Source organism: uncultured Microscilla sp., assembly GCF_947493425.1.
Lineage (GTDB): Bacteria > Bacteroidota > Bacteroidia > Cytophagales > Microscillaceae > Microscilla.
The window spans coordinates 1-57,671 of the sequence record NZ_CANLRP010000014.1 but is presented as its reverse complement, the minus strand read 5'-3'; the positions used below and the strand labels follow the sequence as shown (position 1 = coordinate 57,671).

29 protein-coding genes (1 of these 29 running past the window's edge) are annotated in these 57,671 nt (G+C 40.8%); 20 read left to right on the top strand and 9 right to left on the bottom strand.

Annotated features, from left to right (window positions below):
- The 4 genes from Q0954_RS06310 to Q0954_RS06295 all read left to right on the top strand — a co-directional run.
- Positions 1 to 6,190, top strand: partial view of a PKD domain-containing protein gene (locus Q0954_RS06310; protein ID WP_299455075.1) — the 3' portion only. 1,454 nt of this gene lie to the left of the window's left edge; the window shows 6,190 of its 7,644 coding nt (coding positions 1,455-7,644); its start codon lies off the left edge, out of view; it ends in the stop codon at positions 6,188 to 6,190.
- 818 nt (positions 6,191 to 7,008) lie between these two features.
- A complete protein-coding gene (locus Q0954_RS06305; RefSeq protein WP_299455073.1) occupies positions 7,009 to 14,397 on the top strand; it encodes a PKD domain-containing protein in 7,389 nt (2,462 codons plus the stop codon).
- 436 nt (positions 14,398 to 14,833) lie between these two features.
- Positions 14,834 to 16,171: a signal recognition particle protein gene (gene ffh / locus Q0954_RS06300; protein ID WP_299455071.1), complete on the top strand. Its 1,338-nt coding sequence runs from the start codon at positions 14,834 to 14,836 to the stop codon at positions 16,169 to 16,171.
- Positions 16,172 to 16,463: 292 nt separating this feature from the next.
- Positions 16,464 to 17,051, top strand: coding sequence for a Uma2 family endonuclease (locus Q0954_RS06295; RefSeq protein ID WP_299455070.1), 588 nt, complete (start codon positions 16,464 to 16,466; stop codon positions 17,049 to 17,051).
- Between the two features lie 15 nt (positions 17,052 to 17,066).
- Here the strand turns inward: Q0954_RS06295 and Q0954_RS06290 are convergent, their stop codons facing one another.
- Positions 17,067 to 17,510: a hypothetical protein gene (locus Q0954_RS06290; protein WP_299455067.1), complete on the bottom strand. Its 444-nt coding sequence runs from the start codon at positions 17,508 to 17,510 to the stop codon at positions 17,067 to 17,069.
- A 276-nt stretch (positions 17,511 to 17,786) separates the two neighbouring features.
- Between Q0954_RS06290 and Q0954_RS06285 the strand changes: the two genes are divergently transcribed.
- Positions 17,787 to 21,539, top strand: a complete 3,753-nt coding sequence (locus Q0954_RS06285) for a 7TM diverse intracellular signaling domain-containing protein (protein ID WP_299455064.1) — start codon at positions 17,787 to 17,789, stop codon at positions 21,537 to 21,539.
- Positions 21,540 to 21,558: 19 nt separating this feature from the next.
- Here the strand turns inward: Q0954_RS06285 and Q0954_RS06280 are convergent, their stop codons facing one another.
- Entirely contained in the window at positions 21,559 to 22,578 is a 1,020-nt protein-coding gene (locus tag Q0954_RS06280) for a hypothetical protein (protein ID WP_299455062.1), read from the bottom strand.
- Positions 22,579 to 22,840: 262 nt separating this feature from the next.
- Between Q0954_RS06280 and Q0954_RS06275 the strand changes: the two genes are divergently transcribed.
- From Q0954_RS06275 to Q0954_RS06265, 3 genes are all read left to right on the top strand, one after another.
- Positions 22,841 to 23,959 (top strand): hypothetical protein, encoded by a 1,119-nt coding sequence (locus Q0954_RS06275; RefSeq protein ID WP_299455060.1) that lies wholly within the window; start codon positions 22,841 to 22,843, stop codon positions 23,957 to 23,959.
- A gap of 139 nt (positions 23,960 to 24,098) precedes the next feature.
- Entirely contained in the window at positions 24,099 to 24,320 is a 222-nt protein-coding gene (locus Q0954_RS06270) for a hypothetical protein (protein WP_299455058.1), read from the top strand.
- Positions 24,321 to 24,748: 428 nt separating this feature from the next.
- Entirely contained in the window at positions 24,749 to 25,036 is a 288-nt protein-coding gene (locus Q0954_RS06265; RefSeq protein ID WP_299455055.1) for a hypothetical protein, read from the top strand.
- Positions 25,037 to 25,523: 487 nt separating this feature from the next.
- Here Q0954_RS06265 and dnaA read toward each other — a convergent pair whose 3' ends face one another.
- The 4 genes from dnaA to Q0954_RS06245 all read right to left on the bottom strand — a co-directional run bounded on the left by dnaA (position 25,524) and on the right by Q0954_RS06245 (position 33,276).
- The gene (gene dnaA, locus Q0954_RS06260; protein WP_299455052.1) at positions 25,524 to 27,005 is read right to left on the bottom strand and encodes a chromosomal replication initiator protein DnaA; all 1,482 of its coding nucleotides are present in this window, start codon (positions 27,003 to 27,005) and stop codon (positions 25,524 to 25,526) included.
- 350 nt (positions 27,006 to 27,355) lie between these two features.
- Entirely contained in the window at positions 27,356 to 28,471 is a 1,116-nt protein-coding gene (locus Q0954_RS06255; protein WP_299455050.1) for an acyl-CoA desaturase, read from the bottom strand.
- 160 nt (positions 28,472 to 28,631) lie between these two features.
- A complete protein-coding gene (locus Q0954_RS06250; protein WP_299455047.1) occupies positions 28,632 to 31,061 on the bottom strand; it encodes a TonB-dependent receptor in 2,430 nt (809 codons plus the stop codon).
- Between the two features lie 640 nt (positions 31,062 to 31,701).
- A complete protein-coding gene (locus Q0954_RS06245) occupies positions 31,702 to 33,276 on the bottom strand; it encodes a mechanosensitive ion channel family protein (protein WP_299455045.1) in 1,575 nt (524 codons plus the stop codon).
- A 407-nt stretch (positions 33,277 to 33,683) separates the two neighbouring features.
- Here Q0954_RS06245 and Q0954_RS06240 point away from each other — a divergent pair, with 407 nt between their 5' ends.
- On the top strand, positions 33,684 to 34,049 hold the full coding sequence (locus Q0954_RS06240; protein ID WP_299455042.1) for a hypothetical protein: 366 nt from the start codon (positions 33,684 to 33,686) through the stop codon (positions 34,047 to 34,049).
- Positions 34,050 to 34,160: 111 nt separating this feature from the next.
- On the opposite strand, the gene Q0954_RS06235 is transcribed toward Q0954_RS06240, so the two are convergent.
- Positions 34,161 to 35,234: a 3-oxoacyl-ACP synthase III family protein gene (locus Q0954_RS06235; protein WP_299455039.1), complete on the bottom strand. Its 1,074-nt coding sequence runs from the start codon at positions 35,232 to 35,234 to the stop codon at positions 34,161 to 34,163.
- 471 nt (positions 35,235 to 35,705) lie between these two features.
- Here Q0954_RS06235 and Q0954_RS06230 point away from each other — a divergent pair, with 471 nt between their 5' ends.
- From Q0954_RS06230 to Q0954_RS06215, 4 genes are all read left to right on the top strand, one after another.
- Positions 35,706 to 38,603: a triple tyrosine motif-containing protein gene (locus Q0954_RS06230; protein ID WP_299455036.1), complete on the top strand. Its 2,898-nt coding sequence runs from the start codon at positions 35,706 to 35,708 to the stop codon at positions 38,601 to 38,603.
- Positions 38,604 to 39,053: 450 nt separating this feature from the next.
- Positions 39,054 to 39,842 (top strand): LytTR family DNA-binding domain-containing protein, encoded by a 789-nt coding sequence (locus Q0954_RS06225; protein ID WP_299455033.1) that lies wholly within the window; start codon positions 39,054 to 39,056, stop codon positions 39,840 to 39,842.
- Positions 39,843 to 40,326: 484 nt separating this feature from the next.
- Positions 40,327 to 40,833 carry an RNA polymerase sigma factor gene (locus Q0954_RS06220; RefSeq protein ID WP_299455031.1) on the top strand — a complete coding sequence of 169 codons (507 nt, stop codon included), beginning with the start codon at positions 40,327 to 40,329 and terminating at the stop codon, positions 40,831 to 40,833.
- A gap of 900 nt (positions 40,834 to 41,733) precedes the next feature.
- Positions 41,734 to 42,240 carry an RNA polymerase sigma factor gene (locus tag Q0954_RS06215; protein WP_299455029.1) on the top strand — a complete coding sequence of 169 codons (507 nt, stop codon included), beginning with the start codon at positions 41,734 to 41,736 and terminating at the stop codon, positions 42,238 to 42,240.
- Between the two features lie 90 nt (positions 42,241 to 42,330).
- On the opposite strand, the gene Q0954_RS06210 is transcribed toward Q0954_RS06215, so the two are convergent.
- Entirely contained in the window at positions 42,331 to 43,716 is a 1,386-nt protein-coding gene (locus Q0954_RS06210) for a hypothetical protein (protein ID WP_299455026.1), read from the bottom strand.
- 503 nt (positions 43,717 to 44,219) lie between these two features.
- On the opposite strand from Q0954_RS06210, the gene Q0954_RS06205 reads away from it, so the two are divergent.
- The 7 genes from Q0954_RS06205 (at position 44,220) to Q0954_RS06175 (ending at position 57,192) form a co-directional block, all read left to right on the top strand.
- Positions 44,220 to 45,380, top strand: coding sequence for a tetratricopeptide repeat protein (locus Q0954_RS06205; protein ID WP_299455023.1), 1,161 nt, complete (start codon positions 44,220 to 44,222; stop codon positions 45,378 to 45,380).
- A gap of 1,114 nt (positions 45,381 to 46,494) precedes the next feature.
- Entirely contained in the window at positions 46,495 to 50,286 is a 3,792-nt protein-coding gene (locus tag Q0954_RS06200; RefSeq protein ID WP_299455020.1) for a hypothetical protein, read from the top strand.
- Positions 50,287 to 51,472: 1,186 nt separating this feature from the next.
- On the top strand, positions 51,473 to 55,108 hold the full coding sequence (locus tag Q0954_RS06195) for a hypothetical protein (RefSeq protein WP_299455018.1): 3,636 nt from the start codon (positions 51,473 to 51,475) through the stop codon (positions 55,106 to 55,108).
- A gap of 344 nt (positions 55,109 to 55,452) precedes the next feature.
- The gene (locus Q0954_RS06190; RefSeq protein WP_299455016.1) at positions 55,453 to 55,974 is read left to right on the top strand and encodes a hypothetical protein; all 522 of its coding nucleotides are present in this window, start codon (positions 55,453 to 55,455) and stop codon (positions 55,972 to 55,974) included.
- 15 nt (positions 55,975 to 55,989) lie between these two features.
- The gene (locus Q0954_RS06185) at positions 55,990 to 56,151 is read left to right on the top strand and encodes a hypothetical protein (RefSeq protein WP_299455015.1); all 162 of its coding nucleotides are present in this window, start codon (positions 55,990 to 55,992) and stop codon (positions 56,149 to 56,151) included.
- Between the two features lie 118 nt (positions 56,152 to 56,269).
- The gene (locus tag Q0954_RS06180; RefSeq protein ID WP_299455012.1) at positions 56,270 to 56,704 is read left to right on the top strand and encodes a hypothetical protein; all 435 of its coding nucleotides are present in this window, start codon (positions 56,270 to 56,272) and stop codon (positions 56,702 to 56,704) included.
- 80 nt (positions 56,705 to 56,784) lie between these two features.
- The gene (locus Q0954_RS06175; protein WP_299455010.1) at positions 56,785 to 57,192 is read left to right on the top strand and encodes a hypothetical protein; all 408 of its coding nucleotides are present in this window, start codon (positions 56,785 to 56,787) and stop codon (positions 57,190 to 57,192) included.
- 142 nt (positions 57,193 to 57,334) lie between these two features.
- On the opposite strand, the gene Q0954_RS06170 is transcribed toward Q0954_RS06175, so the two are convergent.
- A partial coding sequence (locus tag Q0954_RS06170; protein ID WP_299455007.1) for a transposase occupies positions 57,335 to 57,671 on the bottom strand: 337 nt, incomplete at its 5' end.

Sequence of the window (57,671 nt, the reverse complement as noted above, 5' to 3'; positions counted from 1 at the left end):
AAGCAACGCAACAAGTGGTAATATTGAAGCAAGAGCAGTAAATAGTAGTGGTTGCGCTGGTCCTTGGGCTACACACGCTGTAACCGTGAGCACCACCCCCGAAAAGCCATCTGTAATTACAGGAGATGACCAGGTTTGTTTAGGAACCACCAACTTGTATTATGTAGCAGCCATACCTGGAGCATCTACCTATGAGTGGGTAGTGCCTGCTGGCAAACTTACCAGTACAGAGGGTACCACGGTAACGGGTACTACCGAAGATGTTATTACTACCAATACCAATTTTATTAATCTTACCTCGGTAGAAGCCAGTACTACAGCGTTGCCAGTAAAAGTAAGAGGCATAAGCAGTACTTGTGGTGCTGGAGCATATTCAGACATCATAAATATTACTCTTAACTCCGCCCCTGAAGTAACCATTACCGGAGTAACCGATGGACAGGCATTTACTACCAAAGATGCAGCGGTTTCGTTGGGAGCAATACTTAATTCAAATGGTAGTGTGCTTACTGGGGGGACATTTTCAGGTACAGGTGTAAGCGGTAATAAGTTTTCTCCGTCTGCCGTATCTGTTTCTGGGGGCAACGGTGTTAACGTGCCGATTACTTATACCTACGACAACGGACCGGATTGTCCTTCTATAGCCAGGGTAAATGTGGTAGTAAACGAATCGAGCGGGATTAATGGCATAGCAGCAAGTTATTGTAAAGGAAATACTGTGGTACAAAATTTCAACGTTACTAGAATATTTCCTCAAATAGGAAGGTTTTCTCACCGCTATATTGTAGGTCTAAAAGCTTTGCCTAATGCTAGTTTGAAGACTGTAGGTGGTAACGGACCCATTATGACAGGAACCCCTCCTTGTAATACTTCAGCTCCGGCAACTAACCCAGCCCAGTTTAACTATTCTTTTACTCCCGGAGTACTTGATCCTGGCGAGTACCAAATACAGGCGTATGTAGTAACAGTATTTACTAAAGGGGATATTATTATCAAAGACCCGTTTAAACTCACTAACCCTATTAACCCCATTACACCTATAGGAATAGGTACTAACTGTAGCGTATCACTACAAACTTTGGCAACGATAAAAATTGAGGATATTCCAGCTCCAGTTATCAGAAGCACCGCAGGGGTTACAGTATGTGCTGATGGTACCACCGAGTATACCTATTCGGTGGTACCCAAACCTGGACATACCTACAGATGGGATGCAGGCTTTGGTGGTCGTATAGCAGGTGGCGTAAATACAGGTGACTTAGTAAAAATAATATGGGATCAAGCAGGCAATAACCGACAGGTAAAGGTAACGTCAACCAATGCCAATTGTTCAGGAGCCACTTTCTTATCTGTCAATGTAAACGAAGTGCCTGTTCCAACAATTGAAGAAAGAGTAGATGGAAAAGACAAAAATACCGCTTGCGCTGGTTCAACTGTTCGCTATAGAGGCTTGAAAGGAACTGGAAATAATTATAAATGGACGGCAACCAATGGTAGTATAGAATCAAGAGATGACCAGAATACAGTAGAGGTAAAATGGGGTGGTCAGTCGGGTACCCTCACGTTGACTACTACCAATAGTGATGGGTGTACAGGTTCGGTTGATTTACCCGTAAATATTGATACTGCTTCTGACCCTGACATACAAGGATCCGAAGCAGTTTGTGCCAATGCCCAGGGAATACAGTACACCATCAGTGCCGATCCTGGTGATGTAGTGGAATGGACAATCACAGGGGAAGCATCTTATACGCTTTCGCCAGATAAGTTAACAGCTACCATCGATTGGGGACCAGGACCAGTAGGAAAGATTGAAGTCACGAAAACATCGGCAGTGTGTGAAGGATCGGACGAAAAGATAGTGGCCATTAATGCATTACCAGTAGCAGAGATTTCTACGTCATCGTCAGTATACTGTGTAACTGACCCTAAGGCATCTTTTCAGCCAACCGTAAACGGCGATACGGATATTTCGTCAGGTACAGGGGTGTATAGACTAGAAAATCCAGATGGTACTCCGGTAACATCTGCGGTATTTAATGGAGATGATCTGGACATAGCATCGATAGGTATAGGCAAATATGTGGTGAAATATACTTTTACTGTGTCGGCAGGTGGTTGCCAGGACGAATCGTCAGGTACCTCTATTGAGGTCATTGCAAAGCCTGATGCCAGTTTTAGTGGAATTAACCCCACAAAAAAGTATTGTGCAGAAGATGACCTGGTATTAACTTCTTCTATTGCTGGAGGCTTTTTCACTATTACCGAGCTCGACGGAAGTGGCAACCCGATAGCATCCACTGCCAAGGATTTTGCGGTAGGTGCCACCAATACTACTACCACTATTCCACTTGGGGCATTAGAAGGCTCTGGTTTGGGCGAATATCATATCATTTATACCTTCCGTAACTCTAGTGGTTGTGAGGATGTATCAGATGCAGATACGTTTGAGATACTTGCCTTGCCTACAGTAAGTGTAGATATCAATGGCATCGAGTTAGAAAATTGTGTGAAAGAAGATGGGTTTATTTTATTTGTGACAATAGATGGGTTTTCGAGGTGGGCACCTTTAAGCACTGATGATTCATTTTTTGAGATAAGAAGGGTATCAGGTAGCCGAGCTCCTACCGACTTTAAGGAAATGAGAGAAGACAATGGTTTTGGAGGCACGCGTTTGAGTAGGCGTTTTAATCCTGAATACCCAATCACACATAACGAAACTGCCATTGCAAACGATGCGCCTGCTACAGAGTGGAACGAGCTTGCCGGAGTATATGAAGTAAGGTATACCTACACCAATTTCAGGGGTTGCAAACAAACATCCGCTCCCCAAAAGTTTACCCTGAAAAAACTTCCAGTGGCATCATTCACAGGTTTAAGTAGTTTCTACTGCAGGGCGGTCACCAGTGCCAAGTTAATACCATCAGTAGATGGTACGTTGCCAGATGTTAGCAAAGGCACCGGAACATTTAGAATATTCAAAAATGGAATAGAACAAACATCGTTTACGGGCGATGAGTTTGACCCTTCTTTGTTAGGTCTAGGAGATTTTACGGTTACTTATGAGTATCAGCTTACTGGAGGTTGTAAGGAAGTAACCGCAGCACAACCGTTTACTGTAGGCGAAGCTATAGAGCCCAGGTTTAGTTTTGTAGACCCCAAACCAGACAACAAATATTGTGTGAAAGGAGGAGATATTGCCTTGCAACCGGATGCTGGAAATACAGGAGGAACTTTTACCGTAACTAACCCTAAAGGAGAAGAGGTTACGCTGGATGGCAATGTGATAGAGTTAGCCAATTTTTCTGACATAGGCAGCTATCAGGTAAAGTATACTTTTACCGATGGGGCAGGTTGTACAGGTACTTCTGCCAACCAAACTTTTCAAATTGTACCCTTGCCTGTCATCACTATCAAAAACATCAACAGCAATGGAGAGTATTGTGTACAAAGTCCAGCAATTACATTGGTTCCTGAAATAACCACAGGGGCAGGAAAAATAGGAGTACCAACCTTAGATGTTACCAAGGCTTATTTTCAAATAAAACGAAAAGAAGACAGTGACAATGATTATGTAACTATGGTAACACCAGGAACGCCCAATTTGACCAATGAGTTTAACCCCCAACGTCCGCTTCCGAGTAGTCCACCAATACTACCAGATGCTCCTACCAGTGTATGGAACCAGGTAGTGGGAGAGTATGAGGTAAGGTATGTTTTCGAAGATGACAATGGTTGTCGTAAGGAATCAGCCTCTGAAATTATCAAAGTTACTCCGTTGCCTCAACTGTCTTTTACTGGTTTGTCAGCTTCTTATTGCGACGATGTAGAATTGGTAACACTGATTCCGTTTGATGGAGAATCCCGGATTACTTCAGGAGTAGTTTTTAATTATAGAAAACTCTCTGAGTCTACTTTTACTCCTTTTACTCAGGGTAATTCGTTTAGCCCTGAAAAATGGGGTGCAGGCGAATATGAAATTATGCTGGAAAGCGCTGTGAGTGGTTGTCAAAACTCCTCTAACCGTGATAGTGTAGTAACTATAAAAATAGAGCCTACTCCAAAACAAATCAGGGTGGTAGCCAGCCGTGACTATAATAGTAGAACGTTGAATTTTTCGGCGACTGCTAATGGAGTCAATGATACCTGGACCTGGTCTTGGGACTTTAAAGATGGTACGACCAGTCAAGAGCAAAATCCGGCAAAACAGTTGTCAGCTACTTTACCTCAGGTAATCAATTATGAGCTTATTCCTACGACCGAACTGGGCTGTAATGCTTCGGTGAGTAAACGCTTTAAGATGGACTTTGATTTTACTGGTCATTGTGCAGGTGGTGTCACCAGGTTTGCCAATAAATCAGAGTTGCCAGGCGATGTTATTGGAGCTATTTCCTGGGATTTTGGTGATGGGCAAGGAACGTCTACCGAAACCAACCCTGGATATACTTATCAAAACCCTGGTACTTATTGGGTTACATTGTCTATTCAAACTGACGACGGAGTAGCCACCTACAAGTTGCGCCGCCGATTGGATATTTTCCCAGTGATTGAGGTCAACTCGGAACAGTTTTATGTAGAAGGTTTTGATAATGGTACTGCCGGGTGGATTTCACACGGAGTAGTAGATGTAGACAGGGTAGAAGTGGATAGTACCAGTTGGACTTTGAAAAATCCTGATGGTTTTCTTATTCGCAACCCCAATGGCAATGCTTGGGTAACCGACAACCGAAGCAACCCTAATAGAATAAATACTGATGCCAACTACAACAACAATGAACAGTCTTATGTAGAAAGCCCTTGTTTTAACATTGCTGGCTTGAATAAGCCGATGATTTCATTTAGCTACTGGTCTGATACCGACCTGGGGGCAGATGGAGTAACTTTACTTTATACTATTGATGATGGTAAGACCTGGCACCGTTTGGGTACCGGAGAGTTGGGTATCAATTGGTACAATACCAAACCTATATTGGGTGCACCCGGCAAGGTCAGTAGTACTTTAGATGTAAACGCTAACCCTGATAGTCAGGGGTGGTCAGGCAAACTGTTGCCAATCAATGGCAAATGGCAAGTCGCCCGGTATAGTCTGACCGAAGCTTTGATAAAAATGCAAGCAATGGGCATTAAAAGTCGAATGGTTAGGTTTAGAATGTCGTTTGGTAGCAACGCTGATAACCAGCCTAACGCTAAGTTTGACGGTTTTGCTTTTGACGATGTGATTGTTAGTAATAGAAACCGGTTGGTATTGCTTGAGTATTTTATCAATACCGAGTTACCCAATGCAGCCGAATATGATTTAACGGCGAAAAACTTCCCGAAAACTGGTAATAAGGATGAAATTGTGAAAATTCATCACCATACTGGTTTTCCTGGCATTGACCCATTGAACGAAGTAAACAAAAAAGATCCTAGTGCCAGAGCATTTCATCACGGAATACGTGAAGTACCAAGAGGGGTAGTAGACGGTTATTTTAAAGATACCCTGATTGGGCAATGGACACAAGATATTTTTGCTGACCGCACCCTTATTCCGGCACCTTTTACCATTGATATCACCAATGCTGCTACCAGTGGCGGGCAACTCAACATCTCTACCAAGATACAGGCATTGTTGAATTTTGACCGAAAAATAACCATCAATGTAGCAGTGGTAGACTCAGCGGCTACTGCCAATGGGCAGGTATACTACAATGTAACCCGAAAAATGTTACCGGATGCTGCCGGAACCTACTGGGAGGCTCCCTGGGTACAAGGAGATAGTCAAACCTTTGATTTTAGCTGGGATTATGGCAATCTGGACCCTACTGGTTTTAAAGTAATTGTTTTTGTAGAAGATTACGAAACCAAAGAAATATGGCAAGCAGGTGCAGGGGGAGTAAGCGTAAAAAGACAAAACGAAGGGCAAAGTGAACACGAAGTAACTGGAGTAGAAGATGAGTTGTTGATGGATGGTGCGGTGCTGTTTCCTAACCCTACTACTGCCCGTTTGAATGTGGCCATCAAAACGCAACTATCGCCCAAAGCACAGTGGCAGATATGGTCGGTAACAGGTAAGTTGGTAAAACAAGGAAGTTGGAGCCAAGGCAAGAAACGAATCTCTATAGATGTGCAAGCTCTAGCCGGAGGTTGGTATATTCTTAGAGTGGCCGACAAAGGCAAAACTTCTCAGTTAAGGTTCGAGAAGCATTAGTACTTATTCAAGCATTGATTGAGTAGAGGGCATTGCGACTGTTTTTCAGTGAGGCAATGCCCTTTTTTTATGGGCAACGCTATGCAAGTGTTGCCAGAAGGCAAAGTATTTTGCGGAAGCACCAATTCAAGCTATCTGCCACACACACAATATATGGTAAGTTTTTGTTTCAGTACGTTTCTTGAAAAATAATATTTGAATACTTAAAAATAGTATTAAATTTGTCAAAACGGCTTTATTAAAATAATATTATGCCAAAGCTTAAAAAACTGCTCTTTTGCTTAAACATTGACTAGTTATGTTACACACCTGCCCAAAATACTACAAGAAAAACCTTTGCGTCTCACTAATTTTTTCAATATCTACTCACCTACCTTTTAAGGGTTTTCAACACCCAAACTTGTTTATATAATTAAACTCTTGAGCATAAGTATCACTGTTGCATAGGCGCCAGCGAATAAACTCAAAAAACCAAAGGTCGACTGCTGTATTTTGGATAGCAATTGCCACCTAAAACATTTAACAACTTCTTTTACATATACAGAACTTGTTTAAGGTTTTGGCATTGAGAGCAAAATGAGTAATTTTTCACATAGACGAGGCGTGGAAGGCGGAGTTTAGCCTAGCTAAATGAGCATTTTCACAACGAAGTATATGGGTAAAAGAACCATTTTGAATTATTTGAAAAAACCTTAAACAAGTTCACCAAATACTTGAAAGATTTCTAGCATTAATGCGGCTTTGTTGCTTGCTAAACTAGCCGATTGATATTGATTTGTTACCTACTATAACCTGTTTAACACAACAACACAAAACGTATGTTACACATTTTCAAAACCAGAGGAATGAAACCACGTGGTAAACTCATTGCTCAAGCCAAAAACCTACTCTATACAAAAACGAAATACCTGTTACTGGCGACCTGTATTACTTTGGCACTTACCGTGAATGGGAGGGTGAAAACTCCTGAAAAAACACGGGCTAAAAAAAGCGCTTTATTTGCCATTGGTGTACAAACCCCTACCGTAGAACTGTGCGCAGGAACAGGGGCTGTAACCCTTGACAGTATCATCATTTATGAGAATAACATCGATGACTTTTGGAATTGGACTTTTGGCGAAACTATGGAGATTTCATTAGGCGATGAAACCAACTTTACCTTGTCGGGCACCCCTACAGTATACATTAGCCCTGGAGTAAGTGATGCCACAATTAATGCACGCATTGAAAACAACAAGCTTAAGTTTGACTACAACTTTGTCAATAGAGCAACCCTGGATAGCATCATTATTACCGGGTTACAGGTAGAAGCTCTCCCTACTGCATCTACCGCGTCATCTACTACCCTGAGCGTAACCGCCGGCATTGGCGATATAGTAGGGTTTCCGCTGGCTACCACCCTGGCAAATATTAATTTAAAAGTACACCCTGCTACCCCTTCATTTATTCTGGGTGCCAACAATGTATTTGCCGGAGAGGCAGTCAATTACTATGTACCTACCATTGCCAATGCTGATGAATACGAATGGGACATTCCGGCTGAACTCAATGGAGGTACTGCCACCGTGACCAACACTGGTACCAACAACTTTATAGCATTGACTGTGCACTCGGTTACGAGCACGTCAACTGTAAACCTAAGGGTAAGGGGTAAAAACACTACCAGTGGTTGCGATGGTGCGTATGCATCTTACCCCATTACAGTAAACCCGGTAGGTGTATTGGTTACACCAGGTAGCCTGGAGCTTTGCAAGGGAGGTAGTACTCAAGTGCTGCCCGACATTAAGCTAAATGAGCAGGCTAAAACAGACTTTAGCGCCAGCGATAACCTTATTTTGTCATTGGGGAGTACAGATTATACCTTCTCAGGACCCATTACGGTTACGGTCAATGGAAGCTCAACGGGAATATCAACCACTGTTAGTGCCCACTCTATAGAGATTGGTTACGATTTTACCTCAGGCTATGATGCCACTACCGACGAGATGGTAATTAGTGGTTTACAAATAACTGCCAATGGCAGTGCTGCTGGAATGGCTGAGCTGAAAGCTACTGGTGGTACAAGTGGGTTGGCAAGTGTAGATGGAACCACTGTTTTTGCTACAGTCACCGCCAATGACCCACCAGTACAAGCCACCAACATAGTAGGTCCCAGTGTGATTTATTCGGGCGAATCGATTACTTTTTCAGTAGACGCGATCACTGGAGTAAATAGTTATGATTGGGATTTGCCAGCGGAGCTCAATGGAGGTACAGCTGGGGTAGTAAATACCACCACCAATGCCATTACTCTTACTACCCAAACTGTAAGCACTACAACAGCGGTAAGCATTAGCGTGAAAGGCAAAAAAACGGGTTGCGTAGATGGGGCATACTCTGCTCCATTTCACATTACCATTAACCCAACTGGGGTAGAAGTGACTCCTTCGTCGGTGACTATATGCCGGGGAGGATCTGCCAAAACATTGCCCGATATAGTAGTAACAGAAAGGTTTCTTTCTGATTTTATGCACAACCCAGCAGGAAGTAATACATTGATTTTATCATTAAGCAATACAGATTTTACTTTGGGAGGAAACCCCACAGTAACGGTGACCAATACCTCAGGAACCAGTAGCTTTTCGACTTCTTTTGGCGGTGCAGGCAACCTAAGGATCAACTATGATTTTGCAACCGACACGGAATCTCAAAACAACATTATGACCATTAGTGGCCTTGAGGTATCAGCCAATACCTCGGCAGCAACATCGGTAAACCTGACGCCTAATTCTGGAACTGCATATATAGAAGGAGTTACCACCTCTACAGTGTTTGCTACCGTCAATACCGCTGCTGTTCCGGCGCAAGCCCCTGCATTTGTAGCTTCGGTAAGTACACTATGTGTAGGTACTCCGGTCACTTTTACTATTGACTCCATTCCCAGCGCAGTTACTTATGAGTGGCAATTGCCGGCTGGAGTAAATGTAGCTGGTTCTTCTACCGACTCTACCATTGCTTTAACTGCAACCTCTGACGCGGTCAATGGTGTAGTAAGAGTAAGAGGCGTAAGCAGTGAAGGGTGCGCCGGAGCCTGGCTAGAGCAAAATGTAACCATCAGATCGGTGCCTACTGCGGGTACCATAGAGGCGCTTACCTCTAACGCCTTGTGTGCTGGACAATCCGCTACTTTTTTTGTTTCTTCGATAGAAGGAGCCACTAACTATGAGTGGGTGTTGCCCACTGAATTGGCAGAAGCAGGCGCAGCCCATCAAGATACTGTAGTAACCTCTAATAGTTTGATCACCCTGACTGCCAGCAGTGCAGTTACTTCGATCACCAGTGTAGACATTAAGGTAAGAGGGGTAAATACAGACTGTGGAGAGGGAGCTTTCTCTTCGTTATATACCATTACTGTCAACCCTTTGCCAGTGGTAAATCTTACAATGGCCCTGAGTGGTGGGGGAGGAGCCCTGGCAGATGGTGCGGCTCACCCTTCCAATGGTGTAGCCATTGATTTAACCGGAGCCCCTACAGGAGGGGTGTTTTCGGGCAACGGGGTAGTTGGCACTCAGTTTAACCCTGGTTTGGTGGGGGTAGGCGTACACCAACTAAGGTATACCTATACCGACGGTAGTGGTTGTGCAGGTGCCGACTCAGTGACAATCAATGTGACCAACCCGACCTCAGTGTCAGGGCTTGCCTCAGGTTACTGTAAAGACGACAACGTACCTGACGCATTTGAGGTACAAAAAATCATTTCTAAAACAAGCAATAAGATCGTATACATTCAGGCGCTGGAGCAGGTCAATGGGCTAAGCTCTTCAGGTGGTCCAGTATCTTCTTCAAGGCCTTTTGTTATTTGTAATGCAGGGTTAATTGGGCAGTCAGATGCCACACTAAATTACAGGTTTACCCCCTCGCTTACCAGTACCGAAAAGGTGTACATCCGGGCTTTTATTCATGAGGTAGACAATTCAAGTGGCTCTCCTGTTTGTAATACCACTCGCATAGACACCTTGGCGACAGTAGATGTAAGTCCGTTGCCCAACCCGGTAATTAAAGATACCAACGGAACCATTTGTGCCGACAATGCTACGGAGTATTATTATGCCATTACCAATCCCGATCCTGCCCATTCTTATCAGTGGAGCATTAACTCTAGTGGGGTGGGCACCATTATTCCACAAAAAGCCGACTCAGTGATTAGTATTCGTTGGCAAGGCGATGGTAGCCATCAACTTACCGTAACCGAAACTGTGAAAGCAACTGGTTGTAAAAATGATGTATCTATACCAGTAACGGTACGGGCATTGCCCGCTACCCCAGTGGTAGTCGGTGAAGACAATGTATGTGCAAATAGTCTGAAAGGTTACAAAGTAACATCGGCAGGTGCTACCTCTTTTCAGTGGTCTGTAACCAATGGTTCTATACAAAATGGGCAAAATACGGATAGTATTACGGTACAATGGTTGGGAGTGAGCGGCAATGTGGTAGTAGAAGCTTTCAATGGTTTTGGTTGTAAAACCTCCGCTGCCCGCTCAGTAACAGTAAGTGCTCCACTTACCCCAGTGATTTCTGTAGGGGCAACCAGTGTGTGTGCAGGAGCAACCAGCGAAGTATACGAAACTGTATTGTCGCAAGGAGGAACTGTACAATGGATAGTAACCGGGGGAGAAATTACTACTCCTGGAGCGGTACTACAAACAGATGGTTCTTACACGATGAGCGGAACCACTCAGATTGAGGTAAACTGGGGTACCGGAAGCTCAGGTAGCGTAACAGTGGTTGAGTCGGTAGGTAGCTGTACCGGGCAAGCAAGCCAACGAGTAACCATCAACCCTTTACCTTCGTTGAAAATCAGTGGTTTGACCTCCAGCATTCTTTGCAAGCAGGGCAACTCTATTACTTTAAAGGGGGCATTGAGTGCTTCTGACTTACCTGCTGGGCAAACCGGAACTTTTACCATTACCAAGCAAAGCGATGGCTCAAAACAGCAGTTTCCGTCTACCAATCAATACGTGATTGACCCTACAGCATTGGCTATAGATAAATACGATGTAAAGTTTGAGTACCAAGATCCTAACAGTTGTTTGGATAGTGTAAAAACAGCCTTCGAAATCATTGCTACTCCTACGGTAAACTTTACGGGAATAGACCCACCTACAGTCAAAAAGTACTGTGTAAGCGCCAAAGCCATTGCTTTGACTCCTACTGTAGACACCCTGCCGCCAAGCCCTGCGTCTAATGGTCAGTTTACAATCAAAAAGATTGGCGCCTCTGATAGCCTCAACCTTGGCAAAGGACAGCACACTTTTGACGCAAGTGCCTTGCAGGGGGAAGGTGTATACAACATTACTTATCGTTTCACTACTGGCAATGGTTGCGTGGCTACCTCTGCACCCCAGGCATTTGAGCTGGTAGGGTTGCCCGACTTGAAAGTTTTAGGAGTGTCTGCCAATGGTTATTGTGTGCGTAATGCTACTACAGTAAGGTTGTATCCCGAAATAAACTCAGTGGCATTGCCACCCGATAGTTTGTTGCCACTAGACTCGGTAGGCACCTATTATATGATCAGAAGGGTATCGCTTCCGCGAACCAACTATGAGTACCTGGTAGCAGGCGATACCCTGACTAATGTTTTTAACCCAAGCCATCCAATACCCTCTGAGGCTGAGGTTCCAGCCAATGCCTCGGTGCAAGACTGGAACAAACTGGCGGGGGAATATGAGGTTATTTTTGCCTATACCGATGGAGATGGTTGTGTGAATACTTCCCAAAACCCTGTAACCATTGTGGTCAACCGTTTACCAGAGCTGTCATTTACTGGGCTTAGCCTAAGCAAAGCCTATTGTGGCGATGTGGCACAAGTACCCCTGACACCCTTAGACCGTGGGGTAGAGATTCCTTCTTCGGTAGAGTTTAAATACCGTGCAGTGACAGGTACAGATACCACCTTTCAACGTTTTACCGGAGGTAATTCGTTTACCCCCAACCAAGTACCCCCTGGCGAATACGAGATTATGCTCAAATATACCACCAACCCCGAAGGTTGTGCCGATAGCATTACGGTGGGGGGAATTACAGTAACTCCTACCCCCCAAAATATGCAGATTACGGCTAGTCAAAACTATGGGTCAGATACGGTAAGGTTTACGGCAACAGCATTCAACACAGGACCGAGTGGTTTTTGGGCGTGGGATTTTAAAGATGGTACCGCCAGCACTGATCAAAACCCTGACAAACTTTTGGGGACAGTATTGCCCAAAATTATTAACTACTCAGTAACGGCAAGCACGGGTACTTGTGACACCACTGTGACTAAAACTTTTAGAATGGAGTTTGATTATTCGGGGCAGTGTGCAGGTAGTGCCACCAACTTTGTTAACACCTCGTTGTTGAGCGATGCCACTGGTACTGTATCGTGGAGTTTTGGCGATGGAAGCCCCACTGTTACCGGAGACGCGGTAAGTCATCAATACCAGACCCCAGGTACTTATTGGGTGACACTCAATATAGTTACTCAAGATGGGGTAGCGTCTTATACCCTGCGCAGAAGGATAGATATTTTCCCAATGATTTCGGTTACTCAGCAGGCTTTCTATCACGAAACCTTTGAAAGCGGAACCGGAGGTTGGATAAGCCATGGGGTAGTAGAGGTCAACCTTATTCCAGTAGATAGTACCAGTTGGCAACTCAAACAACCCGATGGGTTTCTGATTAGCAATCCAAACGGTCAGGCTTGGGTCACTGATAACCGAAACAACCCTTACCGGGCAGATACAAACGCCAACTATAACAGCAATGAGCAGTCGTATGTCGAAAGCCCTTGCTTTGATATTGCAGGGCTAAACAAACCCATGATCTCATTTCGTTACTGGTCTGATACCGAGCAAGGCGCTGATGGAGTGGTGTTGTTATATACCATAGATGATGGTAAAACCTGGTTGCGTTTGGGTTCGCAAGGTTTGGGTATCGATTGGTATGATACCAAGCCTATACTGGGTTCGCCAGGCAGTGCCAGCGATGGAGCGAAAGTAAGCACCAACCCCGACAATCAGGGATGGTCGGGCAAAAGCCAGCTTACCAATGGCGAGTGGCTAACAGCAAGGTATAGCCTTACCGAGGTCTTGATCAAAATGCAAGAGTTAGGACTAACCAGTCGGGTGGTGCGTTTTCGCATGTCTTTTGGTAGCAATGGCGATAATCCGGCTACGGAAACTTTTGATGGTTTCGCCTTTGATGATGTGAAAATTGGCAATCGAAATCGCATTGTACTCTTAGAGTATTTTATCAATCAGGGAGTAGCAAATGCCGCAGCTCAGGATTTAGAGGCAAAAAACTTCCCGCAAACGGGCAACACCAACGAGATCGTGAAAATTCACCATCATACCGGATTCCCGGCGGTTGATGTGTTTAATATGCAAAACGAAAAAGACCCAAGCGGTCGGGCTTTTCACCAAGGCATACGAGAAGTGCCAAGGGCAGTAGTAGACGGCTATTTTAAAGATACCCTGATCGGGCAATGGACTCAAGATCATTTTGCTGATCGTACCCTGATTATTTCGCCATTTGATATTAGCATAGGACAAGCCAATGTAAATGGACAAACCCTGACTGTATCGACCACTGTAGCCGCGAATCAAGTGTTTAGTCGCCCAGTAGTATTTCATGTAGTAGTGGTGGACTCGGCAGTAAGCACCAATGGTGAATGGTATTATAATGTTACCCGTAAAATGCTGCCCGATGCTGCTGGTACTTACCGGGGAACTCCCTGGGTGCCTGGTGAATCTCAAACCTTGACGTTTACCTGGAACAAAGGTGATTTAGACCCGGCAGGATTTAAAATAGTAGTGTTTGTAGAAGACTATGTTACCAAGGAAATTCACCAGGCAGGCACTGGTAGTGTTACTAGTAATCGGCGAGAAGACGAAGGACAAAGCGAGCATCAGGTAACCAATGTAGACAATCACCTGTTGACTGGTCAGGCAGTAGTATTTCCAAACCCTACTACCAAACTGTTGCATGTAAAGCTGGAAACCAGTCGGGTGCTTTCGGCAGGCGCCACCTGGCAAATTTTATCAATGAATGGTAAAGTGTTGAAAAAGGGACAATGGCAACAAGGCAAAAGTCAAATGTCAATCAATGTAGGCGATTTAGCGGATGGCTTGTATATTTTGCGTATTGTAGACCAGCGTAAAAGCATAGAGCGAAGGTTTGAGAAACAGTAGATAAAGCAGGGATTTTGTTCTGTGGTGACCTTCAAAATTTATCCCGCAGGGACTAAACAAAGTTAGCTTGCAATTCTGAGGTCTATCGGAAACAGTAAGTAATTCCTTATGGGGTGATTTTTTTCAAGGGTTGGGCTTTTAATAGCCCAACCTTATTTTGGTGGTAATAGGCGTTTAGCGGGTTAAATCAGCTCAGTTACCAGCGAAAAAAACAATCGACCACTATCAATGACTAAAAGCCAACCGCCTCATAGTATGATTTTCAGTAATCTTGTATATCTTTGTATGTTATAGAATATTATACCATATAAGATTTGGTTTGATCGTTTTAGAATAGCAAAATCAAAGATAGTATTCTTTAGAGCAGAGAAATAGCTGCCACAGCAGTGTTTTGTTGCTTTTATATGTAATACCCTTAATAAAAATATAAATTGCCATGTTTAGTACATTAAGTCAGCGCATAGATAAAGCTGTAAAAAACCTGAAAGGAAAAGGGCGCATTACCGAAATTAACGTAGCCACTACAGTAAAAGAAATCCGTCGAGCATTGGTGGATGCCGATGTTAACTATAAAGTTGCCAAGCAAGTAACAGACGAGATTAAAGAAGAAGCCTTAGGGCGCAAGGTATTGATCAATGTAGAACCTGGACAACTTTTGGTGAAAATTGTTCACGAAAAGCTGACCGCACTAATGGGAGGTGAAGAGGAAGAGATCAATATCGAAGGCGATCCGGCAGTTGTGTTAATGTCTGGCTTGCAAGGTTCGGGTAAAACTACCTTTTCGGGAAAACTGGCAAATTTTATTAATAAAAAGAGAAACAAAAAAGTATTACTCGTAGCCTGTGACGTTTACCGCCCTGCGGCAATTAACCAGCTACAAGTAGTAGGTGAGCAAATAGGAGTAGAGGTATACGCTGAACCTGAAAACAAAAATCCGGTAAGCATCTCCCAAAACGCCATCAAGTACGCTAAAGAAAATAACCACAGAGTAGTCATTGTGGATACGGCAGGACGTTTGGCGGTAGACGAAGAAATGATGAATGAGATTGAGGATGTGAAAAACGCCATCAAGCCTTCAGAAACTTTGTTTGTAGTAGACTCTATGACAGGGCAAGACGCTGTAAATACTGCCAAAACTTTTAACGAACGCATTGATTTTGATGGAGTAGTACTGACTAAGTTAGACGGTGACACCCGTGGTGGAGCGGCATTGTCTATTCGTGCAGTTGTAAACAAACCCATCAAGTTTACCGGAACGGGTGAAAAAATGGACGCTATCAATGTGTTCCGTCCCGAAGGTATGGCAGGACGTATCCTGGATATGGGAGACATCGTAGACTTGGTACGCCGTACCGAAGATATGTTCGAAAAAGAGGAAATGGAGCGTTTGAACCGCAAAATGCGTAAAAACCAGTTCGATTATGACGATTTCCTTTCTCAACTACAGCAAATCAAAAACATGGGGAACCTCAAAGACCTGATAGGTATGTTGCCCGGTATGAACAAAGTTTTGCGTGATGTAGACATTGACGAAAACTCTTTTAAACCCATCGAGGCAATCATCCGTTCGATGACCCCACACGAGCGTCAAAACCCCGCTGTGTTGAAAGAAGGTAGCCGACGCAAACGTATTGCCAATGGTAGTGGTACTTCTATTCAACAAGTAAACAACCTCATCAAGCAGTTTGAAGACATGCGTAAGATGATGAAGAAAATGAATAAAATGACCAAAGGTGGTAAGCGTGGTTTTGCCAACTTAAACCCATTTGGTTAGAAGCCCTGACAGGGGGCAAGCCTCAAGTGGCAAGTCCTTAGATACCAATGTATACAGGTGTTCTATTGGTAACTAATAGATTCATTTTCAGTATATGATGAGTTTGTAGGTTAGAAGAAATATATAATAACATAAAAAACGGCAAGTGGTATGTATACTGCTTGCCGTTTTTTATGTCACATTTAACAGAAAAGCCATCTTATAGCCAGTAGTGAGGCAAACTATAACCACGTGGTTTTTAATTTACTTTCAAAGATTTTTTTTGTAAATTAGACTTCAAAACAGACATACTATGGGAGAACCTAAGATTGAACAAACAGGCTGTACACTAGATGAATACACGGCCATAGAAACCAGTACTAATACTCGCTACGAATATTACAAAGGAGAAATATTTGCCATGGCAGGTACCACAGTGGCGCATAATGAGATTACTTTTAATACTACGGCTGTATTAAAGCGAAAGAGCGATTGCAAAACCTTTATGGAAAACGTAAAGCTGGAGGTAAACAAAGGCGTGTTTTATACTTACCCTGATGTAATGGTTACCTGCGATAAACGCGACCAGGAAGATACCCTCATTCAGCGTTACCCGGTATTTATTGCCGAAGTACTGTCTCAGTCGACCAGAGAGTATGACCGGGATACCAAGCTTTGGAAGTACAGACAAATTCCTTCTTTGATGCATTACCTCTTGGTAGACCAGTATGCCCACAGCGCCGAATTGTTTTCGCGTCAAACCCAAGATGCTCAAATATGGACTTACCAGGCTTTCGCCGATTTGGAAGACACCATCCATTTATCTGCATTGAATCTGCAGATCAAATTAAGCGAGTTGTACGAAGGGGTGACCCTTACCGAAAAAAAGGAGAAAGAATAATAGTGGCTGTTTGCTTTACTTGCCAAAGTTTTTGGTAGGCTTGCGTGAATAATGCTGAGAACCAGCCTTTTCCAGCAAGTTTTTAAACACCAGTGTATCTCGCGAAAGCTGCTCTATGACATTGATGTACAAACGGTCGCCGCGTTCGTTATAAATCAACAACGAGTCGGGACGAATCTCATAGTCATACGTCAGAATAGTGTCGATATGCGTATAAAACTCTACCCTTTGTTTGTCTATAAACCTGATGGTGTGGTACAAGTCCCACTCGTTTAGGTACCACATACCCATAATGTCAATTGCTTGCTTTTTGTAGTCGCTTACCCTCTTTTGCTGACTTACCAGAGCGTTGCTTGCCGCTGGATGGTACTTTCGCTGTTGTTCGTCGATGTCACCGCTACAACCTGCTATAACGCTCATTAAAAAGCCTAAATAAATGCCTGTCACCAATTTTTTCATACCTAATGTCTTGAGTGATGATGTGCCAAAATTAAGGAGATTAATTGCATAAAAAAAATGATACGACCACCCATATTTTACCATCATTTGACAAATAACCACTGTTGACAAACATTATTAAGAATAGCCTGCAGTATTTGTTATATTAGCGTAAGTTATTGCATTGCGTGTAAACCATTGCAAGCTACATTTACTTTAATTGAAATATGGTGACGAATACAGATAAAATGAATAAGCAAAGTGGGTACTTTGCGGCTATAGAGTCCCCAATGTAATATGATGAAAGGAATACAACGAATCATTTTTTTGATGCATTTGCTCGGTTTTGTGCAACCCATATTCGCACAGCAAACCATCGTAGTAAAAGATCCCCAAAAATTATTACAAGTAGGGAACAAAATAGAGGTATTGGCAGATAAAAGTGGCAAGCTTACCTTGCAAGATGTGCTCACTGCTGAGGTTCAAAAATACTTTAAGCCTCACGAACGACTGGTTTTTAGCCAGGCACCTTCTCATACGGTATATTGGCTTAGGTTTAAAGTCAAAAATGAAACAAATCGTGATATATGGTTTACATTAGGAGACACTCGTAGTTGGTACCTTGATTTTTTTGCCCCCAATCCATCAGGAGCGTATGCAGCCCCTGTATTGTTAGGAGTCATGCGCCCTCAGCCAACCGGAGCCCTTTTGGGGAAATACTATACCGTTCCATTAAAAAGTACTGCTTCAACCCCCAGCGTGTATTATGTGCGCATAGCCGGAGAGTTTGCCATCACCCATTTGTTTCAAATAGGCACTACCAACGCCATTACAAGGCAGTTTGGTCTATACAACGCTATTTTGGCGGGCTTCATAGGGCTTATTGTGGCTATGGGGGTGTATAACCTGTTCTTGTTTTTTTCTACCAAAGACAACATCTACCTCATATATGTAGGCTACCTTACCATAGTGTTTCTTAGCACTCCTTTCAACAATGGGCAAACCTTGTTTTTTGGTCAGTGGTTTTGGTCATATTTTATAGTGTGGCAGTCCCTCTTGTTTTGGTTTGTCACCTTATTTGTAGACCGTTACCTGGATTTGGCAACGAATGCAGTAAAAATAAGACGTTGGCTTTGGTTGCTTACCTCAATCCTTGGAGGTTTTTTTCCTTTACTTAATTTATTGGGTGTAAGCCTGGTATACCTTATTTCGCCTTTGCAATTAATTACCTTGGTGTATACGTTCAGTCTATTGGTTTGTGGCATTTATCTTTTGTACAAAGGCGTACGTACTGCTCGTTTTTATACCTTGGGGTGGAGTTCGGTAGTCATCAGTTCATTTATTTATATGATGGCAAGAAATGGCATATTACCACTCAATGTATTGACCAGCCAAGTATTGTATTTTGGCTTTGGTGCCGAGGCATTGTTGTTTTCGTTGGCGTTGGGCGACAGACTCAATGGCTTGAAAAAAGAAAAAGAAAAAGTACAAGCTCAAAACCTTCAACTAATGGCGCGCCAAAAAAATGAGCTGGAAGACATGGTACAGCAACGCACTCGATATATAGAAACCATGCACCAAAGGCTGAGTCTGGCAACCAAGTCGGCAAGCATTGGGATTTGGGAGTATAACTACAACACTCAGCGCATGACCTGGGATGAGCAAATGTATTTGTTGTACGGAGATACTGAAAAATCCTTTGGGGGAAGCGTCAAAGAGTGGTTGTATTATATCTGCCCTCAGGATATAATATTGCTTAAAACTGCATTTAAACAACTAAAAAAACAGCATAAAATCTCTAATGTGGATTTTAGAATTGTGACCCCACAAAATGAAGAACGTTGGGTGTGTTTGTCAGCCATATTGCAACGAAACGAAAATGCTGACCTGAGAAATATTACTGGAACCATTCATGATATTACCGGGATAAAAAATGCCAACGAAAAGCTGACAGAAAATAACCTCTTGCTGGATTCTATCAATTACATTCAAAAAGAGTTTATAGTGAGCGAAAACCCTGAGACAGTATTCGATTTTTTGTTAAATCAATTGATGGACATTACAGGGAGTAAACAAGGGTTGGTAGGGGAAGTAAAGCAAAAAGAGGCACAAAAACCCCATTTTACTCCCTTTGCTGCTACCAGCATTGGATTGTCTGATCAGACAAAAGCCCAGATGGATACCTTGAGTTGTGTTGATATATTATTAAATCAGGTATTGTCTGATGGCGCCCCGTTGATTATCAACGACTCGACAGCCGCCGCATCACTAGTGCAAACCGAAGACTGCATCTTGATACATTCTTTTTTAGGTATTCCTTTATTTATGCATAATCAACTGACAGGTTTGGTAATAGTGGCAAACTGTGAGAGCGGCTACAGCCAGCAAACACTCCAAAAACTTGACCCCTTGCTTTCTACTACGGCAAGGCTATTATCTGCTTATCGCAAAGAACAAGAAAGGTTGGCGCTCATGAAGACATTGCAGAAAACCACCCTGGAGGCGCAACAAGCAAGCATTGCCAAGTCAGAATTTTTGGCCAACATGAGCCATGAGATCAGAACCCCTCTGAATGGCGTAGTGGGTTTTGTAGACTTACTGCTACAAACCAACCTTGACACTACACAGAAACAATACCTTGACATTGTGTCGCAATCGGGCAATACCTTGTTAGAAATTATCAACGATATATTGGACTTCTCTAAAATTGAAGCCGGAAAGATGGAGTTATTGCCTGTAAAGGTAGACCTGGCCCAGATGTGTGATGGCTTGAGGGATTTGATGATTTATCAAACCAAACAAAAAGGGTTAGAAATGATTTTGAGTCTGGCAGGTGACTTGCCTCAATATGCCTGGTTTGACGAAATGCGCCTTAAGCAAGTCTTGACCAACTTACTGTCTAATGCAGTAAAGTTTACTTCAAAAGGAACCATAGAGTTTAAGGTAACCCTGCTGGAAAAAGAGGGCAAAGAAAAGGCTTTATTGCGGTTTTTGGTCAAAGATACCGGAGTAGGCATTATGCCCGAAAACCAACAAAAGATTTTTGAAGCCTTTTTGCAGGAAGACACCTCTACAACCAAACGATTTGGTGGTACTGGCTTAGGTTTGAGCATATCTAATCGGCTACTAGCTTTAATGGACAGTCGTTTATACCTGAAAAGCACCCATGGAAAAGGAAGTACGTTTTATTTTGATATTTGGGTCAATTGTGTGTTTGAAGAGCATAACGATTGGAGCAGGATCGATGCCATAAAACAAGTATTGGTGATACACCATCATCAGGTACAAAGTGCACAGATTGAGGCAATACTTAAAGAAAAAGGCATGCAAGTGACTCAAGCAATGCATGGCATTAGTGGCATCGAGCTGTTACAGGCAAACCCGCGTTTCGATGCAGTGTTGATAGCCGAGGAGATGCCCTTTATGGATGGTATGCAAACTGCCCAGGAAATAAGGCAAACCCTGGGGTTAAGCAATTTGCCCTTGGTATTGCTAAATAGCTCTAAATCAGATAGTAGTCAAGCAGACAAACATGGAGACTTGGCGCTTTACCAACAATGGATAGGAACAATACCCCAACCGTCCCAGTTATATAAGGTTTTGTCAAAAATAACCGAAGACCTCGCTGAAACAGCATCGACAAATGAACCAAAAGAAGACCAGGCAGGCAGTGTATTGCAAAAGGTGTTAATTGTAGAAGATAATGAAGTGAATATGCTTTTAATGAATGAAATAATAGCCAAGCTACTTCCTTCGGCTAAAATACTGATGGCATATAGTGGTGAAGAAGCATTGGCTATATACCAGACTGCATTGCCTGAAACAATCTTGATGGATGTGCAAATGCCCGGCATGAACGGTTATGAAACTACCCGGCAAATAAGGAAAATAGAGCAAAGGATTGGGCAGCAAAGTTCAAAAATTGTAGCAGTGACTGCAGGTGCGCTCAAAGAAGAGAAAGCCCTTTGCATAGAGGCTGGCATGGACGAGTTTGTAACCAAACCCATCAACAAAAGTGATATACAGCACATTTTTACAGACCAGGCATAAAAATCTCACAGGTTATAAATTACCCTTCTTTTACCTTCGTCAGCAGTTTTGCTACATTTTTTTGTATGCCCTTAAAAAACTGATAACGTTGTTTTTCTGAAACCCCACTTATCAAAATAGATTTACTAATAAGATTGGCCATCCAAGCTTCGGTTTCGTTGCAAAACCGGGTGTTGGTAGTATACATATAATTAAATGTTTGGTGGCGCAAATAATTTACTTTGGTGCTACCCACCTGTACCAATATATTGTTGTTGCCTATTTGAATTTCGCTGTGATAGAGCAAAAAGTTTTCTTTTTCATTCTTCTTGCTATTTGCAGGGTTTGCCAAGTTTTTGTTACGCTGTTTTGCCATTGTCTGAATACTGTGGAGCATTTCGGCGAGTTGTTCTACCACCAATACAGCATCAGCTTGTTGTTCAAACAAACCTGCCTCCCAATAGTAGTCTATCTGCTTGATGGTACTGTTGGCAGACTCTTCGGTCCATATCTCTATAGAGGGAATGTCGCAATATACATCATACACCTGCTTGCCCAGTGCTATCAGCTCTGCGGGAATAACAGAAGGGGTAAAAGACTTGCCCTCAAGCGTTGGCAAGTTAGACACAGAGTTGAGCCAGTAAAAAAACTTAAAAGCAGCTTGTTCGGGATAATTAAAGTGATGAAAGAGCGGAACATCCGCTGCAGCGTAAATGACCTGCTTAGGGTGGGCACTTCTTATTTTCTGTAAATCAGCAAGCAACTTAGTCAAATACTCCTTAAAACTTTCGGTATGGTCGCTTACCAGTTTATAGTTAAAGGTAACTCCATCGGTTTGATCGGCACCCAACAAACCCAGAGGTATTTTATAATGTTGACAAAGCCTTACTACTTCATCCATGCTCACGGCAGTTTCTCCCCGTATTCTGCGGTATGCGCTATCTGTACTTATCTGGAGCAAATCTGCCAACTCATCCACCAGCGAATAGTTCGATGGAATGATTGCTTTCAACTTCTGTAAAAAACGTTGTTGAATTACATGATTACTTTTTGATGACATATTGTTTGAGTAAGAATAGATGTTCCTGTATAGCTCCAAAAAAAAGGAAATAGCCAAAAATAGTCCTAGTATATATTGCAATTTATAATAATCCACGAATAAACTTTGCAAAAAGTGCAAATTCTTTATTAACCTATAGGGTGCTTGAGTATTATTTGGTAAATTGCATTTTGTTCGTAATATTGTATGGTAAATAGCCGTTTCAGTCCCGCCGTATCATAGTGTATCTTTGTATTGTTAAAATTTAACATAAACAAGCATTATGAAAAAAGGAACAATAATACGAATGTTTGTATGGGTATTGGCAACCTTGGGTATAATGAGTACCGTGGCAAAAGCACAAACTCCACTACCAAAACTTACTGTTTTGAACATTGCAGTTGAGGGCTTGCACTTGTCGCCCAAACAAGCGGGTGATATGGTGAGGCGCGAATTAGCCAAAATAGCTAAATATGAGGTGCTCGACAAATACGATGTAATGTACCTCATCAACAAGCATGGATTGAAAATAGATAATTGCTATGGTAAAATTTGTTTGCTGGATGTGGCAAAAGTAATCAGCTCTGATAAAATGCTGACTGGAAGCATCGAACGCTTTCAGAAAACCATTACCATTACTTTACGGTTAATAGATGTAAAGAGTAAATCCGTAGAAAAAGTAGAAATCAAAGAGTTTCTATACTTGCCTGAACACCTTAAGACAATGGTGACCCTCTCGATACGTAAACTTTTTGGGTTGCCCAACAACAAAGAAGTGGTAGCATCATTGAGCGAGCGCAATAAAATGGAAAACGCCATCAATACACCCGCTGCCGATATGCTAAAACTGGGAGGTCCACGCATGGGTTTTACTATGTTTACCGGAGACCTTGCCAATCAATTGGCACAACCCGAATACGAAGGAGGCTACGATGCCATCCCACTCATGTTTCAGTTTGGCTACCAGTTCGAAACCAAGTACCTCAACGAAGGTAACTTTCAGGCATTGGTAGAATTTATTCCAATGGTCACGGGTATTGACCAAGGCTTGTTTATTCCAAGCTTGACTATATTAAATGGGCTGCGAAGCAACAAAAGCGGATGGGAGTTTGCTTTTGGTCCTACGATTAGTTTTACACAACAGGCAGAAGGGTATTACCAAAACGGTGCTTGGGTAAAGCTCAATGACACGGATGACCGAACTCAAATTACCCAAAACATTGTCACCCGTTTAGACAGTCGTGGAGAGTATCAAATCAATACCGGGTTTGTATTTGCTTTTGGCAAAACTTTGCGCTCAGGTAAGCTCAATATTCCGGTAAATGCCTATGTGGTGCCCCACAGAGAGGGTATACGACTGGGTATATCGTTTGGCTTCAATTCGCGTAAAAACAAGTATTAACGACTTTCTGAATGACTTCAAACGATAAGTCACAAGTATAGATTGACTTATCCCCTCACTTATTATTCACTCAATCTTATGCTTTAATGATGAGTGAGTATTTTAAAATAATTAACTCAACCTTAAACGACACTATACAATGACCAATTTAGCATTTAAATTAACCGAAGGAGAGATGTTTCAGGCTTTCCTTCCCGCCATACTCATTGTACTTGCCTCGGTAGTCCTTTTGCTAACGATCAGGTATTATGATAAAAACAAAAAAAGTAAAAGTAAAGTAACATCACAGGATGTTACAAAAGCTGAGGTAAAACAAGCCAAAGAGGTACCCGAAATGATCCCTGAAGAAGAGGTCGTCTGAGGGGAATAAAGCACAAAGTTAAATACATTGTAAATGAGTTGACTTATTGTTTGACATGAGTAACTTAGGAATGGTGTAAAAATAAATTTCTATAGTAACGCTAAAATATTTTGTTGCTAGACACGGCACGGCAATATCCAGTGGATATTGAGCGAGCTTGAGGGAAGGTTGGCTAATAGCAGCGCTATTCGGCTATTTTTTAACAAAGTATAGCCTCAAAAGATGAGGTTAAGAATGCGTATTTATTTTGGTACCATTCCTTAGTTTACAATACACCAAACATTATTGAGGAGAAATAAGTTAAGAAGGTTTATTTCTTAACGACATCAAAGTTATTTTTAATCTTAGTTCTGGCTCCAGGCGACAAGTAAAATGTTTCAAATTGCTTGAAGCCTGTAGCTTGACAACTTTAATTAATAAGGATCATTATGGATATTCAACAAAGAACACAAGAAGGATTTTATGCATTGTTGCACCAAAGAGTACAAGCCTATTTTACCAGAAATATGGGCGCTCAATCGGCATACACTGACATATTGGCGATTTTGAAAACTACTGCCCAAGAGTGTAACTATGACTATGGCGATATGAATGTCTTGGGGGCTTTTAAAGCCTATGTGCAATCTAAAGATTCGAAAGAAAATAAGAATAATATAGCCCCCATCAAGCCTCAAGTTCCCAGCACATTGGCGTTTGACCGTAAGAAGGTAGTGTAGTTTTTTTATATACGCTAAAAAAGTGATGAATAACATCAGTAGCTCCTAAAGAAGCAAGTATTTAGATACCACTGCATATTGGTGCTATAAGAGCTTGTTTAAAATTAGCCAAAAGGCAGAGCTCGCCTTCGGCTCGGTTCAATGATTAGGTATTTTACGCGATTTTTCTGATTATATTTTGCCATATTTAGCCGTTGGCAGAGCCCCGAAACAAGTTCGGGATTTATAAACTCGGCAGAGCATAGCTCTAGCCATCGGTTCTTCAAAATCTGGCGCATCTAATCCAAAAACTCATCGTAAAACCTCCTATAACCGAAAATTTAAACAAGCTCTAAGCGGCAAGTGTTCCATAAATGGCTACTGATTTTTATATTAGATTGGTTTTAACGGTCACAAGTTGTAAAACCTGTAGATGAAGAAAAACCATTTACTTTTGGTGCTCAACGGCACTAAAGGTAAATGGTTTTTTGTTGCTGTGGGCACAATACTATTTACTAAACTTTTTCCTGAGATCGTCTATATACATTTTGAGTTCTTTTTTTTCCGACATCATGTCGTTCACGGTCTGTATCGCATGAATCACCGTGCTATGGTCGCGCCCCCCAAAATGATACCCTATAGATTTGAGCGAAAAACCGGTATATTCTTTAGCAAAATACATGGCAATTTGCCGGGCAATCACAATTTCTTTTTTGCGGGTTTTTGACTTGAGCATCTCTACACTTACGCCAAAATAATCTCCCACATACTTTTGTACCTCGTCTATGTTTATCTCGCTGCTATCTACTGGCTGCACAATCTGTTGCACAGTTTGTTTGGCAAGCTCCATAGTAATTGGACTTTGATTGAGCGATGCCTTGGCTATGATGGATACAATGGCACCTTCGAGCTCACGCACGTTGCTGTCTATGCTATGGGCGAGGTATTCTACTACTTTGCCCGAAATCTCAATATTTTTGTTGTCTTCGCTTTGCAATATTTTATGAATAATGGCAATGCGAGTCTCCAGGTCGGGTTGCTTCAAGTCGGCAGTAAGTCCCCATTTAAAACGGGAAAGTAAGCGTTCTTGCAAGCCTTTCAGTTCTTTGGGGGGGCAATCGCTCGTCATAATAATTTGTTTGCCCGACTGGTGTAAGTGATTAAAAATATTAAAGAAGATTTCCTGGGTTTTTTCTTTGCCCGACAGAAACTGTACATCATCTATGGCCAACACGTCGGCTTGCATATAATAATCAGTAAAACTTTGCAAGTCATTGTTTTTCAGGGCTTCTATAAATTGATTGGTAAAACGGTCGGACGACACGTAGAGTATCTTTTTTTGCCCGTTTTCCTGTACATAGTTGCCAATGGCTTGTACAAGGTGGGTTTTGCCCAAACCTACTCCGCCATATAGCATTAAAGGATTGAACGAAGTAACTCCAGGCTTTTGGGCTACTGCCAACCCTGCCGAACGTGCCAAACGGTTACAGTCGCCTTCTATAAAACTCTCAAAAGTATATCGGGGGTTTATCTGAAAGGTTTGATTAAACTGAGATGTTTTTTTGGGTGTATTCGATGAGTTGTTTACGTTGTTGTAATTGTTATTACTGTAGTTTTTTTGTTGTGCAGGCGCGCTATTTTGCGGCTTTGTATGGCTGTCGTTGTTTTGGACAAACTGTGGAGAGTTATGATTGGGCAGGTAAGGCTTTTCCTGTTTCTCCATGATAATAGTGTACTCAAGTCGTCCTTCTGTGCCTAATGATGCATCAATTGCTTTGCGGAGCAAATGTACATAGTGCTCCTCTAACCACTCATAAAAAAAACGACTGGGAACCTGAATAGTTAATACCTTGTCTACCAGTTTCAGTGGTTTTATGGGGTCAAACCAGGTAGTATATGTTTGCTCAGCAATCTGAGTACGAATTACCTTTAGACAATTTTCCCATACAGTATAACAATCTTTTTGCACCGAAATAGAATCGTTTTCCATTAAAAAGTATATTCCTGACCCCGTTTAGGGTTAATAAAGTAGTGAAAAAATATATAAATGAAAAATTTAAAGTAGTATTTACTTAAATTTTTAACCAACCAGAAGGTTTACATTGAGGGGCAAGGTTTTGTGTAGCCTGTGTTTGTTGAAATGCCTCAAGGTTTTAACGAAAGTTGGTTGTTGTTTATTCCAAATCAACCCCCAAAACCTAAGCATTGTATATAGCAAATGCAGGAGCATATAAATATGCCTTGGGCTTACAAATATACGAAAATGAGAAGTTAGCAAACAAACCTGACAAATGTTTATTAATGAAAAATGTACTGAAATAGCTTGTTTGCTAACAAATACTATTTGGCGGTTTCGCCGATTGCATACTCTAAAGGCGTGTATTCTTCTGATTGTCCCATTTTTTTAAGGAAACGTACATGTGAAACAAGCGCACTAAAGAATGTTTTATTTTGCAAATATGGTAATCCAAACTCGCGTGCAGTTTGTTCTACTATGGGCGACAGTTCTTTGTAATGGATGCTGCAGATATTGGGAAAAAGGTGATGCTCTACCTGAAGATTGAGTCCTCCGGTTAAAAACAAAGCCAATTCACTTCCTTTCGAGAAATTTGCCGTAGTGTACAATTGGTGTACAGCCCAGGAGTTTTCAAGACTGCCTTCTACCGAAGGTTCTGGAAAGTGGGTTTGTTCTACTACGTGTGCCAACATAAAAATAAGTGCCAGGGTCATTCCGGCAAAAAAGTGCATAATCAGAAATCCGGCAATGATTAACCCAACCGAATCTTTCATTACCATTAAAGGAACCGCCAAAAAGAAGAAATAATTGATAAGCTTGTAAAAAAACAAGTAAAAATACTCTTTACGAGGATGATTTGCCCCATTAAAGTTTCCTACTTCATTTTTAAAAAACTTTACATAATCTTTAATCAACACCCAAGAGAGGGTAGCAAGCCCATAAAACGGAATAATGTAAATGTATTGGTAGCGGTGAATTTTTCGTAGCTTTTGAGTAGGCGATAATCTGATAATGGGCACCGACTCTATATCTTCGTCATACCCATCTACATTGGTGTAAGTATGGTGAGCCGCATTGTGCATCTTTGTCCACATGTAGGCGCTTGCTCCATTAAAGTTAAAGGTATGAGATAATAATTGGTTCACCCATTTTTTAGACGAGTAAGCCCCGTGAATAGCGTCGTGCCCTACATTGACACAAATAAAAGCAATGGAAAAGCCCAGTGTAATCCAAAAAAATATGTTGGTTTCAAAAGTATTGTTTCCTAAAACCAGCATAAGGTAAGAGCCGATCCAGGTAGTCAAGAAAAATAAGGTTTTAAAAATCATCTTTCCATTGGCATACTTCGATCGATTGTTCGTAACAAAATAGTCGTCTACTCTGCGTCGCAATTCTTTGACAAACTCTATCTGTGCCGTGTTATTAAAAGATAGTTTCATTCCCTAGTTGTTTAATTAAAAAAATGATGATGAGCAACTCAAAACAAATGACTGAATAATACGTGCATCATTTTGGGCTACTTGTAAGTTGTATTTTGTTCAATGCCTTAGCCAAACGGGGTGGTTAACCTGTTTGTTTGAACTAAAGTAAACCTTATCCCTAAAAATTCCCAATCAACCTGAAATTTATAAATCTGGTAGACAAAGTATTAGGTATAGCGTACTGCATGCGATTGGTATCGGTAATCCAATTATAAGAGATTGTATTTTCGGTGGCCAATATATTTAAAATTTCTAAACCAATCCAGAGAGACTTTAATACCCTGGCATTGCCTATTTGTATGTTATCAAACGATACCACTTTCGAAAACCCAATATCTATGCGTCGATAGGCACGCCCATTGAGCGCCGATCGAAATTTGTCATTGTTTGGAGGACCAAAAGGCAAACCAGTGCCATATACCATGTTTACATACGCCCTAAAGGTAGGATTATTGGGTAAATGATCCTCAAAATATGCGGCAAAAGTTAACCTTTGGTCAGTAGGACGTCTGATATAACCCACTCCATCGCCTTCTACATCTTCGCGTACATTCATTAGCCCCAGGCTAAACCAGGACTCAGCGCCTTTTACAAAATCTCCGCTAATGCGTAGATCTAAGCCAGTGGCAAAAGCTGTAGCATTGTTTTTGGCAAAATACCTGATTCGGACATTGTCAATATCATAAGGGATAACATTCTGAATATACTTATAATACACCTCTGCCGTCCATTTAAAACTACGTTCACCTATTTGAAAACCCCGTTCTATTCCTCCTATCAAGTGCAACGATTGTTGGGCTTTGAGGTCAAGATTCAGGTTGCCTTCCCGGTCGCGTAGCTCCCGATAAAAAGGGGGCTGTTGGTATACTCCCGCCGATAACTTAAACACTGTAGGTTGACGCCAATCAGGAGTAAATGCGTACTGAAAGCGAGGGCTTACTATCCACTCTTGATTAATGTTCCAATAGCCTACCCTTACTCCATAATTAATAGTGTGCAAGTCTTTGATGTTGAAACTATGTTGTACATACCCCGAAAAACGGTGCGACCTGAGCGCTAATTTGTTATTAATGGCCTGATTGAGGCTGGTAAATCCTGCGGAGTCGATAAAACTATATTCTTCGAGCACATCGTTGATGTTTTCGGCGTTGTAACGCCCACCAAACTCTACAAAATGATTATCGTCAATGTTCCAGCTATTGCGACTTGCCACACTTATAATGGTTGCCTGCAAACGGTTGCGGGCATTTTCATAAATTGTACCAATTGATCTTTCGGCTACACAACGATTAGTATTGGTGGTAGGGTCGGGTACAATGTCACATAAACGATACCCACCTTCTACGTCTACAAACTCTCGTTCGCGGGTGTTCATTCCAGACACCAACCACTCGGTGCGTAGTCTTTTGTTAAAATAATGGGTAAGCTTCAGGGCACTTTGAAACAGCGCATATTGCATGGTTTCTTGTCCGTCGAAAGCTACCAGCAACCGAAAAGGGGTATCTAAGGTTCCAAAAGTTGTTTGGCGGGCGGCAGGACGCACCAGGTAATTATTTTTGGCGTAAGCCGTAAGCCATTCCAGCGAGGTATTTTTAGAAAACTGGTAACGAAACAAAGCTTGTACATCAGTAAAACGGGGCAAATACTCTCCTGAAGTGGGTAAAGTGTTGAGCAAGTACTGAGAGTTTTTATGGCGTACTCCTGCTACAAACGAAAGTTTTTTACGGGCAGCCACCCCCTCTATATGGGCAGTGCCCCCCAATAACCCCCAACTCACCGAACCGCCCCATTTTGTAGGTTTTTTGTAGTCAATAACTAAAGCTGACGACATTTTATCTCCATACTTGGCTTCCCAGCCTCCTGCCGAAAACTCTACTTTTTGCACCAAGTCGGGGTTAATAAAACTCAAACCCTCTTGTTGTCCTGCCCGCACCAAAAAAGGGCGGTACACTTCTATGTTGTTTACATACACCAGGTTTTCGTCAAAGTTGCCTCCTCGCACCGAGTAAGATGACGATAATTCGCTGTTGGTTACTACGCCGGGCAAAGTGGCCAGTATTTTGTTAAACTCGCCAAAGGGAGTAGGCAACGTTTTGATGGTTTTGGGTGGAATGGTAAAAATAGAAACACGCTCAGACGGCAATTTACTTCCTTTCACGGTGACTTCTTTAAGGTTAGAAGAATCAGTCTTAAGGCGAATGTTGAGGGTAAACACCTGGTTTTTGGTAAGCCTCAAAGGAATTTTTTTGGGTACATAACCCACAAACTGAGCAATACAGACAAAGTCTTGATTGGCAGGCACCAAAAATCTATAATTGCCTAAAGAGTCGGCATAAGTACCGGTTTGGGTATTGAGAATGGCAATGCTGGCATAAGACAAAGGCGTACCGTCAGTATTGGTTATTTTTCCCTGAAGTTGGGCTTTGGGACTTTGGGTATAGGCAGGCAATGCAAAGCAGCAAAGAAGGGTAAAGTATAAAAATGTGTATACAAAATTTTTCAAAGTAATTATTTTGGTGTTGTCATTTAGATCAACAAAATTAATCATAAATTTTATGAAGGTCACCTACTTTGTATTGTTTTTCAAATAAGCATTAAAATCACTGATAGTTTTCAGACCCAGCAAATGGGCTTGTTGCTTATGTATGCTTATTGTGTAGGTGTTATTAAAACTCAAAGGTGAGCCAAAGCAGCTAATTGGAATAATTCCTAAAGCTCTTAATACACTGTTTGAAGCTTGACGATAATGGCTAAGTAATGTACCCAAAAACAAACCTAATGCAGTAGTTACTGCCAACAATACCAAGGTAAGTTAGATGTGCTCAAGGGTTTGATTGAGAATCTCTGCCCGACGGGAAACAATAAATTCAAAGAAACGGGTCATACAGTCGGGAGTCAAAAGCCCTGACAAGGTTCTAGGGACTAGGTGCAAGGTTCTAGATATACCCTGTTCCACAAGTATCTACACTTTTTGTATCACATTGATTTTCAGTAACTTACAAAAAGCGTAGTTAAAAGTCAGTAGTTGGTAGTTTTTAGCTGTTTTTTTGATCCTTGGTTTAATATACATACTACTATCATTTTTGCAAATGTAATAGTTGGTGTGCAAGTATTTTTAGTTTCGCTTCGCGTGCTAACAGCCACATACGCTTTGCGTTATCGTTTTACCAATAAAAAGGGTTCACTTTTTAAATCGTCATTTTCTTATGAGCATCTTTGTCTAAATCATCGTCATCATCATCATCCACATTGTCATTTTTAAAAAAGTTCTTCATAAGATCAAGCAAGCGACGTGCGACAGTATCTTTTTCTTTTTCTTCCACCTCTTGGGCATATTCACGCGATTTTTTGATATTTTCTATCTCACGTTTTGCCAGTATTTTACTCATTTGACTTAATATATTTTGACGATCATCGAGCAATGGTTTGATAATGTCTTTGCTTATTTCACATAGTAATACGTCCGTCAAAGCCCTTACGGTGGCTTTTCTTTCTTCACCAGTAAGCAAGGCACGCTCACCAAAAAACGAGCCTTTGCCCAGTTCAGCTACTTTGAGGTTTTTGCCATCCTGTTGTCTTACCAATACTTCTAGTCGTCCTTCGGCAACCAAGTAAAGTGAGTTATCTTTTTCGCCTTCAATTACAATGCGTTCGGGAGGTCCGTAACGTTGCCACTTGGCTTTTTTGGCTATCTCAAGGTCTTCCTCTTCGGTAAAAGGTTCGAGCACTTCTACACTGTTCATCAATTGAATGGCTTTGTCTACAGGATCGTGAATTGTACCTTTGTCAGGCATAGGGTAGAGCCCTTTGCGACGCAACATATGCCATACTGACGACAACACCTGGCTTTTGACATGTTCCATGATGTCGTAATCGGTAGACACTTCTATAGTATAAGTAGCACTCGTTTGCGAAAAGTTATTGAGGGTAATCAATGGGGCAGGGTCACGCAATACCCAGTCGGAATCAAGCGCTGAACGAATCATTAGTTTTTCTACTTCATGAGGCGACACATTGCCCGTGATTAGGACTTGCATTGTCACAGTTTTGATCTTGGAAGGACGCGAATAATTGATGACGTTGGATTCTACCAAAGTAGTATTAGGAATGGTCAGTTGGTTGGCTTCCAGGGTAAGTAGTTTGATCGACTTCCAACCAATCTCCTGGACAAAACCCGAATATTCTTCAAGTTTGATAAAATCACCTTTGCGGATTTGACGGTTTAGGTTGAGCGAAAGTGCGGTAAACGCTTTATTAATAGGTGTTTTGCCCAGATAAACAGCCACGCTTCCGGCAAAGCCTGAAGTAGCCAGCCAAAGGTAAATATTGACATCATATACAAATACTACTATGCCAAAGCAAGCCAGAAAAAATACCAACCCTGACACCAGGTGGATAAGCAACAAGGGTACTATGCGTTCTCCATCTTCATTTACCAGGGCTCCATTCCACAAAAAATAATTGAGCAAACTATTGACAAGGTAGGCGCCAGTAAGCCAAGGAAACATGCCAAAACTACTTTCAATTAATTTTCCGGCATGGGCTGGGTAAATGTTCATATTGCGAAACAATGTGAACCACATCTCGCGCAGGGGTGAGGCAACTGCTAATCCTAATAATATAAAAAATAAAAATACAATGCGTTTGCTTTTTTGGGGTACCTTTAACTTTTGGGCAATGCTCCACATGATATATAAAATGACTACTACCATGGCATAAAAGCCCGCTACCATCAAAAGTGAATAAAAAGTACTTAACTCCATAGGTTGAGTTTGGGTATGTAAGATTAATCCTTGATTTTCAAAGGGGTAATTTTAATAAATTATACTAAAACCCCCTAATTTGATGTCTAATTTGTTTGAGTTACTTGGGTTTTTCGGAGGAGGGAACCTACCCAACAAAAAATCCTAAGCCAGCTTGCTGCTTGGCAAATATCAGTTGGGTTGTGTATATCAATACTACGCAGTGATTTTAGTCAAAGTTGATTGCTGATTACCTTCGGTGAGCTCACCAGAGGCTCGGTTATCAAATGGTTATAAGTTTAAAAACTATTTAATTACGTGTTTAGGCGTAAAACTGAAACCCTTTGAAAAATAAAGCAAGTACACAAATTTAATATACGCCATTGATTTACAATGATTAATAGGGTAAACATTTACTCGAATCCGCTATGGACTACGGACTAAATGCTATGGACTATTGGTATATTGCCGTGGTTGTATTTTGCTCACCAATAATGTTGCCTATGATTACTACCACTGTTTTAGAAACCCTCAGCGAATTGCTGATAGGTAAATACTGCTTTAGCCGCGATGACATCAAGTCTACTGAGTTGTTTAAGATAGAAGAAGTAAAACCCTACATGGCGCTAGAGGCTATGCCGAAAGGTTGGCAAAAAAAAATGCCCTACATTACCCCTGAAAATAAAGTGGTGGGGCTCAGGCTCATAGGTAAGTCGACTAAAGATGGAGACAAAATAAGGCAAAGAATAGTAACAGTGGAAGAGTTGATCGAGTTTGAGTTTTTTAAAACTTGAGTTGCAATGCTTTTAGTGTGTAAGTGGTTTGAGGTATACAATTGTAAAAAACAGTGAGCAACTTGCTGCAAAACAGGTTTTAAGTGCTACTTGCTCACCGTTTACCTGTCTTCAAAACCTGTATACCAGACAATTGGTGTGCATACCTGCCCCTACCGATGCCATGACTACTACATCGTTCTTGTCTACAGTATGCTCAGGAAGTTTGCCCTTGAGCATTACATCGAGCAAAGTAGGAATAGTGGCCACCGAAGAATTGCCTATGTTTTGCAAAATGACGGGTACTTGTTTACAGAATCTGTTTGCCGCATCTTCTGCCCCATTGAGGGTTTTCTCGAATATTGCCTTCAACATTTTTTCGTTTGCCTGGTGCAACAAAAACTTAGAGATATTTTCCAGTGGCACATCTGCTTTTTCCAGACATTCGTGAATCAGTTCGGGCATATTTTCTACCGCATAGCGGTATACTTTTTTGCCTTGCATCTTTACATATAAGCCTTTGTCAAGGTCGGGGTTGGTAGACGCTCCCATTTTTAGGTAATTGACTTCTTCTTCGCAGTGCGAAAATGTTTTATTGGCAAGCACTCCACGTGGTTGTTCTTCTTGAAACCCACTCACTACTACTGCACCAGCACCATCACCAAATAACATAGAGTCGGGGTCGTGTGGATCAAGCACCCTTGACATTGCTTCGGCACCTATGACCAATACATGCTGGGCGTCGCCACAGGCAATAGACTGGTGGGCTTGTATGACTGCCTGTACCCAACCAGGGCAACCAAACAATAAGTCAAATGCGGCACAGCGTTGGTTTTTTATTTGTAAATGGTGTTTTACTAAGGCTGCAAGGTTAGGAATCAGGTGTGAGCCTTGACTTTGGTCTACCAGATTACCAAAGTTATGAGCTACTATAATGGTGTCTAGTTGCTCTTTATCTATGCCCGCTGACACAATTGCATTTTGAGCTGCCAAAGCAGCCATGTGTGCGGTATGGTGGTGCTCTTCTATATACCGTCGCTCACGGATGCCCGAAATTTCTTCTACCTTATCAGCTACAGCTTCGCTGGGTTTTTCTATGGGTTCCCCGTTTTTTCGATAAAAAGTATTTTGGTGAAAATAACTGCCCGGTACTTCGGTTTTCGGGAGGTAGGCTCCCGTGCCTGTAATTACGGAGTTAGTATACATTGCCTTCGTTTTTTAGTTGGCTATCTTTATTTTAAACCACGCAAAACCTGCCTGTCACTAACCAACAAGTTTTAATTTGATATGAGTCAGTGACATCATGACCTTTTATTGTTTAGGTGGCTCTACGTATCCTTAAGTTCAAACATATTGACGCGATAAAAAAGCTTTTCATTCAAAAATTCTAAAGATTTATCCTATGTTACAACTATATTTTGATATAGTACTATTTAGCGGTTCAATTCATTTAATCAGCCTTTAAGGTTCAAAATTTACTCTTGCGAAAATATTGCAACATTTAAGCAGGTATCTGTATTATTTTAAGATATTTTCAGGTGGGGTTTATCAATATAGGATTGGCAAAAAGCAGGTATTCAACAAAGTTGTTATAGATACTTAAGAATATGTCCATATAAGTTGCTTAGGCATTGAATTTGTGATCAGGAAGAGCCTGAACGAATAAAAGAATAGGCAATGAACCCAACCCCCATTTATCTAAGTTTTTACCGATTTTATACCACTTTGTTTGCCTTGCTTTGGCTGGTCACAGGTTATACCCTTCAAGCACAACATGGAGACCTGTACCTGACCAACTACAAGGTGCCCATTAAAAATGTTGACCATCAAAACCGGGCAATTGCTCAGGGTACAAACAATGTAATGTACTTTGCCAATACTAAAGGAGTGCTCAGTTATGACGGGGTGGTTTGGGGAATGATTCCAACCAGAAATACGCCCTACTCACTGTCTATCAAGATTAAATATGACAATGTAGTATATGTAGGCTGTCGCAATAACTTTGGCTACCTTACCCGTGACAAACTGGGCAGAGAAACCTACAAGTCTATATCAGACAGAAAAGCCAATCTTAAAGTTTTGGGGAGAATTTTTGGAGAGGTAAATCGCATTGTTCAGAAAAAAAATCACATTTATTTTTACAGCCATAAAGCACTGATTAAGGTAAACCGAAAAACACTTAATATTGAAAAGGTATGGTTTACCCACAAAGAGCGTCAGTTTGCAGGTATTTTATTTTTAAATGACACTCCTTATGTACAAATAAAAGCCAAGGGTTTGCACCGAATAGCAGGTGATAAACTGATACCCATAGGAAGCAGTAAAATGTATGCTTACCTCGATATTCATGACTCGTTTATGTACAACAATGACCAGGCACTGTTTATAGCAAGCAATAGTTGGTCGTACTTGTTTGATGGCAAAAAAATAAAACTATACATTCCACGCGACTATAAATACCTGTTGAGTAACCTTATGAGGGGAGCATTACGGGTAGGTGATAAAGATATTGCTTTTTCTACCCTATCGGGTGGGGTACTGGTGGCAGAACAGAATTATGGCAAAACCAAACGTATTATCAATTATCAGACAGGACTGCCCGACGATGAGGTATTGGCAATGTATAAAGATCGTTTAGGCGCCTTGTGGATTTGCCATTCTTATGGTATTACCCGTGCCGACGCCCGACTTCCAGTAAAATCCTATTCGTCTTATGCCGGAATAGACGGTAATGTCACATCATCGCTCAAAAGAGGAGACTCACTGTTTGTGTCTACCAGCGAAGGGGTCTTTTACCTGAATAAAGTAAGTAGGTTCGAACAAGTGGCCAGCTTGATAAAAAAAGAAGCCAAGTACCTCAGAACTATTAAAAAGACTGAGAGGGTAGTAACGATTACAGAGCCTAAAGATCGCCGCGAAACCAAGTTGCGTATTTATCGCCATTCAGAAGAAGGAGAAAAAGATGTAAAACGAAAGATAGAAGTAAAAGAAACCTCCAAAACAGAAGAGACACCCTCAAGGGTGATTAGCTACGAGAAATCGTCGATAAGATTACCCAACGAAGATATCAGGAAAATATACGCGATGGCGTCTATACCTTATATATATAAAAAGGTGACCGGGTTGCACGCCAAGTGCCGTCAAATGTACCCTTATGGCAAAGGCATGCTCATTGCCAGTAATATAGGACTTTATGCCGCTTTTAAAGAGAAAGATGAAGTAGCAGCTTCTCCTGTGATCAAAGATGAATATGTACATTTTATTTATCAGTCGCCCAGCAACAAAAACTGGTTTTATATCGGAACAGAGCACGGGCTGCATTTTGTAGTGTATAAAGATGGTCGTTTTAAAACCCAAAGTACGCTGCAGGATATGACCGACCTGGTATATTCTATTGTAGAACATAACAATGGGCTGTGGCTGGGAAGCGAAAACCAGGTATTGAGGGTAAAACTTGACCCTAAAACAGGAATGTTTAATAGCTTCAAGCGCTTTCCCTTTGCCAATAGTTATTCAGAAAACATTGCTGCCCGTTTGATAGATGGTGAGCCAGCCTTCTTTTTATCGTCAGGCATTTATAGTTATGATGCCAAAAAGAAGCGCCTGATACAAAAAACGGCACTGCAAAAATATGCCAATACCGAAACCAAAGTGTTGTACCACCAGCCTGGTTATACTTGGGTAGAAACCAAGAGCTTATGGACAAATATTACCAATACTAAAGCAGGCAAGTTTAGGTTGGCACAGTTTCTTGAGCTATTTGATGATGTACAAGACATTTATATAGACAAAGCAAAAAATATTTGGGTGGTGAATAACAATGAGTTGTTTAAAATTGACGCCCAGGCAAAACTTGACGACAGGAAATATTTTAAGGTGTTTATAAAGAATGTCAGAAATAAGAAAGGGAAATTTTTGCCCCTGAAAGATTTGGTAGTAAAACATACCGACAATACTTTGTCTTTTACTTTTCAGTTGGCTTCGCCGTTCTTCCGAAACGAAGATAACACAGTGTATCAGTATTGGCTGGAAAACTTGGAAGACCGTAGTAAAAAGAAGAAAAAAGTAGATTGGTCAGCCTGGAACAAACGAGCCATTATATCATTTCCTTTTTTGCCCAGTGGTCGGTACAAATTACATGTAAGAGCTAAAAACACTTTTGGTCAAACCAGCCAAGACCAAGCTTTTGTGTTTCAGGTAAAGCCCCCATTTTGGCAAACTTCGTGGTTTTATGCCTCTCAGACACTTTTCTTTTTGGGCTTACTACTACTTTCTTTATTGTTTAGCCGCAAAGGAACCAAATATGCCAGGGTATCTTATGTACTTACCTTTGTCACCATTATTACCTTCTTTGAGTTTATTATGCTCACCTTTGAGCCTTATGTAGACAATGCTTCCAACAATGTGCCAGTGTTTAAACTGGGGATGAACATACTGCTTGCCCTTAGCCTGGCGCCTATCGAAATGCTACTACGTCGTATGATTCTTAAGAAAAAGGAGTCTTCGCGTGAGGCAGCAAAAAGAGTAGCCGAAAGAAAGGCTGACAAACAAAAGCCCACAAACAAGAATGAATAAGTAAGAAATAAAGGCAAAAAAATGTCCGCTGTTTAGTCATACAGCGGACTTATGGTTAACTATGCCTTTCTTTAAATTTGCTAGTCTGGAGGATGAAAAAAATGATTTTGTCTTTATCCTGTATAAATGTATGTAATAAATACACCCAAAACAAATCATTTAAAGAGTTATTTGAAAAATAGTAGTTTTTACTAGTCCTTTCCTAAAGTACCCCAAAGTAGTATTACCTGTTTAAAAATCAAACACTTATCCGTAAATATACTCATTAATTGTATAGGCAAACTATTTATTATGAAATGTTAAAATGTATGTACTATATAGTCTAATATCAATAATTATGTATAATTAGCTAATAAAAGGTACACTAAACGCACATTCTACCCCAAAAGCAATCGTTTGAATCTCTCACATAATTCGCTAATTTTAAATTTTAACCATACTTAACCAAAAATGAAGGTACTCATTATAGAAGATGAAGCACCAGCGAGTCGTCGTTTGCAAAAGTTGATCAATGAAATAGACCCTCAAATAGAGGTACTTGAGGTGCTTGATAGCATAGAGACATCAGTGCAATGGCTAGGTCAGCATGCGGCACCTGAGGTTATTTTTATGGATATACAACTGGCTGATGGGATAAGCTTTGATATTTTTGAACAAGTGCAAATCCAAACTCCAGTAATTTTTACTACTGCCTACGATAATTACTCTCTGAAAGCTTTTAAAGTAAACAGTATCGACTATTTGCTTAAGCCAATCAATAAAGTGGCACTCGCTCAGAGCATTGAAAAATACCGCCAACTCAAAAGCCAGTTTTCAACAAGTAATTATCAGCAGCAAATTGGCAACCTGCTTGAAACACTCTCGCTGGGAGCAGCTGGACAAAATACTGCCAATGCTTACAAAAATAGGTTTTTGGTAAAACTCGGTGATCGCTTGGAGTCGGTAGCTGAAAGTGATATAGGGTATTTTCAGGCAAAAGACAAAATGGTGTTGCTTATTACACAACAAAATAAAAAATATCCGATAGACTATTCGCTCGATGACCTGGAACGCTTGCTTCATCCTGCCCATTTTTTTCGCATCAACCGTCAGTTCATTGTAAGAATAGATGCCATCCAAAGTATCCATACTTATTTTAATGGTAAACTAAAGGTAATGCTGACCCCTGAAGTACAAAACCAGGATATTGTGATTAGCCGAGAAAAAAGTACGCAATTTAAACAGTGGCTTGATTTGTAGTTTTATATAAGCCTTTTGGTGGTTTAGGTGGTTGGTGTTTCTTCTTAGAGAGGCTCTAAAAAGAGGGGAGAAACTGGCAATCAAGTCTTCTGCTTCTTCTTAAGTTTCCTCAACACCTCTCAAGTGTTGTTGTTTTATCTTAATATTCAATGGCTTATTGTTCTAGTCTGAAGTCATTTCTTAGCCTTATTGCTCAATAGGGCACTCTATTCCCGTTTTTAATTAATGCAGTCAAAAATACTTTGGATAAATGTGTATCCAAAATAGTTTGCTTTACGTACTTTGTAAAAAATAAGAGTTGTTTAACTTATTTGAATATAAATTAAACAGTGTAAATATTCATAAAAGTATATGTAAAGGGTTTTAAGCGCCTTTTTTGATAAAAAAATGAAATTATTAGATGTAATTACTTTTAATTTTGTTTAACATTTATTAATTTTGGATCAACAAAAATAAAACAAGCACAAACAAACAAAGACTCATCATGCAAACTATAGAATTTAATACCATAGACAAGGCATCTAAGATGCTAAAGCCTTTTGCCCTCAAGCTCACTAAGGACAATGAGCAAGCCAATGATTTGTTACAGGAAACGATGCTCAAGGCCATTACTAACCGCGAGAAATTTACTCAAGGAACCAATCTTAAAGCGTGGTTATACACCATCATGAGAAATACATTCATTACCAATTATCAGAGACTGGCACGTAGGAATACTTTCATAGATAGTACAGCCAACCTGCATTATATAAACTCGTCAGATAATGTGGTAGACAATAGGGCTTATGCCAACTTTACAATTCAAGACATTAACCAAGCAATTAGTAAACTGGATGACACTTACAGTGTTCCCTTTATGTTGCACTTCAAAGGGTTCAAGTATCACGAAATTGCTGAGAAATTAGAGATTCCGATTGGAACCGTTAAGAACAGAATACACCTTGCCCGCAAGGAATTAAAAGGTAGCTTAAAGCAATACGCACGCCATTAAACTCACCTGAGTTTGATGATGAAAGATGAACATTTGTTTTGTGATTCCTAACAAACTTAACTGCTTGTTGGGAATCGTTGTATCATACCCTTACCTTCGGCAGTAACTATCTAATCGTTAGTGCGATTCAAAATAAAAGCAATTGCTACCTACACATTTCCAATCTTTGCACGCTCACCCAACAACTGATATACCTTGCCTCTTTCACAATATGCATCACCATTACAGGCATCTAAACCGTGGGTGCTTGCCTAAGGAATTGTTCAAAAATAAATTTACACTCTGAGGGGTGATTTTTCGCCTTGATACTTCGTTATTTTTATTGCCCGTAGCGCTGCTATGGGCGCAAAAAATAGCCTCGTCTCAAAACAAAACCTCTACCTCAAGAATGGTAATTTAATTTCTCACCATTCCTAAGGAATGGTGTAAAAATAAATTTCTATAGTAACGCTAAAATATTTTGTTGCTAGACGCGGCACGGCAATATCCAGTGGATGTTGAGCGAGCTTGAGGGAAGGTTGGCTAATAGCAGCGCTATTCGGCTATTTTTTAACAAAGTATAGCCTCAAAAGATGAGATTAAGAATGTGTATTTATTTTGGTACCATTCCTAAGCATGATGATATTTTTTTGCCTGACTGCTCAACGTTTGTTTTAGTTCTTTTTTTAATTGATTAAATCAAAGTAGCTTGTTTTGCATATTGTATGATTTATAAAACAAGTATTGTTTAACTTATTATAATATAATATAAACAACATAAATATTCATAAAAGCATATAAAAGGGGTGAGGTGCTTTTTTCGTTAAAAAAGAAAAAAAATAGATGTAATTACTTTTAATATTGTTTAACATTAATTAAATTTGAATCAACAAAGGTTAAACAAATAAACAAAGACTCATCATGCAAACTGTAGAATTCAACACCATAGGCAAGGCATCTAAAATGCTGAAGCCTTTTGCCCTGAAGCTCACTAAAGACAATGAGCAAGCCAAAGACCTGTTACAGGAAACAATGCTTAAGGCAATTACTAACCGCGAAAAATTTACTCAAGGAACTAATCTCAAAGCATGGTTATACACCATCATGAGAAACACTTTTATTACCAATTATCAAAGACTGGCACGTAGGAATACTTTTATAGATAGTACAGACAACCTGCATTATATAAACTCGTCAGATAATGTGGTAAATAATAAGGCTTATGCCAATTTTACAATCCAGGATATTAACCAGGCAATTAGCAAACTGGACGATACTTATAGTGTTCCCTTTATGCTGCATTTCAAAGGGTTTAAGTATCACGAAATTGCTGAGAAATTAGAGATTCCAATCGGAACCGTTAAGAACAGAATCCACCTTGCCCGTAAGGTGCTAAAAAAGAGTTTGAAACAATACGCACGCCATTAAACTCACCTGAGTTTGATGATGAAAGATGAACATTTGTTTTGTGATTCCCAACAAACTTAATTGGTTGTTGGGAATCGTTGTATTATAGCCTTACCCTTTACAGTAAATATCTAACAGTTGGTACGACTCAAAATGAAAGCAGGTATCGCTTGCGTATCTCCAGTCTTTACACGCTTGAGTTATATCACCTAATAACTGATATACCTTGCCTCTTTCGCAATATGCCTCACCATTCCATGACTCCAGCCTTATAATGGCACTATAAGCATTTGCCGCTGCTTGGTAATTGCCCTGTAGTTTGCTTGCTTTCCCTTTTACTTTATAGGCCTCTATATAGGCATTGTCAAGTGCCAACGCCTGATCAATATTCTGCATGGCCAATTCTAGTTGCCCCAAAGTGGTGTTTACTTGTGCCCTACCCAGGTAGGCCTCCTTGTGTAGTGGGTTAATACTGATTACGTCTGAAAAATCCTGCATAGCATCTTCATAATATTCCATTTCATTGCGTAATTGACCACGATAATATAAAGCCCCCTGGTGTGTTTTATCGTGCTTAAGTACTTTGTTCAAGTCATTCATTACTCCTTGAAAAACATCAGACTCATACTTTGCCTTACCTCGGTAAAAGTAAGCATCGATACATTCTGGAAAGTGCTCGATGCAAGTATCGCCAACATTGCGCAACTCGTGCCACAATGCTTCTTTATCCAAACGTTTAAACTCGTATATGTACCAACCATACTTCCCCAAACTCTCCATTATTTGTTCTACCACGTGTTGATCAAGGCAAAACCTCAGTACTTTTTGATAGATAAAATCACTATGTAGCATTTCCCAATCCCAATGGTCACTAAACGATTCAATCAATTGGATAGACCAAGGCAAACTTTCATTTTGTACTAAAGTATCCCAGTACCAGTCTGCTTCAAACCATTGTATCAACTCAATTGTCCAGGGAATGCTATGCAAATTGCTTAGTTCTGACCAGTCCCACTTGTCTTTAAACTTTTCGATAAGCAATATTGACCAAGGTAAGGCACGGTTTTGAGAAAGGTAATACCAATTCCATTCATCTTGAAATTGTTCAATTAATTTCATTGACCAAGGCATTGTTTCGTTTGAACTTAGCTCGTTCCAGTCCCATTTGCCCTTAAACTCTTCTAACAACTCAATAGACCATATACCTAATCCTTGGCTATTCATCTTATCCCATTGTTCTAGATTTGCCCTTTTGTTGGAGGCTATTTCAGGCATACGTGCCCCAGTACTCAGGGCTGTCCAATTGATTTTACTATGATATTTTTTTAGTAACTCAGGAGTCCACGCAAGGTAAACATTCCCGCTGATGCTTTCCCAGTGCCAGCGGTCTTGGTATTTTTCTAGGGTGTGTGCATCTAAAGGGTAATATTTAGAGATCATTTTAACGACAAAGCCTAAATGCTTGCTAAAAAAGTTTGATTTTATTCCTCCACTCATAGTATTTAATAATATTATTTAGCGCTTGTTTAACATTAGCCGGAGGCGGAGTTTGAAATTGGCAACCATTTGATTAAAACCAGTGTTGGTCTGTAAGTGTTTATTATTGGTTAACAAAAATAACCGAATATCACTTGTTGGAATTGTTCTATTGTTGTACCAGTATGCATCTAATATTGAAAACCCTCCGAATTGAGTTTAGTGTACTCCAAACTTACATTGGGGAGATAGGTATGCTTTGTGTACTACCCAAAGGAACAATCATTTCAATGCCAACGTTTAACATGGTTTTTGCTGTACAAAACAAAAAAATCAAGTGCCCAAAGAATGATTAAGGTTGATCACTTCGTAGCGTGAGTTAATATAAATGTAAAGAACCAATATCTAAATGCAATATTATTTTGATATTTTTGTTAGAAAAGGTAAATTTCTGTTTGTCTTATTTTCAAGCAGTTCACTTGTCAGGATAATTATCCAAACACTGATAAAAAACATCCAATAACATGAAAAAAATATTTTGTTTGGCAGTTGCTCTTTTGTGGTTGTCTGCCTTTAGCTTTGCCCAGGAAACCCTTACTCCTGAGCAAACAAATACAATTAAACAAAGCGCGGCAAAACTGTTGCAAAATTACGCAAAAGCGCTTAGCTCGATGGGTGATACCAGTTTTTTACGCACCCTGGAACCCAAACCTTCTGAGTCGGGTACCCAAACTGGTAACAATGACCAGGATCAGGAACCTACTATAGAAGAGATTCCTTACAAAGAGCGTTTGATAGATGTGTTTTTTGAAACCAACGATATTTATGTTTGCAATGATGTTTTTCCTTACTTTAACAAAGCCGATCACCCTCAAACTGCCAACATGTCTAAAATGGTAGTGGCAGAGACCTACCTGACTTATATAATGACCTGGTATAAAAAAGGCATCCAAATAACCTACGACAACCTTGAATATGGGCAAATTAAATTTAATCAAAACGCCCCAGTGCCTTATTATCATCTGAGGGTAAAGTTAAACCGCAAAATTAAAGGTACTTACCAAGACGGTAGCCTGTACGAAAACTCTACCCCGCTTTACTTTTATATACGTACTGCTGGTAAGTACCCCACGCAAATGAGCGAAGTGCAGATATTTTCTATAGATTGGGGTACTCAGGAAGCCCGTGCCCGAAGAAGCGGCAAGATTACGGTATCTGAAGGCATAGCTGCCGGCACTCGTTATTTCGACAGTGAAAATTACCGCATGGCGTATGAAACCTTGATAAAGTATAAGGGTGAAAAAAAATTACGCAAAAATGCCAAGGCTTCGCTTGCCCTAGCCTGGATGTATTTTAGAGGATTGGGCACTAAAGAGAACTTTAAAGAAACACTTGTTTGGCTACAACATGCTGCCGACCGTAAAGATAAGTATGCGTTGTTTTACCTGGGCGAAGCTTACTATTTTGGCTATGAGATAAAAGAAGATGAAAGAAAGGCTTATAAGCTTTATCGAAAAGCTGCAGGTAAACGACTAGGGATGGCAGAACATGCTACTGGACGTGCCAATGAACTGGGAAAAGGTACTTCTAAAAGCATAAGAAGGGCGCGTCACTGGTATAAGCGTGCGGTAAAACATGGCTATTACCAGGCGCAAAAAGATTATGACAGAGTGAAAAAGAAATAAGCTGATTTTTAGCCGTTTTTGAATCCCGCAAATAGGATGTAAACATCAATATTTGCGGGATTTTCTTTTGAGACATATCTTGTAATCATTCCTTAGGAATGGTGAGAAATTAAATTACCATTCTTGAGGTAGAGGTTTTGTTTTGAGACGAGGCTATTTTTTGCGCCCATAGCAGCGCTACGGGCAATAAAAATAACGAAGTATCAAGGCGAAAAATCACCCCTCAGAGTGTAAATTTATTTTTGAACAATTCCTTAGGCGTTATATCCACTTTAAAATCCACTTATTTATGTGATTTCAACTTGCCTTGTTAACTGCCAGATAATGAGGAGTTTATAGTGCCTTGTATATATAATATAAGCCCTTGTAGGTGTAATGTAGTTGTGAATATTTTGATGTAATTATGTTTTTCGGAATATTAGATTGTGAAATGAGTTGATGAGCAAATAAAATTAAATAATACAGCCTGCAAGTAGGGCTAAAAAACTGCTAACAATAGGTGCGAGTGGTAGAGCAGGTAGCTAACGCTCTACTTAATAGTACCAATACAAAAAAACAGAATAGCTTAGCTTAGTTGCAAGCATCTATTTTATTAACCTGCTGAACTCATATACCCAAAGCAATAGTATTCTAAAATTAATTACAACATTTAAAATAAAAAACATGCTACATCTTTCATTTACTCAAACTAGCAAAAATCTTGTGTGTGATTCAAACATAAGCATACCTGAGTATACTGACCACAGGATCAAAATTCCTCCTTTGTATTAACTCCCCCTTTACTTTCTTTGACTTTCAGGTACTTTTTTAACCACCTAATGCCAGGAATTTGTTGAAGGTTTAGCTTCGCTGGGCTTGCCCTAAAGGGCTGCGGTTCTCCAAATGATTCAACATTAGCTTTTTGATTTCAGGCGAGGCGTGTAAGACGGAGTTTAGCAGCGCTAAATGAGTACTTACACAACGAAGCATGTAATCAAAAATTAAACAAGCTCTAGGTTAAACAAAGTGTCTGCAAACTTTTACCAATTTTATCAATTTTATCAAACAATCTTAGGCAATTACTGTCATAAGCCTGGCAGGGGTATAGCCTTAGATACAAGACTACAAGCGTTTTATGGCAGACAGACTAATCGAAGGAGGACCAGAAAATACTCAGGACAATACACCAAAAAATGAAAATCAGCAAAACCAATCACGTGACTCCCTGCTCAAGCGACATAAAGCAAAGTATGAGCGTCATAAGTCAAGACACCAACCCGTGAAATTGAAGGATCGGGATACTAACCTTCAATTGTACGATATACTTACTATGGACGAAAATGCGGGCTTTGAAGCATTGAAAAACTTACTTCAAAAACATGCGCATAAAATTGGCAAAGATTTGGTCGACCAGCTCCTAAGCTCGGCAGGCTCAGCAATGGATTACCTGACTGGATGTGCTGTGTTGGGCTCACAAGCAAACTGGGCAGACCAAATCAATAGTTATGTAGAGAGTTATACTGGTTTTGAGAATGCCATAGGCAAAATGGAAACTGCCATCACCAAGTATGGGGCAGCCCTAAAATCTGCCCAAGGTACCTATCAAACAGTAAATAGCCCAGAACTACACCTTGTTCGGGTTTTTCTCAAATATGTCATTGGAAGGGCCTCTGCCTACGTTATGTCATTGGGTGGCAAAGCCACCCCAACCACGATTCACAACGTTACAGTAGCGTCAGAAGGTCTCCACTACCTGGCTGACCTAGAGGCAAGGTATGAAGATTTGAGGCTTGGCATCAAAAAACGTGCGAAGTTTTTGTATGATACGATTTGCACGGCTAAAGGAGTCGCAGAGGTCGTGATAAAAGAGTGGGCAAAACTTCAAAAACTTACCTTGTCGCAATTGCTTGCCTGGGGCTGGCAAAAGTTTGGCAAGGAGAAATATGGGTCTTTTAGCGATTTTATACTGAATAACAACTCTAATATAGGCATGGTAGGTAGCGGGTTGATAATTGCGGCAGCACTTGGTTTTATGGTCGCCGGAGGTGTAGCCCTGGCGGCATCTAAGGGAGGACCTGGCCCGACAACTGGACCTGGTACCAGCAGTATGATTGGACCTGTGACTGGCTTGGCGCTTGGCTCTGTTGCACTAGGAGCCACTGGAATAGCTGCCAAACTTTATGACCATCATTATATGGGCAAACAAGACGAACAGGCACCCAATGAGCTCAATGAAGTACAAGCACCCCAAGATAAAAAAACTCAAGATTCGCCCAACCAAAACCGTTTTTTCTGGATGAACATGCACCATACCGACATTAAGACGTGGGACAGTGATACCAAGATGGAGAACCAGCAAGGGTACTTGAGCCAATTAATTTGGGGCAAACAAGAGGATCCAATGTATAAGGCAGGTGGTGCCGAGGTAAAATTTGGCATGGGGTTCAACATTTTTGGAAGAAAGCTGCTCACCTCTAATGATCATACCTTCAGGCTTGACTGGGGAGGAAACTTTGAATATAAAAACGATGATATACTCCTTACCGATCAATTGCTCAAATTCAATGAGGCATTTGAAATAGGTGAAGTACATTTGACCAAAATTCGCATTAACAACCAAGGGCTACAATCTATGGGAATGAAGCTCACACGAGTAAATGTAGCGGGTGGTGCTTTTAATGTAAAGAGCCTGGAGGCAAGTTGGAGCAAAGCCAAGGGGTTACATTTCGAAACTGCTGCTGAGGCAAACGTGTTGGGGCATAATTTTAAAGGGGATCTTAGCTTTGGTCTGGACAATGATGGTAAATTAATCAATGGGGCGATTGCTATTGGTTCAGGCGATGAGTTTCACATAATCAAAGATATACTTACAATTAGTAATTTCTTATTGAGTGGAAGCATTGATGAAAACCACAAGGTAACCGTAGGCGCCGAAACAGACATGGAGCTGCTTAAAAATAACCCATACTTTACTGCCAAAGTAGGCAAAGCGTATGTCAAGTATGATCAAACCCGTAAAAAACCCTGGCTGGCTGGGGTCAGTACTTTTGATGCTCAAATTATGGGAGGGCGTATTGGTATGTCGTTTGAAGAAGCCCACCTGAAAGACAATCAATTAGATATTGGCAAGGCTCAACTGAGGTATACCAAAGGTGGTAATGGTAATAATGATGAAGAGGCACTCAAAAATGGGGGCGTATTTGGCGACCTGGAGAATATCTTCAGCATCATTAAAACTTTGCAGGTAAGTGCTACGGTGGGCAAGGTGTCGTTGAGCAAAGAAGGCTTTAAGTTTGGTGAAGCTCCCACCTGGGAACTCAACGAGTTTACTGCAGAATATGCAGGTTTTATGCTATCGCTCAAAATTACCAAAGAGGTGGTCAAAGGAACACTTGCCGGGAAATTTGACAAACACTTTAATATATTCAAGGTGTTGATGGAAGCGCCCATTCCGGCAGTGCCAGGACTCAATATCATAGGCAAAGCGGCCCTGAATGCCCACCTAGGAGCACATGCTTCGTTAGACGTAGAAATGGATAAAAAACGTAGCAGGGACAGTGAAAAGAAAGGAGATGCGTACTTTAAAATAAGTGGCAAGGCTGGGTTTGGCGCAGGGGTAGGGCTTACCGCAGGGCTGGGGGCTTCTATAGGGCTTGCCAATATAGCCTCTGTTTCAGGAATGCTTATGGGGCGCTTTGGAGTAGAGATGACAGGCAACCTTGAGGCAGGGGCTACTCTGGTGTTTAATCGCCACGCCGACCAAGTGCTAAGACAAGGGGAGAAGCCTGAGGACAAGTTTAGGATGCGGGCAGCAGCTGATGTGACGCCTACCCTGGAAATTAGCGGAGGACTATTCTTTAACTTATTGCAGCACGAGTTTCAATTGGCTCAATATAGCCTGGCAAAGTGGGACTTGGGCAAGGGGCACTTTGCTTTTGAAGCTGCACCTGATGAAAAAGGCAAGTACCACCTTACCCCTGATAAAGATAATACCAAACTAAATGATTTTCAGTTCTTAAAAACAGGGCGTTTGGGCAAGGACAATCTAAATGGAATTTCAAAGGATGATGAAAAATATATGGAGTTGCGCAACACGTTTGAACATACAGAAAATGCCTTAGTTGCGAAAAATAAAGCCTCAAAAGAGCTAGAAAATAAGCAAAAGGGGTATTATGAAGCTTTAGGTAATAAGGATAAAGCGTTTAAAAAAGACCATAACTCAAAAAACTCTACTTCAAAATCAAACAAGTTCGAGAAGGCAACTGACACATTAGAAAGTAGGGAAGAGAAATTTCGATTGGCAAAAGATAACTTGACAGAGAAAACAGGTATATACAAGAACAAGTTAGAGCAACTTGACCAACAAGGCAAGAGTACCGAGTTTCAGATGTTAGAAGCTCTCGCTATCATGGTAGCTAAGAAAAAAGGCTTGGAGGACCTTAACGAGGTGAAAAAGCTCGACGAAAATATTAAACTGTTGAAGCACAACATCAGAAAGGTATTGTTGATTAACTATGATCCAGAGGGGGCAGTCGAATACCTGTATTACTATCGTACCGAAAAAACGGCTCACTCAACCTTTAAATGGATGTTAGGCAAACAATTTGGCATCTGGAAGAAGCGTTTGCCTAATCGTCATGCTAAAAACTCATTAGCAAAACAGGGGGTGAAACGATTTGGAAAGAAAGAACAAGGCTATAAAGAATATAAAGCAAAAGTAAACAAGGAACAACAAAGAGTAGAAAACGAGCATCTTAATGTAGATAAAAAACTCGAAGAGCACATTGAAGCCCAACAAAAGCAACAAGGTCAAACGTCGCCAGAGCAGAGGCAAATAGAGCAAGAGCTTGCCGAAGAGGTGCGTAATCATGTAAAAGAAGTGGAAGAAGACATAGCACGCAAAAAACGAACACCGAGTACAGAGTAATTGGGCGGGTGATAAATAGGTGTGTTTTTGCCCTTCTTTACTTTGGTAAGGAAGGGTTTTTTTGCTGACGGTCAGTAGATGTAGGCGTACTCTACCCTACTATTTTTCGCCCAGTTCACTTGTCAGGATAATTATTCAAACACTGATAAAAAATATCCAATAACATGAAAAAAATCTTTTGTTTGGCAATTGCTCTTTTGTGGTTGTCTGCCTTTATGTTTGCAATGATGTTTTTCCTTATTTTAGCAAAGCCGACCACCCCCAAACTGCCAACATGTCTAAAATGGTGGTAGCAGAGACCTACTTGACCTATATTATGACCTGGTATAAAAAAGGCATTCAAATAAACAATTTATAATAGCTTTCAAATCCCACAAATAACAGTGTAAATACTGGTATTTGCGGGATTTTATTTTGAGTTATCTTCTATACTCATTCTTTTTAGGTGCTATATCCACCCAAAAAACCTTTGATTGATACTTGTTCAACCTATGTTTTAACTGTCAGAGAGTGAGGTATTTATAGCACCTTGTATATATAGTATAATGGTATAAATTTTGTTGTAATTGATTTTTTTTAGAATATTAACCTGTATAACAAGTATATAAACAAATTAAAGTTAACTGGCGCAGTCTATATAATAGAATTAAAAAAATACACACAACAACAACAACAACAAGTAAAGGTACGATAGTTAACACATCGCTTGCCACCATAAAAAAACAGAGTATAACAGTTTAATTGCTGGTATTTGTTTTTAACCTCCTGCGCTAAAATGCCCAAAGTAATAGCAACTTAAAATTCACCACATTTTAAAAAAGAAATTTTATGTTACACATTTCATTTATTCAAAATAACAAAAATCTCGTGTGTGATTTTTGTGAAATATTTTATTCAAATACAACCATATCCGAATATACTCACCACAGGGTCAAAGCCCCTCCGGTATATTAACACGCCCCTATTTTATTTTAATTTCAGGTATTCTTTTAACAGCCTAATGATAGGTTGCCCCCTGGATGTATGTCCTTTGCATATTTATCAAATGTATGAGGTAGCCATTCAATAAAAAGGAGTATTCCTGATTACCTAAAAGCTCACTTTCCTTTTTATCAAACAATCTTGGGCAAATACTGCCATAAATGTGGCATTGCTATACCCTAAGATATAAGACTCAAAGCGTTGTATGCCGGAAAAAATACAAGAGACTACCAAAGAACAAGAAAGTCAAGGTAGTACACAAAAAAACAAAAATCAGCAAAACCAGTCGTCGAAAAAGAAACTTGGAGGATCGTCGAAATCTCTGCCCGAATCACATAAATCAAAACATCAAAATGTGATTCGTAGCCACATAAAGCCGCTTCATAAGGCAAAACAAAAACCAGTGGAATTGGGCAAGCGAGATACTAACTCCAAGGTGTTTGATGTGCTTGCGGTAAACGAAAATGTGGGTTTCGAGGCGCTAAAGAGCCTACTCCATAAATATTCCGATCAGATTGGGAAAGACTTGGTTGCCCAACTCCTAAGCTCGGCAGGTTCGGCAATGGATTACCTGACTGGAAGTGCTATGTTGAGCGCACAGCCAAGTTGGACAGGTCAAATCAATAGTTATGTAGACCAATATACTGGTTTTCAGGATTCGGTAACCAAAATGGGGGCTGCCATAGATAAATATGGTACAGCCCTAAAAACTGCCCACGACACTTACCAAACGGTAAATAGCCCAGGGCTGCACCTGGTGAGGGTTTTTCTTAAATATGTGATTGGGCGAGGTACTGCTTATGTGATGTCATTGGGTAAAAAAGCCACCCCAAAAACTATTCACAATGTCACTGTCATGTCAGAAAGCCTTAGTTACCTGACTGACCTGCAGGCAAGGTATGATGATTTGAAACGTGGCATTAGTAATCGTTCAATGCTTTTAGGACATGTGATTTCACTTGCCGAAAAAGCCGCCAAAACCTCTAAAAAGGAGCTGGCAAAGCTTCAAAACTTTACTTTGTCACAACTGCTTGCATGGGGCTGGCAAAAAATGGATACAGGCAAATCTTTTAGCGACTTTGTACTCTCCAATAACTCTAAAATAGGCAAAGTAGGCAGTGGAGGTATACTGCTGGCAGCCTTGGGCTTTTTGGCCGCTGCAGGTAGCTTGTATATGGGGAAACCCCAGCTGGCTTCTAAACTGGCTCTTGGCTCTACTGTGGTAGGAACCACCGGAATGACGGCCAAATATTATGACTATAATTATATGGGCAAAGAAGATGAGCAAGAGCCTGAAAAGCTTAACCTACCTAAGGTACAAGCCCCAAAAGGTAAAAAACCTCAAGACTCGCCTGATAAAAACCGTTTTTTCTGGATGAACATGCACCATACCGACATTAAGAGTTGGGACAGTGAAACCCAGATGGAGAGTCAACAAGGCTACTTGAGTCAGTTAATTTGGGGCAAAGAAGAAGACCCAATGTATAAGTCAGGAGGTGCCGAGGTAAAGTTTGGCATGGGATTCAATATTTTTGGAAGAAAGCTGCTCAACTCTGATGACCATACAGTAAGGCTTGATTGGGGAGGAAATTTTGAGTATAAAAACGATGATATACTCCTTACCGACCAATTGCTCAAGCTCAATAAGGCATTTGAAATAGGGGCAGTGCATTTGACCAAAATTCGTATTACCAACCAAGGGCTACAGTCTATGGGGCTAGAACTCAAAAAAGTAAACGTAGCGGGCGATACCTTTCAGGTAAGCAGTATGAAGGCAGAGTGGAGCAAAGACAAAGGACTACATTTTGAAACTGCTGCCAAGGCAAACCTGTTAGATCATCAGTTTGATGGTACACTTAATTTTGACCTGGACAATGATGGCAAATTAATCAATGGGGATATTTCTATTGGTTCAGGCGATCAGTTTGAAATACTCAAAGATGTGCTCACGATTAGTAATTTCTTGCTGAGTGGAAGCATTGACGAAAACAACAAGGTAACCATAGGTGCTGAAAGTGATATGGATCTTTTGAAAGACAACAATTACTTTAATGCCAAAGTGGGCAAAGCTTATGTCAAGTATGATCAAACCCGTAAAAAGCCCTGGCTGGCTGGAGTCAATACTTTTGATGCTCAAATTATGGACGGACGGATTGGCATATCATTTAACGATGCTCACTTGAAAGATAACCAGTTAGACATTGCCAAGGCTCAACTGATGTATACCAAGGGTGGCAATAGTAATGGGGACGATGAGGCGCTCAAAGGTGGAGGCGTATTTGGTGACCTGGAAAATATTTTCAGCATCATTAAAACTTTGCAGGTAAGCGCTACTGTGGGCAAGGTGTCGTTGAGCAAAGCAAGCTTTAAGTTTGGCGAAGCTCCCAAGTGGGCACTCAATGAGTTTACTGCAGAATATGCAGGTTTTATGCTGTCGCTCAAAATTACCGACCAAGGGCTCAAAGGAAAGCTTTCCGGAGGCTTTGACCAACACTATAATATTTTCAAAGTACTGGTAGAAACGCCCATTCCGGCAGTGCCAGGGGCCAACTTGGTAGGCAAGGCTGCCCTGGATGCCAAGTTGGGGGCGCGTGCTTCGTTGGATGTCACCATGGATAAAACAGATAAGCGTAACCAAAATAATAAAGGAGATAAATACCTCAAAATAAGTGGAAACGCTGGGTTTAATGCTGGGGTAGGACTTACCGCAGGGCTGGGGGCTTCTATTGGGCTTGCCAATATTGCCTCTATTTCAGGAATGCTCATGGGACGCTTTGGAGTGTCGATGGCAGGCGACCTTCAGGCAGGTGCTACTCTGGTGTTTAACCGCAATGCTGACAAAGTGTTGAGGCAAGGGGAGCTTCCTGAGGACAAGTTTAGAATGCGGGCAGAGGCTACAGTTACCCCAACATTTGATATTAGTGGGGGACTATTCTTTAACTTATTGCAACAAGAGTTTTCGTTGGCACAATATAGCTTGGCAAGATGGGAGCTTGGCAAGGGGCAATTTGCTTTTGAGGCTGCTCCTGATGAAAAAGGCAAGTACCGCCTTACCCCTGATCAAAACAACACCAAACTTAATGGGCGTCAGTTCTTAAAAGATCGTAAAAAAGGGTTTTCAAAAGCCGTCAAAGGAATTTCGCCTGAGCGTGAAAAATATATAAAACTACGCCAAACATTTGACCAGGCAGAAGAAGCCTTAGGCAATAAGTCAAAAAACTACGATGAGCTGGTAGAGCAACTCACCGAGCAAGGCAAAGGAGCCGAGAGTCAAATGTTAGATACACTCTCTATAATGGTGGCCAAGCATGAGGCTTTGGTAAGGCTCAAAAAGAACAAGGAAGCTTCAAAGCTTAAATCAGGAATTAGACGGTTGAAAAGAGACACCAAAAAAGTGTTGATGATCAATCACGATCCAAGAGCAGCAGTTGAATACCTTCATTATTATCGTACCAAAAAATCTGTCAAAGCTGGATTTAATAAAATGTTACGTAAACATTTTGCCATTTGGGATTGGCGTTTGCTGAACCGTTATGCCAAAAACTCTTTAGAAAAAGACGGAGTGGAGCGGGTAAATAACCCTGGCTTGTTTGGCAACAAAAAAGACAAAAAAAATCACTCACAGTATAATACAAAGTTAAGGCAAAAAGAGGTAGAAATAAGCAAAGAGTTTGATGTAGATAGTAGGCTTGAGCAACACGTAAACCAAAAAGAAAAGGAGCAAGAGCCACTAGAGCACAACCAACTAGAGCTAGAGCTTGTCGAGGAGGTTCGTAAGCATGTAAAAGAACTGGAAAGTGATATAGGACCTCGCAAAAAACGAACACCTGATACAGAGTAATTGGGCAGGTGGTTTACTTGAGTAGGTATTTTTTTGCTCTTCTTTACTTTGGTAAGGAAGGGCTTTTTTGCTGACAGTCAGTAGATGTAAATGACCTCATATTATTGAAAAATCTAATGCTTACAATACTCCGCAGTGATTTTAGTCAAAGTTGTTTGCTGTTTATCAGTCATTTATGAATTTAAAAACTATTTAACTGGGTGTTTAGGCATAAAACCGAAACACTTTTAAAAATAAAGTGAGTATACAATCTCAATATAAAATACTGGTTTACAGTATTTAACAAGGTGAACATTTACTCGAATCAGCTATGGGCTATCGACTAAATACTATGGACTATTGTTATGACAGATCATACCCAAAAATTGATACGCTTGCTTGCCAGCACCAACGAAGACCACTGGAGGCTGGCTTTGCTTATGATACAACAACAAGGCTACAGTGATGCCCTGGCGCAGGCCCTGACCAGCAATGCTACTAAAAGGGCTTTGTGCCTGGAGTATGGTTTTGGTTGGTTGATATTGAATCATATTTCAGGCAGTGAAACTTTGGCAACCCTGCTTGAGGCAAACAAAGGCAAAGTGTTGCCCGGCTGGGCAAGGGGGTACGACATGCTGGAAGAGTTACACCGTAAGAAAAGAACATTGTTGCGTAACCAAGCAAAAAGGATGAAAAGCCAAGAGGCTTATGAGTTGAGAAAAGCTAAAGCGAAGGCAAACAACGAAGTTTTCGACGAAGTGCTGGAAGAAATCCGTTTTGGTGGAATAGACTTTGCCAGCAACGAAACTGAAGAGTTGGGTGTGGTAAGTGAGCACATCGCATTGATAGAGGCTCGTTTGATAGAAGTGCTTTTGGCAAAAGAATAAAAAAATATAAAAGGTATGAAAAACATAGGAATTTGGCTGCTGGTATCACTTACGCTGGGGCTTGCCCCTTTCTTTCCCGAACCCCACATTTGGGGCAAATTGCGTTGGATAGCTGGAGGTGCGCACGGAATGCAACCAATGGATTGGTTTGACGCTTTTTTGCACGGAACACCCTGACTAGTGTTGTGTTTTTGGGTGGGTAAAATAATCGTAAAACGTCGATAAAAATTCTACCTTTTTTTATTCGTAAATAAGACAATTAGTATCAAACCTTACAAAATTATTTGACGACAATATGAAGATCAACAAACAGTTTAACCAATTGAGTTACAAACGGCTAAAAGAAATCATTGTAAACCACAAAAAGTACGCTGATTTCAACACTTTGGGTGTTTATAGGGCAATAGTAGAACACGAAAAACTGAGCATCAAACAAAAAATAGAGATGAGAGACCTAGCCAATGAATACTTTAGCAAAACCTTTAATTTTTTGCAAGTTAAAGATCCCAACACCTATTTTGCCCTGACAATATTGGGTGAAGAAGATGACTTGACAGTGGCAGATAAGGCCAAAATACGGGAAGATATTCGTCGAAACAAAGAAAAGATTCTCAAAGCCAAACGTATCAAACACCGCAATTTTGGGTATTACTCTAAGCATAACTGTGGCGATGATGCCTGTGCATACAATGGAGTGATGTTTAAAGAGGGTTCTCGTCATTTGTTATAGTGAAAAAAAAATTGCCTACTCCTTTTTGGCATTGTCGCTGTCTATCAGGTAAAGTTTAGAACATAACAACTCACAATATTATGCAAACGCTATTTTTATCATTGATGATTGCCCTGAATGCTTCTTTTGCTACACCCACAACCAAATCACCTGGCATAGACAAACAGTATATTTATCAGCATTGGGTGATTTCGGCAAAAGAGTCCACCAAAACAGTTACTGTGTACCGCCCTCACCGCCTGGCAGATTCAAAAGGGGTAGAAATGAGGCATAAACACGCAGGTATGATTATCAAAAAAGGAGGGAAGCTGCGTCAGTTACGTTGGAGAATGTGTGGCAATGATACGGGACCTTCAGGGTATGACTACCAGTGGAAATGGCAAACTCAAGGGGTATATCAAACGCTTTTGGTGATCAAGAAAAAAGCCACTTATAAAGTATTGGCACTTACTCAAGATATGCTAAAAGTAGAGAAGCTAAGCAAGTAATGATAACAATAGTCCATAGTATTTAGTCGATAGATACTATCTTAAAATTCAAGTTTTTTAATATAAATATTTCAATATTTTGAATATTTTCAAAGATGTATTTATCTTTGCCTTACCCAAAAGGAGTTACAGCAGTAACTACCTAGTGTAGGAGAGCATCTTGCTCTTCTACAATTTTGTTATTTTGATGGTTGTAGTCAAACTCCTCATTTTTCTTCCATAAGGTATAGATCATCACCAGCAACTTCCTTTGCACGGCAGTATAGCCTTTCATCTTTATTTTGGTTCTTTCAAAGACTCTTTGGTACAAATCAGCGAAAACTCCCTCTTTATTTATTGCACAGAATGCTGGCATATATAAAATTCTTCTGATGTGTGTATTGCCTCTCTTAGAGATTTGAGTTTTCCCTTTATGTGTGCCTGAGTCATTATACTGCACATCATAGCCTGCATAACTCACGAGTTGCTTTTGACTAGTG

Excerpts from the sequence above, each read along its gene's own strand:
- Q0954_RS06305 (WP_299455073.1), top strand. The coding sequence starts at position 7,009 with ATGTTACACATTTTCAAAACCAGAGGAATGAAACCACGTGGTAAACTC.
- ffh (WP_299455071.1), top strand. The coding sequence starts at position 14,834 with ATGTTTAGTACATTAAGTCAGCGCATAGATAAAGCTGTAAAAAACCTG.
- Q0954_RS06295 (WP_299455070.1), top strand. The coding sequence starts at position 16,464 with ATGGGAGAACCTAAGATTGAACAAACAGGCTGTACACTAGATGAATAC.
- Q0954_RS06290 (WP_299455067.1), bottom strand. The coding sequence starts at position 17,510 with ATGAAAAAATTGGTGACAGGCATTTATTTAGGCTTTTTAATGAGCGTT.
- Q0954_RS06285 (WP_299455064.1), top strand. The coding sequence starts at position 17,787 with ATGATGAAAGGAATACAACGAATCATTTTTTTGATGCATTTGCTCGGT.
- Q0954_RS06280 (WP_299455062.1), bottom strand. The coding sequence starts at position 22,578 with ATGTCATCAAAAAGTAATCATGTAATTCAACAACGTTTTTTACAGAAG.
- Q0954_RS06275 (WP_299455060.1), top strand. The coding sequence starts at position 22,841 with ATGAAAAAAGGAACAATAATACGAATGTTTGTATGGGTATTGGCAACC.
- Q0954_RS06270 (WP_299455058.1), top strand. The coding sequence starts at position 24,099 with ATGACCAATTTAGCATTTAAATTAACCGAAGGAGAGATGTTTCAGGCT.
- Q0954_RS06265 (WP_299455055.1), top strand. The coding sequence starts at position 24,749 with ATGGATATTCAACAAAGAACACAAGAAGGATTTTATGCATTGTTGCAC.
- dnaA (WP_299455052.1), bottom strand. The coding sequence starts at position 27,005 with ATGGAAAACGATTCTATTTCGGTGCAAAAAGATTGTTATACTGTATGG.
- Q0954_RS06255 (WP_299455050.1), bottom strand. The coding sequence starts at position 28,471 with ATGAAACTATCTTTTAATAACACGGCACAGATAGAGTTTGTCAAAGAA.
- Q0954_RS06250 (WP_299455047.1), bottom strand. The coding sequence starts at position 31,061 with ATGATTAATTTTGTTGATCTAAATGACAACACCAAAATAATTACTTTG.
- Q0954_RS06245 (WP_299455045.1), bottom strand. The coding sequence starts at position 33,276 with ATGGAGTTAAGTACTTTTTATTCACTTTTGATGGTAGCGGGCTTTTAT.
- Q0954_RS06240 (WP_299455042.1), top strand. The coding sequence starts at position 33,684 with ATGGACTACGGACTAAATGCTATGGACTATTGGTATATTGCCGTGGTT.
- Q0954_RS06235 (WP_299455039.1), bottom strand. The coding sequence starts at position 35,234 with ATGTATACTAACTCCGTAATTACAGGCACGGGAGCCTACCTCCCGAAA.
- Q0954_RS06230 (WP_299455036.1), top strand. The coding sequence starts at position 35,706 with ATGAACCCAACCCCCATTTATCTAAGTTTTTACCGATTTTATACCACT.
- Q0954_RS06225 (WP_299455033.1), top strand. The coding sequence starts at position 39,054 with ATGAAGGTACTCATTATAGAAGATGAAGCACCAGCGAGTCGTCGTTTG.
- Q0954_RS06220 (WP_299455031.1), top strand. The coding sequence starts at position 40,327 with ATGCAAACTATAGAATTTAATACCATAGACAAGGCATCTAAGATGCTA.
- Q0954_RS06215 (WP_299455029.1), top strand. The coding sequence starts at position 41,734 with ATGCAAACTGTAGAATTCAACACCATAGGCAAGGCATCTAAAATGCTG.
- Q0954_RS06210 (WP_299455026.1), bottom strand. The coding sequence starts at position 43,716 with ATGAGTGGAGGAATAAAATCAAACTTTTTTAGCAAGCATTTAGGCTTT.
- Q0954_RS06205 (WP_299455023.1), top strand. The coding sequence starts at position 44,220 with ATGAAAAAAATATTTTGTTTGGCAGTTGCTCTTTTGTGGTTGTCTGCC.
- Q0954_RS06200 (WP_299455020.1), top strand. The coding sequence starts at position 46,495 with ATGGCAGACAGACTAATCGAAGGAGGACCAGAAAATACTCAGGACAAT.
- Q0954_RS06195 (WP_299455018.1), top strand. The coding sequence starts at position 51,473 with ATGCCGGAAAAAATACAAGAGACTACCAAAGAACAAGAAAGTCAAGGT.
- Q0954_RS06190 (WP_299455016.1), top strand. The coding sequence starts at position 55,453 with ATGACAGATCATACCCAAAAATTGATACGCTTGCTTGCCAGCACCAAC.
- Q0954_RS06185 (WP_299455015.1), top strand. The coding sequence starts at position 55,990 with ATGAAAAACATAGGAATTTGGCTGCTGGTATCACTTACGCTGGGGCTT.
- Q0954_RS06180 (WP_299455012.1), top strand. The coding sequence starts at position 56,270 with ATGAAGATCAACAAACAGTTTAACCAATTGAGTTACAAACGGCTAAAA.
- Q0954_RS06175 (WP_299455010.1), top strand. The coding sequence starts at position 56,785 with ATGCAAACGCTATTTTTATCATTGATGATTGCCCTGAATGCTTCTTTT.